This is a genomic window from Erwinia sp. S43 (assembly GCF_016624745.1).
GTDB lineage: Bacteria > Pseudomonadota > Gammaproteobacteria > Enterobacterales > Enterobacteriaceae > Erwinia > Erwinia coffeiphila.
Genome location: NZ_JACVTX010000025.1, coordinates 1 through 56,643, shown reverse-complemented (window position 1 = coordinate 56,643; position 56,643 = coordinate 1). Strand labels below are relative to the sequence as shown.

54 protein-coding genes (1 of these 54 only partly in view) are annotated in these 56,643 nt (G+C 58.1%); 28 read left to right on the top strand and 26 right to left on the bottom strand.

The annotated features are described in order from the left end of the window. From IBT47_RS21730 to IBT47_RS21720, 3 genes are all read left to right on the top strand, one after another. Window positions 1-540: the 3' portion of an AraC family transcriptional regulator gene (locus tag IBT47_RS21730; protein WP_200562986.1), read on the top strand. 282 nt of this gene lie to the left of the window's left edge; 540 of the gene's 822 nt are visible here — the last part of the coding sequence; its start codon lies off the left edge, out of view; it ends in the stop codon at window positions 538-540. Window positions 541-607: 67 nt separating this feature from the next. Next, window positions 608-1,153, top strand: coding sequence for an elongation factor P hydroxylase (locus IBT47_RS21725; RefSeq protein ID WP_200562984.1), 546 nt, complete (start codon window positions 608-610; stop codon window positions 1,151-1,153). Between the two features lie 34 nt (window positions 1,154-1,187). Further along, window positions 1,188-1,466 (top strand): YfcL family protein, encoded by a 279-nt coding sequence (locus tag IBT47_RS21720; protein WP_105591211.1) that lies wholly within the window; start codon window positions 1,188-1,190, stop codon window positions 1,464-1,466. 61 nt (window positions 1,467-1,527) lie between these two features. Here IBT47_RS21720 and IBT47_RS21715 read toward each other — a convergent pair whose 3' ends face one another. The 6 genes from IBT47_RS21715 to mnmC form a co-directional block, all read right to left on the bottom strand. Further along, window positions 1,528-2,502: an XdhC family protein gene (locus tag IBT47_RS21715; RefSeq protein ID WP_370569931.1), complete on the bottom strand. Its 975-nt coding sequence runs from the start codon at window positions 2,500-2,502 to the stop codon at window positions 1,528-1,530. Further along, on the bottom strand, window positions 2,499-3,083 hold the full coding sequence (locus IBT47_RS21710) for a nucleotidyltransferase family protein (protein ID WP_200562982.1): 585 nt from the start codon (window positions 3,081-3,083) through the stop codon (window positions 2,499-2,501). The genes IBT47_RS21715 and IBT47_RS21710 overlap by 4 nt, the downstream gene beginning before the upstream one ends. Continuing rightward, a complete protein-coding gene (locus tag IBT47_RS21705; RefSeq protein ID WP_200562980.1) occupies window positions 3,080-4,375 on the bottom strand; it encodes a cytochrome c in 1,296 nt (431 codons plus the stop codon). Before IBT47_RS21705 ends, IBT47_RS21710 begins: the two co-directional genes overlap by 4 nt. Continuing rightward, window positions 4,372-6,624: a molybdopterin cofactor-binding domain-containing protein gene (locus IBT47_RS21700; RefSeq protein ID WP_200562978.1), complete on the bottom strand. Its 2,253-nt coding sequence runs from the start codon at window positions 6,622-6,624 to the stop codon at window positions 4,372-4,374. Before IBT47_RS21700 ends, IBT47_RS21705 begins: the two co-directional genes overlap by 4 nt. Further along, on the bottom strand, window positions 6,621-7,094 hold the full coding sequence (locus IBT47_RS21695) for a (2Fe-2S)-binding protein (RefSeq protein ID WP_200562976.1): 474 nt from the start codon (window positions 7,092-7,094) through the stop codon (window positions 6,621-6,623). Before IBT47_RS21695 ends, IBT47_RS21700 begins: the two co-directional genes overlap by 4 nt. A 162-nt stretch (window positions 7,095-7,256) precedes the next feature. Then, window positions 7,257-9,257 (bottom strand): bifunctional tRNA (5-methylaminomethyl-2-thiouridine)(34)-methyltransferase MnmD/FAD-dependent 5-carboxymethylaminomethyl-2-thiouridine(34) oxidoreductase MnmC, encoded by a 2,001-nt coding sequence (mnmC, locus tag IBT47_RS21690; protein WP_200562974.1) that lies wholly within the window; start codon window positions 9,255-9,257, stop codon window positions 7,257-7,259. Window positions 9,258-9,416: 159 nt separating this feature from the next. Here mnmC and fabB point away from each other — a divergent pair, with 159 nt between their 5' ends. Next, complete coding sequence (gene fabB / locus IBT47_RS21685) at window positions 9,417-10,640, top strand: beta-ketoacyl-ACP synthase I (protein WP_200562972.1); 1,224 nt, start codon at window positions 9,417-9,419, stop codon at window positions 10,638-10,640. A 34-nt stretch (window positions 10,641-10,674) separates the two neighbouring features. Here the strand turns inward: fabB and IBT47_RS21680 are convergent, their stop codons facing one another. The 15 genes from IBT47_RS21680 to IBT47_RS21610 all read right to left on the bottom strand — a co-directional run bounded on the left by IBT47_RS21680 (window position 10,675) and on the right by IBT47_RS21610 (window position 28,513). Further along, window positions 10,675-10,941, bottom strand: coding sequence for a YceK/YidQ family lipoprotein (locus tag IBT47_RS21680; protein ID WP_200562970.1), 267 nt, complete (start codon window positions 10,939-10,941; stop codon window positions 10,675-10,677). A gap of 136 nt (window positions 10,942-11,077) precedes the next feature. After that, a complete protein-coding gene (locus IBT47_RS21675) occupies window positions 11,078-12,355 on the bottom strand; it encodes a glucuronide uptake porin UidC (protein WP_200562968.1) in 1,278 nt (425 codons plus the stop codon). Between the two features lie 20 nt (window positions 12,356-12,375). Further along, window positions 12,376-13,773: a glucuronide transporter gene (gene uidB, locus IBT47_RS21670; protein WP_105591219.1), complete on the bottom strand. Its 1,398-nt coding sequence runs from the start codon at window positions 13,771-13,773 to the stop codon at window positions 12,376-12,378. Window positions 13,774-13,779: 6 nt separating this feature from the next. Next, entirely contained in the window at window positions 13,780-15,585 is a 1,806-nt protein-coding gene (gene uidA, locus IBT47_RS21665) for a beta-glucuronidase (protein ID WP_200562965.1), read from the bottom strand. Between the two features lie 374 nt (window positions 15,586-15,959). Continuing rightward, a complete protein-coding gene (locus tag IBT47_RS21660; protein WP_200562963.1) occupies window positions 15,960-16,550 on the bottom strand; it encodes a TetR/AcrR family transcriptional regulator in 591 nt (196 codons plus the stop codon). 15 nt (window positions 16,551-16,565) lie between these two features. Then, a complete protein-coding gene (gene uxuR / locus IBT47_RS21655) occupies window positions 16,566-17,348 on the bottom strand; it encodes a Uxu operon transcriptional regulator (RefSeq protein WP_200562961.1) in 783 nt (260 codons plus the stop codon). A gap of 88 nt (window positions 17,349-17,436) precedes the next feature. Then, window positions 17,437-18,849: a glucuronate isomerase gene (gene uxaC / locus IBT47_RS21650; RefSeq protein ID WP_200562959.1), complete on the bottom strand. Its 1,413-nt coding sequence runs from the start codon at window positions 18,847-18,849 to the stop codon at window positions 17,437-17,439. 16 nt (window positions 18,850-18,865) lie between these two features. Next, on the bottom strand, window positions 18,866-20,332 hold the full coding sequence (locus IBT47_RS21645) for a fructuronate reductase (RefSeq protein ID WP_200562957.1): 1,467 nt from the start codon (window positions 20,330-20,332) through the stop codon (window positions 18,866-18,868). Window positions 20,333-20,439: 107 nt separating this feature from the next. Then, window positions 20,440-21,624, bottom strand: coding sequence for a mannonate dehydratase (uxuA, locus tag IBT47_RS21640; RefSeq protein WP_105591224.1), 1,185 nt, complete (start codon window positions 21,622-21,624; stop codon window positions 20,440-20,442). A gap of 158 nt (window positions 21,625-21,782) precedes the next feature. Then, window positions 21,783-22,391 (bottom strand): SIS domain-containing protein, encoded by a 609-nt coding sequence (locus IBT47_RS21635; protein ID WP_200562955.1) that lies wholly within the window; start codon window positions 22,389-22,391, stop codon window positions 21,783-21,785. Further along, entirely contained in the window at window positions 22,388-24,025 is a 1,638-nt protein-coding gene (locus IBT47_RS21630; RefSeq protein WP_105591226.1) for an FGGY-family carbohydrate kinase, read from the bottom strand. Before IBT47_RS21630 ends, IBT47_RS21635 begins: the two co-directional genes overlap by 4 nt. A gap of 15 nt (window positions 24,026-24,040) precedes the next feature. Beyond that, complete coding sequence (locus tag IBT47_RS21625) at window positions 24,041-24,994, bottom strand: ABC transporter permease (RefSeq protein ID WP_200562953.1); 954 nt, start codon at window positions 24,992-24,994, stop codon at window positions 24,041-24,043. 1 nt (window position 24,995) lies between these two features. Next, the gene (locus IBT47_RS21620) at window positions 24,996-25,982 is read right to left on the bottom strand and encodes an ABC transporter permease (RefSeq protein ID WP_200562951.1); all 987 of its coding nucleotides are present in this window, start codon (window positions 25,980-25,982) and stop codon (window positions 24,996-24,998) included. Then, window positions 25,975-27,474 (bottom strand): sugar ABC transporter ATP-binding protein, encoded by a 1,500-nt coding sequence (locus IBT47_RS21615; protein WP_200562949.1) that lies wholly within the window; start codon window positions 27,472-27,474, stop codon window positions 25,975-25,977. Before IBT47_RS21615 ends, IBT47_RS21620 begins: the two co-directional genes overlap by 8 nt. 52 nt (window positions 27,475-27,526) lie before the next feature. Continuing rightward, entirely contained in the window at window positions 27,527-28,513 is a 987-nt protein-coding gene (locus IBT47_RS21610) for an autoinducer 2 ABC transporter substrate-binding protein (protein WP_105591230.1), read from the bottom strand. A 581-nt stretch (window positions 28,514-29,094) separates the two neighbouring features. On the opposite strand from IBT47_RS21610, the gene IBT47_RS21605 reads away from it, so the two are divergent. Further along, entirely contained in the window at window positions 29,095-30,279 is a 1,185-nt protein-coding gene (locus IBT47_RS21605; protein ID WP_200562947.1) for an MFS transporter, read from the top strand. Here the strand turns inward: IBT47_RS21605 and IBT47_RS21600 are convergent. Beyond that, window positions 30,269-31,702 (bottom strand): PLP-dependent aminotransferase family protein, encoded by a 1,434-nt coding sequence (locus IBT47_RS21600; protein WP_200562945.1) that lies wholly within the window; start codon window positions 31,700-31,702, stop codon window positions 30,269-30,271. The two genes, IBT47_RS21605 and IBT47_RS21600, sit on opposite strands and share 11 nt — an antisense overlap. A gap of 90 nt (window positions 31,703-31,792) precedes the next feature. Between IBT47_RS21600 and IBT47_RS21595 the strand changes: the two genes are divergently transcribed. Then, on the top strand, window positions 31,793-32,242 hold the full coding sequence (locus tag IBT47_RS21595) for a rhodanese-like domain-containing protein (RefSeq protein WP_234472043.1): 450 nt from the start codon (window positions 31,793-31,795) through the stop codon (window positions 32,240-32,242). A gap of 192 nt (window positions 32,243-32,434) precedes the next feature. Here the strand turns inward: IBT47_RS21595 and flk are convergent, their stop codons facing one another. Both flk and IBT47_RS21585 read right to left on the bottom strand, forming a co-directional pair. Next, complete coding sequence (gene flk / locus IBT47_RS21590; RefSeq protein WP_200562943.1) at window positions 32,435-33,448, bottom strand: flagella biosynthesis regulator Flk; 1,014 nt, start codon at window positions 33,446-33,448, stop codon at window positions 32,435-32,437. Between the two features lie 111 nt (window positions 33,449-33,559). After that, window positions 33,560-34,456 carry a DMT family transporter gene (locus IBT47_RS21585; RefSeq protein WP_200562941.1) on the bottom strand — a complete coding sequence of 299 codons (897 nt, stop codon included), beginning with the start codon at window positions 34,454-34,456 and terminating at the stop codon, window positions 33,560-33,562. 107 nt (window positions 34,457-34,563) lie between these two features. On the opposite strand from IBT47_RS21585, the gene IBT47_RS21580 reads away from it, so the two are divergent. The 15 genes from IBT47_RS21580 to hisP all read left to right on the top strand — a co-directional run bounded on the left by IBT47_RS21580 (window position 34,564) and on the right by hisP (window position 48,623). After that, window positions 34,564-35,340, top strand: a complete 777-nt coding sequence (locus IBT47_RS21580; RefSeq protein ID WP_200562939.1) for an AraC family transcriptional regulator — start codon at window positions 34,564-34,566, stop codon at window positions 35,338-35,340. An 81-nt stretch (window positions 35,341-35,421) separates the two neighbouring features. Further along, complete coding sequence (gene pdxB / locus IBT47_RS21575; protein ID WP_200562937.1) at window positions 35,422-36,558, top strand: 4-phosphoerythronate dehydrogenase PdxB; 1,137 nt, start codon at window positions 35,422-35,424, stop codon at window positions 36,556-36,558. A gap of 106 nt (window positions 36,559-36,664) precedes the next feature. After that, window positions 36,665-37,675, top strand: a complete 1,011-nt coding sequence (locus IBT47_RS21570; protein WP_200562935.1) for an aspartate-semialdehyde dehydrogenase — start codon at window positions 36,665-36,667, stop codon at window positions 37,673-37,675. Beyond that, on the top strand, window positions 37,675-38,490 hold the full coding sequence (truA, locus tag IBT47_RS21565) for a tRNA pseudouridine(38-40) synthase TruA (protein WP_105591239.1): 816 nt from the start codon (window positions 37,675-37,677) through the stop codon (window positions 38,488-38,490). The genes IBT47_RS21570 and truA overlap by 1 nt, the downstream gene beginning before the upstream one ends. Before the next feature lie 29 nt (window positions 38,491-38,519). Next, window positions 38,520-39,182, top strand: coding sequence for a DedA family protein (locus tag IBT47_RS21560; protein ID WP_123335254.1), 663 nt, complete (start codon window positions 38,520-38,522; stop codon window positions 39,180-39,182). Window positions 39,183-39,351: 169 nt separating this feature from the next. Then, on the top strand, window positions 39,352-40,263 hold the full coding sequence (accD, locus tag IBT47_RS21555; protein ID WP_200562933.1) for an acetyl-CoA carboxylase, carboxyltransferase subunit beta: 912 nt from the start codon (window positions 39,352-39,354) through the stop codon (window positions 40,261-40,263). A 66-nt stretch (window positions 40,264-40,329) separates the two neighbouring features. Then, the gene (folC, locus tag IBT47_RS21550) at window positions 40,330-41,592 is read left to right on the top strand and encodes a bifunctional tetrahydrofolate synthase/dihydrofolate synthase (RefSeq protein WP_200562931.1); all 1,263 of its coding nucleotides are present in this window, start codon (window positions 40,330-40,332) and stop codon (window positions 41,590-41,592) included. Continuing rightward, window positions 41,582-42,352: a cell division protein DedD gene (gene dedD, locus IBT47_RS21545; RefSeq protein ID WP_200562929.1), complete on the top strand. Its 771-nt coding sequence runs from the start codon at window positions 41,582-41,584 to the stop codon at window positions 42,350-42,352. Before folC ends, dedD begins: the two co-directional genes overlap by 11 nt. Before the next feature lie 294 nt (window positions 42,353-42,646). Then, window positions 42,647-43,132, top strand: a complete 486-nt coding sequence (gene cvpA, locus IBT47_RS21540; protein ID WP_105591244.1) for a colicin V production protein — start codon at window positions 42,647-42,649, stop codon at window positions 43,130-43,132. 35 nt (window positions 43,133-43,167) lie between these two features. Then, on the top strand, window positions 43,168-44,685 hold the full coding sequence (gene purF / locus IBT47_RS21535; RefSeq protein ID WP_105591245.1) for an amidophosphoribosyltransferase: 1,518 nt from the start codon (window positions 43,168-43,170) through the stop codon (window positions 44,683-44,685). A 69-nt stretch (window positions 44,686-44,754) separates the two neighbouring features. Continuing rightward, window positions 44,755-45,324 (top strand): UbiX family flavin prenyltransferase, encoded by a 570-nt coding sequence (locus IBT47_RS21530; RefSeq protein WP_200546149.1) that lies wholly within the window; start codon window positions 44,755-44,757, stop codon window positions 45,322-45,324. Window positions 45,325-45,584: 260 nt separating this feature from the next. After that, a complete protein-coding gene (gene argT / locus IBT47_RS21525; protein WP_105591247.1) occupies window positions 45,585-46,367 on the top strand; it encodes a lysine/arginine/ornithine ABC transporter substrate-binding protein ArgT in 783 nt (260 codons plus the stop codon). A 74-nt stretch (window positions 46,368-46,441) separates the two neighbouring features. Further along, window positions 46,442-47,128 (top strand): histidine ABC transporter permease HisQ, encoded by a 687-nt coding sequence (locus IBT47_RS21520; RefSeq protein ID WP_105591248.1) that lies wholly within the window; start codon window positions 46,442-46,444, stop codon window positions 47,126-47,128. Further along, entirely contained in the window at window positions 47,125-47,841 is a 717-nt protein-coding gene (locus IBT47_RS21515; protein ID WP_105591249.1) for an ABC transporter permease, read from the top strand. Before IBT47_RS21520 ends, IBT47_RS21515 begins: the two co-directional genes overlap by 4 nt. Window positions 47,842-47,849: 8 nt before the next feature. Beyond that, entirely contained in the window at window positions 47,850-48,623 is a 774-nt protein-coding gene (hisP, locus tag IBT47_RS21510; protein WP_105591250.1) for a histidine ABC transporter ATP-binding protein HisP, read from the top strand. A gap of 167 nt (window positions 48,624-48,790) precedes the next feature. Here hisP and IBT47_RS21505 read toward each other — a convergent pair whose 3' ends face one another. Then, a complete protein-coding gene (locus IBT47_RS21505) occupies window positions 48,791-49,696 on the bottom strand; it encodes a TIGR01777 family oxidoreductase (protein WP_200562927.1) in 906 nt (301 codons plus the stop codon). 245 nt (window positions 49,697-49,941) lie between these two features. On the opposite strand from IBT47_RS21505, the gene yfcF reads away from it, so the two are divergent. Further along, window positions 49,942-50,583 carry a glutathione transferase gene (yfcF, locus tag IBT47_RS21500; protein ID WP_200562925.1) on the top strand — a complete coding sequence of 214 codons (642 nt, stop codon included), beginning with the start codon at window positions 49,942-49,944 and terminating at the stop codon, window positions 50,581-50,583. A 123-nt stretch (window positions 50,584-50,706) separates the two neighbouring features. Then, window positions 50,707-51,222, top strand: a complete 516-nt coding sequence (yfcD, locus tag IBT47_RS21495) for an NUDIX hydrolase YfcD (RefSeq protein WP_105591252.1) — start codon at window positions 50,707-50,709, stop codon at window positions 51,220-51,222. Window positions 51,223-51,280: 58 nt separating this feature from the next. Here the strand turns inward: yfcD and IBT47_RS21490 are convergent, their stop codons facing one another. Continuing rightward, window positions 51,281-52,297 carry a LacI family DNA-binding transcriptional regulator gene (locus tag IBT47_RS21490; RefSeq protein ID WP_200562922.1) on the bottom strand — a complete coding sequence of 339 codons (1,017 nt, stop codon included), beginning with the start codon at window positions 52,295-52,297 and terminating at the stop codon, window positions 51,281-51,283. 241 nt (window positions 52,298-52,538) lie between these two features. On the opposite strand from IBT47_RS21490, the gene IBT47_RS21485 reads away from it, so the two are divergent. From IBT47_RS21485 to IBT47_RS21465, 5 genes are all read left to right on the top strand, one after another. Then, complete coding sequence (locus IBT47_RS21485) at window positions 52,539-52,982, top strand: PTS sugar transporter subunit IIA (protein ID WP_200562920.1); 444 nt, start codon at window positions 52,539-52,541, stop codon at window positions 52,980-52,982. A 71-nt stretch (window positions 52,983-53,053) separates the two neighbouring features. Further along, entirely contained in the window at window positions 53,054-53,326 is a 273-nt protein-coding gene (locus IBT47_RS21480; protein ID WP_105591255.1) for a PTS sugar transporter subunit IIB, read from the top strand. A 20-nt stretch (window positions 53,327-53,346) separates the two neighbouring features. Further along, window positions 53,347-54,738 carry a PTS ascorbate transporter subunit IIC gene (locus tag IBT47_RS21475; protein WP_200562918.1) on the top strand — a complete coding sequence of 464 codons (1,392 nt, stop codon included), beginning with the start codon at window positions 53,347-53,349 and terminating at the stop codon, window positions 54,736-54,738. Continuing rightward, window positions 54,735-55,565 carry a transketolase gene (locus IBT47_RS21470; protein WP_200562916.1) on the top strand — a complete coding sequence of 277 codons (831 nt, stop codon included), beginning with the start codon at window positions 54,735-54,737 and terminating at the stop codon, window positions 55,563-55,565. The genes IBT47_RS21475 and IBT47_RS21470 overlap by 4 nt, the downstream gene beginning before the upstream one ends. Continuing rightward, window positions 55,558-56,514 carry a transketolase family protein gene (locus tag IBT47_RS21465; protein ID WP_200562914.1) on the top strand — a complete coding sequence of 319 codons (957 nt, stop codon included), beginning with the start codon at window positions 55,558-55,560 and terminating at the stop codon, window positions 56,512-56,514. The genes IBT47_RS21470 and IBT47_RS21465 overlap by 8 nt, the downstream gene beginning before the upstream one ends. Window positions 56,515-56,643: the final 129 nt, after the last annotated feature.

Genomic DNA, 56,643 nt, shown 5'->3' with positions numbered 1-56,643 from the left:
TTCGCCGCGCTGCCGGGGGATTTCAACCGTGATTTGCAGCGCCTGCCGCCGACGATTGCCTTTGATAACCAGGTTGAACAACTGATGGAGCTGGGGATGAGCCTGGCGGCGCAGCCGGCCGGTGCCGCCCGCGCGCTGATTTCGCTGGCGGAAACGCTGCTTTATTATTACGCCTCGCGCGGTGACCATTCTCACGGTGATACGCAGCAAACCATGCCGAAAGGGGTGCGTGAAGCCTGCCGCTATATTGCGATGCGCTATCAACATCCGCTGGCGCTGGAGGATATTGCCGCCCAGGCGCACTGTTCGGTTAATCATCTTATTGCGCTGTTTCGCCGCCATTTACACCAGACTCCCGCACGATACCTGCGCGATGTGCGTCTTCGCCACGCCGGTCGCCAGCTGATCCACAGCGAACTGCCGGTGGCGCTGATTGCCGAACAGTGCGGATTTGTTTCCCCGTTCCATTTTTCCCGCGCCTTTAAAGAGCACTACGGCCTGGCTCCGCTGGCCTTTCGCCGCCAGTCGCAGACGTTGTAATAGTGCTCGTAACCGGGCTGACATAATGCGACAATTGCGCGTTTTTTTACTTTGACGACAAACAGCTATGAGCACGCAACACCACTATCAGCAGCTGATTGAGATCTTCGATCGCTGCTTTGCTGATGATTTTCAAACCCGCCTGATTAAAGGCGACGATGAGCCGATCTATCTTCCGGCAGACGAGACATCCCCGTGGAATCGGGTGGTGTTTGCCCATGGCTACTACGCCAGCGGGCTGCACGAGATTTCGCACTGGTGCATTGCCGGTGCCGAGCGCCGCAAGCTGGTGGATTTCGGCTACTGGTATTGCCCGGACGGGCGTGATGCGAACACCCAGAGTCAGTTTGAAGCGGCGGAGATTAAGCCGCAGGCGCTGGAGTGGCTGTTTTCTGTTGCCGCTGGCTTTCCGTTCAACGTAAGCTGTGACAATCTTGAAGGCGATTGTGAGCCAGATCGCATTGCTTTTCAGCGCAAGGTTCATGCGCAGGTTATGACGTATCTGGAGCAGGGGATACCCGCCCGCCCGGCGCGTCTGATTGCTGAACTTCGCTCGTTTTATACTACTCCACCGCTGACTGCGGAACTGTTTCCCTGGCCGGAAGACTTGTAATGCGCGTGGAACGAATTGCCTACAGAGGAATGATATGATCGATGAATTCGAGGCGCGTATTCTGGGCCTGATTGATGACATGGTAGAACACGCCAGCGACGACGAGCTGTTTGCCAGCGGTTATCTGCGTGGTCATCTGACCGTGGCGGTGGCTGAAATTGAACTCTCCGGCGACCATACGCCTGAAGCGTTACAGGCTCATGTTCAGCGCAGCCTGGAAAGTACCATTCAGTCCGAATTGTCGCCGCGCGATCAGGCGCTGGTGATCGGCATGTGGGAAAATCTGTTCCGTCAGGCACGTCAGCCTTCTTAACGTGCTGTGAAGTAAAACCACTGCGGTGGGTCACATGACTTCCCGCTGTGGTTTTTCTGTATTACGTTCCGCAACTCATTCCCACGCCGTTTTTAACCCGGACAATATCAGCAATAATTGCCAGCGCGATTTCAGCGGGGGTTTTACTGCCGATAGCCAGGCCAACCGGACCGCGAATTCGCGCCATCTGAGCTTCGTCCAGGTCGGCAATTTTCCTCAGCCTTTCCAGACGTTTTTCACTGTTTCGCCGCGAACCCAGCGCCCCGATGTAAAAAGCCGGAGTCCGGCAGGCCTCCATCAGTGTCAGATCGTCAATGCGCGCATCATGGGTCAGGCACAGTACCGCACTGTTCGGGCTGCAACCGTGCCGCTCAAGATAGCGGGCGGGGAAATCCGCCAGGGTTTTTTGCGGGCCGAATGCCGTCCGCAGCGCGTCACGGTGTTCGCAGATCAGCACGGTGAAACCTACCGCGCGGGCAAATTCGATGCAGTACTCCGCCACCGGCGACAGCCCGGCAATAATAATTTGCACCGGCGGAGCCAGCCGCAGGTGAAGTGTCGTGCCCTCAAGGTGGACAACGGGACCTGGGCGCGGGTGTGGGCAGGGTGTTAGAATCGCGGATTCGCCGGGTGCCAGCGTTTTTTCCTGCGGGAACTCACCGCGCAGGGCCAGCAGCATGCGGTGCAGATAATCTAACGTTTCGGCGGTGGCAGGCAGATATTCCACCAGCACCTCCAGGCTACCGCCGCAGGGGAGCGAAATCTCAGGGATATCGCCTCCCGCCCCGTATCGCACGAGCTGGCTGGGTTTGCGATATGCGCCCTGCGCCAGCCGCTGCATAAAATGTTCTTCAATGCAGCCGCCGGAGAGCGATCCGCAAGACGTATTCGTCTGGCTGACCGCCATCAGCGCACCAGGGGAGCGCGGTGACGATCCCCACGTGTTTAGCACGGTACACAGCCAAAGATCCCGGTGCTGTCCGGCCTCGCTCAGCGCAAACTCCAGTACTCTGATATCCGGTGAATACATGCTCATTGTGATGGCTGCCAGTCGGCCGGTACGTCAACGTCCCGGACGCAGCCGGGATCGCAGACGTCAATCAGCAAGGGCGGATGCCGGGCTAAAATGGAGTGAGCGCCTTCCTCGCCCTTCAGCGCCAGCAGAGAGTGGCGCAGCGTTCGATCAAAGCCAACCGGATGCCCCGGCTGGTTTTGCCACATCGGACGCACGGTATCGGCAAACTGAAGCGCCTGAAAGACCCGCATCACCGTATTCTGCTGTAGCCACGGCATATCGGCCAGCATCACCAGCCAGCCGGTCCACCAGGGTCGGTTGGCCACGCCTGCGGCAATCGAACTGCCTAAACCGCGACTGGCCAGCAGCGTGACCGCGCAGTGGTAGCGGCGGGCGAGGGCGATCAATTCGCGGTCTTCCGGCCGCAGAACCACATTGACCTGGCCGCCTGCTACGGTGGTCGCCAGATGCAGATTACGCTCCAGTAAGGAGAGCGGGTTACCGTCGGCGGGGGTGGTCTGAAGTTTGTGCTGACCGCTCAGTTGGCGATAGCGGCTGCTTAAGCCCGCCGCCATCAGCAGTATCCCGGTGCTGGCAATCACGATTTATCCTCCGTTTGCTGGCGAATCTGCTCAATACGCTTCTGCAGGTCCGGCCACGAAGCGCGCTGGGCCAGGTCGGTACGCAGATAATTCAGCAAAACGGCTATCTGCTGATTGTTCAGGTGATAACGAAATCCCGGCATACTGCCCAGCTCTGGGGTCGCCGGATGCTGGATGCCATCCAGCACGATGCGGATCAGATTATCGGGGCTGTCGCTATACAGATTGCTGTTCAGCATCAGCGAAGGGCGCACGCCGTAGAGTTTCGGACCGGTATTCTGCGCGTGGCAGGCCATGCAGGACCCCGCAAACTGGCGGGCTCCCGGTGAGTTTGCCAGCATCATTTGCTGCTCGGCCTGAATGCTGACTTCTTTTCCGTGGTCCGGCCACGGCGGCTGGAAGCTGGCAAGCCAGGTGGCTATCGCCTTCAGATCGTCTTCCGGCAGCTGCGACAGTCCTTCAGCAATCACCGGAGCCATCGGTCCGGCGGCCACCCCGTGAGACGAGGCAAAGCCCGTACGCATAAATTGCATCAGCTGCTGATGGTTCCATGCGATGGGAGCGGGAGAGTGGGAATTCAGGGCCGGGACGCTCCAGCCGTCGACAATGCCGCCGCTGAGATGGTGGCTGCCGTCTTTTTCTGCCCCCGCCAGATTCCGCGGTGAATGGCAGGCACTACAGTGGCCAAGGCTTTCACCCAGATAAGCACCCCGGTTCCACTCCTCACTTTGCTGCGGGTTTACTGGAAACGGTCCGGGGGTAAGAAAAAGCCAGTTCCAGGCGAACATTCCCTGGCGAACATTGAAGGGGAAGTGCAGCTCAGTCTTTGGCGGACGATAACTTACGGCTGGCTGAACCATCAACCAGGCGTAAAGATCCTGCAAATCGTCATCACGGGTGAGGGTAAATGAGGTGTAGGGGAACGCCGGATAGAGGTAATGCCCCTCGCGGTTAATGCCGTAACGCATTGCACGTTTAAACGCGGGGTAGGACCAGCTGCCAATGCCGGTAGCGACATCCGGCGTAATATTACTGCTGTAAATAGTACCGAACTGCGTGTTAAACGCCATTCCTCCTGCATCGACCTGGCCACCCGCACGGGTATGGCAAACCTTACAGTCTCCCAGTGCGGCCAGCGTTTTTCCGCGTGCAATTTGCTCGGCGCTAAACTGGCTGGCCTGCGGTGGCGCAACCGGTGCGATCTCAGGCTGCAGACTAAATACCAGCAGCACCGCACCGGCGGCCAGAACCAGGGCCGACAGCGAAAGTGCTTTTTTTTTCCAGCGGTTCATTTTTTTGCTCCCTGTAAAACCTGTAGTACCCGCTCCGGAGTAAACGGAGGAGCACGGAATCGCCTTCCTGTGGCGTCAAATAGCGCATTGGCAATGGCCGCGGCGCCGGGAACGGAGGCGGATTCTCCTGCTCCCATCGCGGGCTGTTCGGGATAATCCATCAGCTGGATTTCCACCCCCGGAAGTTCATCAAAACGCAGCAGCGGATAGCTTCCCCATTCCACGGAGGTGGTGCCGCGATCGTCAAAGGTGACGGTTTCTTTTAACACCCGACTACAGCACTGGATAATATTGCCGTGCACCTGATGGCGAACACCGGCCGGATTGACCATTTGCCCGCAGTCGTGCGTAACAAACACCTTATCAATTCGCACTTCTCCGGTGCGGCTGTTTATGGTCAGATCGCAGACCCACGCGGCCCAGGCCGCACCGAAGCCGGGAAACTTGCTGTGGAAATAACGCGCCCAGGCGAATCCGCGCCCGTGCAGGAGTTCTCCCTGCTGCTGATGGCGATGAGCCGGTCCTTCCTGCCAGCCTGACAGTTTTTTCACCTCATTAATCAGGGCGATCGCGCGTTCATCCTCTATCAAAGGCAGGCGGAATGCGATGGGGTCCTGTCCGGCGAGGAAAGCCACCTCATCCATCCAGCTCTCGTGAGCAAACACGTTAGGCAGGGCCGACACGCCGCGCATCCATGAGGCACGTACCAGCGGTGCGGCATCTTCACAAACCACCCGCATCTGCGGGAAGCTGTACTGTGGAATAGCGGAGCGGTCGCCCATGGTTTGCACGTCGGGTTTGTTGTCGACCTTGCGTGTGAGCAGCAGCGGCAGGGTTGTGGCGTTATTGGAGGGATAGCAGGTATGCAGCTCGTAGCAGGATACCTTCAGCACCTCGTCCAGCCCGCCGCGCACGCGCATCAGCTGTCCGCTGCCTTTGGGTTCCCAGGCGGCTTCCTGTTCGCGCATCAGCTGTACGCGAACCGGATAGCCGGTCGCCTGCGACAGCAGGGCGGCATCTGCCGAGACATCATCTGCACAGTTGCGGCCATAGCATCCCGAGGCTTCCATCCGTTTTACCTCAATCCAGCGGGTATCCATTTCCAGCAATAGCGACAGATCGCGGCGCAGATCGTGCGGATTCTGCGTGCCGGACCAGATCACCGCCTGGCTGGCAGTGACATTAGCCACCGCGCACGAAGGCCCGATAGATCCATGCATCTGGTATGGCCAGACGTAATCGGCGTCAACGGTGATGTGTCGCTCGTTCAGGGCTTTATCAACACCGATATCCTCACGCAATATACGCGGCGTTTTTTTGCAGTCAGTCAGGGCCATCGCCAGATTTTCAGGATCGAGCGCCGGTACCTTCGCCCAGGGCTGCCACGTGACTTTCAGCGTACGCATGGCGGCGATGGCCTGCTCTTCGCGGCGGGCAACGATACCAACGAAATCATGCTTAACCACGATTTTGACGATGCCCCGCAGATGAGCGATGGAGCTTTCATCCACGGAAATCAGGCTGTGGCCCAGTGGGGCGCTGCTGTCGGTTCCCGGATAAGGGGGACGGATAACGCGGCCATGTAACATGCCGGGCAGGCGTAAATCGTGAACCCAGCTCAGCCCGCCGGTAACTTTGGCCGGAATATCCACGCGGGCGACCGGCTGACCGACATAGCGCGGATTCGCTGTATGTAATGGTGTATTGGGATTGAGAGGCTGATGATCGTCTTTATTAGTAGCAAGTTGAGCGTAGCTCAATCGTCGGGTCGGGTTACGACTATCAATAACCCATCCTGCTTGCGTTTGTAGCTGTGCCGTGGGGGCGTTCATTGCCGTTGCGGCCAGTTGAATCAGCTGAAGACGAAGCTGGCTGGCGGCTTTTCGCAGCGGAATGGCCGTCACCTGGAGCGTGGAACTGGCGATCGTCGGTCCCTGATCGGGGGTAAGCGAAGTATCTCCAAGGATCATCGTCACCGCGCTGAACTCCACGTCCAGCGCATCGGCCACGTACTGGGCCAGTGCAGTGCGCACGCCGGTCCCCAGATCAACATGGCCGTTAAATGCGGTCACGCTGCCGTCGGCAGAAAGCGCAATAAAGCTGTCTAACTGGCCAACAGAACGTTCACTGACAGGAAAAACGGCATCGGTCAGGCCGGATGCCAGCACGGAGTGCGGCAGCATGGCGCTGACGCTGAGAATGCCACCGGCCTGCAGCAGCTGGCGTCGGGTAAGGGCGAACAGGTTCATGGCTGCTGGCCTCCGGCAATAATCTCCCGCGCTTTTTCCGCCGCGCGCAGTATTTCTAAATGGGTACCGCAGCGGCAGAGGTTAAACGCCAGCTCGCTTTTTATCTGCTGTTCAGACGCATCAGGCTGGCGGGTAAACAGCGCGACCAGGGTCATAATCATGCCGTTGGTACAGTAGCCGCATTGTGCGGCCTGTTCATCAATAAATCCCTGCTGGACAGGGTGTAGCTGCGTTCCTTCAGCCAGGCCTTCCAGCGTGACGATTGACTTACCTGCCGCACTGGCGGCGGGAATGCTACAGGAACGCGCGGCAAGCCCGTCGATATGAATAGTACAGGCACCGCATTCACCAATGCCGCAGCCGTACTTTGGGCCATTCAGTTGGAAATCATTTCGCAGAATATAAAGCAGGGGGGTATCAGACAGCGCATCGTCGATCTCGACGTGCCTGCCGTTAAGCGTGAAGTGCATAGCTGAATCGTCCGTTGATGGTCAGGCACGTCCATCATAAAAGCGCCTGCCCTGAAATAATAAAAACCATGAAATAAGCATGGGTTTTAAAATTTTAGGCGATAATTGTGCCTGTTGTTAAGCGTATTTCCCGGCAAGCGCACGATTGCATAAAGCGTAGGGTTATCGCAGCATTTTCCCCTTCAGCAGTTTACGCACCCAGTAGCGATTGGGATTGGTTGCGGCCAGCGTGGCGTGGTCCAGCGGTATCGGCTCGCCGCACATCTGCGCGGCAAGCACCTCTGCCGCCAGCGGGCCGCTGCACAGGCCGCGAGAACCCAGCGCCCCCAGCACAAAGACCCCCTCGTGCACCGGGGACGGTTCGGCCTGCTCCGGATGTTGTGAAAGCTGCGCATACTGAACAACCAGCCGATCGTAGTCTGGCAGCGCACCAATGAGCGGCAGATGATCGCGCGAGGCGCAGCGTACGCCGCAGCGTGCGGACTTCGCGCTGGTATCAATCTCTTTCGCCCACTGCGCCTGCGGCAGGCAGCGCAGCAGGCGTTCACGGTTTTCCCGCTGATCCTCATCGCGATAATCAGTTTTGCTGTCGCCGCGGCGGTAGCTGGCGCCGATGCAGTGCTGCTGGTACTGCGGACTGACCGGAGTCAGGTAACCGTCATAGCACAATACCTGCTTCAGGGCCGCCAGCCCGCTGCCGCCGGTGACGTGGCTGACCTGGCCGCCCACGGCATAAACCGGCAGTTTTTCGCTCTGAGTGAGATCGGCAATACGGTGGCCGTTGCACAGCACGACGTTGCGATGCTGCACGGGTTCCTGCTGGCTGAAGCTTAGCTGCCACCCCTCCTGCTGGCGGATTAACCCGGTCAGTTCGTGCTGCCACTGCACGGTCATTCCCTGTTCGCAGGCCTGACGGATCAGTCCGGCGGTCAGTTCGGCGGGGGAAAGCCAGCCGCCCGCAGGATAGGTAATGCCGCCGCAGTCGGTTGCCACACCGGTAATGCGCTGAACCTCTGCGGCATCCACTGCACTAGCGATATCCGGCGGCAGGTTCATGCCCAGCATATTAGCAATCTTATCCTGGCTTTTTTGATCCCAGCCGAGCTGGGTTACGCCACACCAGTCGTGCTCGAAAGGAACGTCCAGCGCATCGTACATGCGCCGGGCAAAAGTAAAGGCGGCGGGGAAAAACGTCGCCAGCGCCGGGTCGTGATGGGTCAGTAAAGGATAGAGTGCCCCCTGACGATTGCCGGAAGCCCCTTCGGCGGGCGCGGATGCCTCACTGTAGAGCGTGACGCGCTTACCGCGACGCAGCAGCGCAAGGGCCAGCAGCGCGCTGGCAACACCGCCGCCAATCAGGGCGATATCGTCACCGCTGGCCGCAGGGCGGGCATACCACGGCGCCTGCATGGGTGACTCAATGGCAGCAGGCAGATGGCCGACCAGCATCTCACGCTTTTGTCCGTAGCCTTTGCGCTTGCTGACGCTAAACCCTGCTGCCAGCAGCCCACGGCGGACGAATCCGGCGCAGGTAAAGGTGGCCAGCGTTGCGCCCGGGCGGGCCAGCCGCGCCATGCAGGCGAACAGCGCATCGGTCCACATGTCCGGGTTTTTCGACGGCGCGAAGCCGTCCAGGAACCAGGCATCGACCTGCTGGTTCAGCGTGTCATCAAAAGTGTGAATAAGCTGGTTAATATCGCCAAACCACAGGTCCAGGGTAACTCGCCCGCCGTCCAGCAACAGGCGATGGCAGCCCGCCAGCGCGGAAGGCCACTGTTGACGCAGGGCGCGTGCCCAGGGTTCCAGCTCCGGCCAGCTGGCGTGCGCGGCGGCTAAATCGTCAGGATTAAGCGGGAATTTCTCACAGCTGATGAAATGCAGCCGCTGGAGCGGGGCATCGGGCTGCTGTTGACGGAAGCGATCGAACGCCTGCCACAGGGTGAGAAAATTTAAGCCGGTGCCAAACCCGGTTTCGGCGACGATAAACAGATCGCGCGGATGCTGAGCAAAACGATCGGGCAGGCCGTTGCCGTCCAGGAAGACATATTCGGTCTCTTTCAGACCATTCTGGTTGGAGAAATAGACGTCATCAAACGCTCGGGATACAGGTGTACCCTGTTCGTTCCAGCTTAGCGCAGCATACTCAATTGGGGCGGTTTTCACGGCAAAGGCTCATTGCTCAGGCGGTGGCGGGATTCTAACTATGTGAGCCAGGCTACGCAAATTTACACAGGGAAAACGCTGATCGGACTTGTTCGGCGTACATCTGTAAGCTAGAGTGCGTGTCGAATCCTAATAATAGAGAAGTAGAAGAGGTATTGAATGAAACGTGCTGTGATTACTGGCCTTGGAATCGTATCCAGTATCGGTAACAACCAGGAAGAAGTTCTGGCGTCATTACGCGAAGGACGTTCCGGTATTACCTTCTCGCAGGAGCTGAAAGATTCGGGCATGCGTAGTCACGTCTGGGGTAACGTCAAACTGTCTAAGGACGATATCTCCGCGCGTATCGATCGCAAAATGCTGCGCTTTATGAGCGACGCTTCTATCTATGCTTTCCTGGCTATGCAGGATGCCGTAAAGGATTCCGGCCTGACTGTAGAGCAGTATCAGAATAATCCACGCGTGGGTCTGGTTGCCGGTTCCGGCGGCGGTTCCCCGTTCTATCAGGCGGCCAGCGTTGACGGTATGCGCGCGAAAGGCCTGCGCGGTGTCGGTCCTTACATGGTGACCAAAGCCATGGCTTCCGGCGTTTCTGCCTGCCTGGCGACCCCGTTCAAAATTCACGGCGTGAACTACTCGATCAGCTCCGCCTGTGCGACCTCTGCCCACTGCATCGGTAATGCGGTTGAGCAGATCCAGCTGGGCAAGCAGGACATCGTGTTTGCCGGTGGCGGCGAAGAGCTGTGCTGGGAAATGTCCTGTGAGTTTGACGCCATGGGCGCACTCTCTACCAAATACAACGAAACCCCGGAAAAAGCCTCCCGTACCTACGATACCAGCCGTGACGGCTTCGTTATCGCTGGCGGCGGCGGCATGGTCGTGGTTGAAGAGCTGGAGCACGCGCTGGCGCGTGGCGCTCACATCTATGCTGAAATCGTCGGCTACGGTGCGACCTCTGACGGTGCGGACATGGTTGCGCCATCGGGCGAAGGCGCAATGCGCTGCATGCGTATGGCAATGGAAGGCGTGGATACGCCGGTTGATTACCTCAACACTCACGGCACCTCTACTCCGGTAGGCGACGTGAAAGAGCTGGGCGCAATCCGTGCGGTCTTCCCGGACAAAACCCCGGCGATGTCGGCGACCAAAGCGATGACCGGCCACTCTCTGGGTGCCGCAGGCGTGCAGGAAGCTATCTACTCGCTGCTGATGCTGGAACACGGCTTTATCGCGCCAAGTATCAACATCGACGAACTGGACCCGGCGGCTGAAGGCCTGGATATCATCACCAAGCCAACCGAGCGTGAACTGACCACCGTCATGTCCAACAGCTTCGGTTTCGGCGGCACCAACGCCACCCTGGTGATGCGCAAGCTGAAGTAAGTTTTAGCGGGGGTGAGCTCTCACCCCCGTTCACTCAATCCGCGACCTTGCTGTTTCCCTTCCCGCCGTCATCCGGCGTCTGATAGTAGTACCAGCCGTCAAACGGGGTCATAAGCGTGTCACCCACTACCGACAGCGGCAGATCGAGCGCGCACAGCGCCGAATCAAAAAAGCAGTGATAGTCCTGCTGCGTGCCTGAATAGAATGAATTTCTCTGATAGTTTTCCGGGGTTCTGCTGTCCATGGTGGCGCAACCGGCGAGGGCCGTGAGGCAAATCATCAGCGTGAGCATCCGTAACATAGTTGGTTCCCTGTGTGCGATGGGCGTAAACAACTTACGGAGGATCGCAAAAAGGGTTTGGGCGATACGTGCGGATAACGTTTATCTGCGGGGGAGCGTCCGGCGTCAACCACTCACTTCTGACGCCATCGCGGGGTTACTTGAGTATAAAATCGTACTGCAGATTCATCTTGATATCGTAATAGTCCAGCCGATCGCCAAAAGCACTGCCGTTGCGATGTTCCCGGGCTTTGTTCAGCACCAGCAGCGCCTTCGCTCCCTTGAACAGCCCGCCCTGTGGCTGATAGCCAAACAGCAGATTGGTACTCAGCCCGTTAATGGTCACCCGGTGGCGGGTATCCTCATAGCCGTGGGTCAGAATCGGGGCGATGCCGACAAACGTATCACCCGGCAGATTCAGCGTGCCGCCAAGCTGTACCGACCACATATCGCTGTGGTTACGGTCGATGCTTAAATCGAACGGATAGCCCAAATCGGTATCAATACCGCTCAGCCCGTTGGGTTTATTACCGGTTTTACCCACGCCAAACGAGAGCCGACCGCGCGGTACGATATAACTCAGCTGCCCGCTCATCACCCACGCATTATCCGGTCCGTCATAGCCCGCGCTGGTGCCGTTAAGCCGGGCATAAAACGCCATAAATTCGGGCTTGATCGTCGCCTGTCCGTCGCCCGCCAGCGGGATGCACCGCGCGGCTTTGGTCATCACCTGCGCCGCCACGTCCTCCTGCCAGGAAACGGCCAGCCCGGCGTTATCGCACTGGCGCTGCCAGGCCAGCGCGGCGATATACTGTGGCCGGAGCGTGTCGTGACGATAGGTTGCCGGATTAACCGGTCCGGTTTTGTGTACCCCTTCCGCCACGTCGGGATAGGTATAAATCCCGTGGCGATACATGGCATAAATATCCAGCTCATCATCGACCCGATATTGCATTAATACCGCATCGGATAATGTCGGCACCGTTCTCTGCGACGACGAATTAATAATTAACAGATCCTTGCCACCGGTATAGACACTGTCGGTGACCATCCGTCCCGCTTTAATATACAGCTGCTCGGAAACTTTAAATTTTAACGCGGCGGTATAGCGATTAAAACTGTCCGTTCCGTTAAGATACCAGCGTGAACTCCAGTTATTTCGTGCGCCCAGCTTATATACGTAGAAATCGCCGATATCCACGCCCACCCGATCCTGAAAATAACGGCTGTTATATTCCAATGCCGCTCCCTGCACCCAGGCGTAAATATCCCGCCCGCTGCCTGCACTGGGTTTGTCTGCCCGGCGCAGTTCGTTTCTCAAACGTAGTCTTACCTCATCATCATCCTGCTGATTAAATGAGGATGCATACAGCGGCCAGCTGCAGAGCAGCACGCAGCCGCCGATCAGCGTATTTCTCGCTATCAGTGTCATCATTATTCACCCCGAATGGGTTATTATTCTGTTCTGCGGCGGTAGACCTGGTTTTCTTCCAGTGTCTCTAAGAATTCCTGGCTATTTTTCTTGCGCTGTTCAATCTCAATTAATATCTGCTGATAGCGTTTTTCAGTCAGCGGATAAAAAACCATCCCGATAAAAGCCAGCAGCATAAAGAGCGCGGGGATAACCGCCACCGACAGTTTAATTCCCATCACCGCTTCAGCCGTTTGCGGCTGGTTAGAAACATAGCCGAACGACACAAGAATAAACGCGGGCAGGGAGCCGCCCAGCGCCTGGCCACATTTGCGGGTGAAGGAAAACAGCGAGTAGGTTAAGCCTTCAATGCGCACCCCGGTGCGATATTCGCCGTATTCCACGGTATCCGCCTCCAGCGCCCACATCACCGTCATGCACAGGCTGGCACCAAAAGACGCGCAGGCAAACAGGGCAAAAGCGACGTATGGCGATGCAGAGAGGAAAAAGAACAGCGTGAGGTAGCTGCAGGCGGCAATCCCCGAGCCGAGCAGGAAGGTCGATTTTTTGCCGATGCGCCTGACCAGCCGTGGCACCAGCGGGGCGGCCAGTACCGCGCCGAGGAAGGTTTGAATAAAAATCAGCACGCTGAAGTAGCTCATATCGTTGAGGATATAGCGCACGTAGTACAGCCCGGCGGCGCTGAGTGAAAAGGTGCCGGTCAGAGTGGCTATCGCCACCAGGCACAGAATAATCAGCGGGCGATTGCTCTTCAGCGTGCGCAGGCTGATGCGCAGCGACGGCTGCTCGACCGTGCGGGTGATATTTTCCCGCGTGCTGGCAAAGCACATCCAGTAGAGACCCACGCCGACCACCGCCAGAATCGCCGTATACAGCGTGTAGGTGGACTGCGACTCACCGTGTCCGCCGCCGATAGCCGGGGAGATGACGAAGGCCAGCAGCGTATAGGTAAACGAGGCCATAATCGTGCGGGCGGCCCCCAGCCTGGCGCGCTCCTCCGGGTTCTGGGTCATGGCGGTGGAAAGCGATCCGTAGGGAATATTAACCAGCGAATAGCAAACCCCAAGTCCCATATAGGTCAGATAGATATAGAAGATTTTCTGTCCGTCGCTTAAAAATGACGGCACGGAAAACACCAGGATGCTGAAGATCATCAGCGGCACTGCGCCAAAAAGAATAAACGGCCGGAATTTTCCCCAGCGGCTGCGGGTGCTGTCCACCACTCTGCCCACCACCACATCGGCGACGGCATCGAAAATACGCACCACCAGCAGCATGGTTCCGGCGACGGCCGCATGAATACCGGCGGTATCGGTGTAATAGTTCAGTAAAAACATCGCGCCCATAGCAAAGGCGAAGTTGTTAGCAACGTCGCCCAGGCCATAGCCCACAATATTTTTCCATGTGAGGCTATTTTTCATCGGGGATTACTCCGCATCGCCGGGTTTGGTGAACGGGGTACGCGAGGTCCAGCGATCGCGCAGAATAAATGCGGAAGATTTCGGCTTTCTGTCACGCGTGAAGATGCCTTTTTTGTTACCGCCGACGCGAATGATGTTCTGCGAGGTGGCAAAGTCGGCAAAGTTCCACACGTGTTCACCCACTACCGCACTGACGCGATCGAAGACCCGATGATACATATCGAGGAAGGCGTTCTGGAACTCTTCGCTCCACATCTCCTGATAGGACGAGTGCAGCCCCGCCAGCGTATCGGCACCGTATTCGGTGATGATAATCGGTCGGTGCAGCTTCTCCTGCCAGGCGCGCAGCTCGGCTTCCAGCGCGCGTTCCGCCTTCGCCAGATTCGCCGACTGGGTGTACCAGCCGAAGTAACGGTTCAGGCATACCACATCAAACAGATCGGTGATGGTGTCGCTCTCGGCGGTGCAGAACATCACGTTAACGCAGGTGATAGGGCGGGTAGGGTCCAGTTCGCGCGTGGCGGCAGCCAGTGGAGCAAAGTAGTCCCGGGCACCCTGCTGGTTGGCATCCGGCTCGTTGGCGATGCTCCACATTACCACCGACGGGTGATTTTTATCGCGGGCAATCAGCTCTTCAATCGCCCGCAGGTGCGCCCGCTGGGTTTCATCGTTGACCGCTTCGTCGGAGAACAGCTGCGCCGGTTTGGCCGCGCCGTCAAAGGTGATGCCCAGCGCCAGATTCAGCCCCACCGCAGGGGTTTCGTTAATCACCACAATGCCGTGTTCGTCCGCCCAGTCGAGCATCTCTTCGGCGTACGGATAGTGCGATGTCCGGTAGGAGTTGGCCCCGATCCAGTTCATCAGCGCGTGGTCGTGAACCATCAGCGCGTGATCGAATCCTTTACCGCGAATATCGGCGTCTTCATGTCGGCCAAAGCCAGTGAAGTAGAAAGGCCGATCGTTGATCAGGAACTGTTCGCCCACCACTTTTACCGTACGAATACCGACGCGCAGCGGATACTCGTCGTGGCTGCTGCCGTCACTGACCGTGGCCCACAGGGTATAGAGATAGGCATTGCCCGGCTGCCACAGATGCGGCGCATTCACCTGCAGTTCACCGCTGGCTCCCTCGCTTTCGGCGACGATCTGCTGCTGGCTGTCCTTCAGTACCACGCGCACCTTGCCTTCTGCCGCCACGCTGTAGCGGACGGTGGCCTGCTGGTGGTTGTCGGCGAGATCGGTGACCACGTGGATATCGCGGACGTGGGTTTCCGGGGTGGTGTAAAGCATCACGCTGCGATGGATACCGGCGTAGTTAAAGAAATCGTGGAAGTAGAGCTGCTCGCGTTTACCGGCATCGTCCTGCACGGTGGTGCCCGGCGGGATGGTGTGCCAGCTCAGTTCGTTGTTGACGCAGACGGTGATGCGGATGCTCTCGCCGGGTTTGGCCTGCGGGGAAATCACGCATTCAAACGGGGTATAGCCGCCCTGATGTTCCATCACTTCGCGATCGTTCACCCACACCTTGCCGTAATGGGTGACCGCGTCAAAGCGCAGTACGATGCGGCGATCCTGCCAGCCGGCCGGGACGATCACCGTGCGCTGATACCAGACGTTGCCGACGTGATTGCGGATTTCCGCATCGGCGAACTGCTCGTTAAAGCTGCCGGGAACCGCAATGCTACGGCTGTCATTCAGCGGTTGAAGCCACCACTGCTGGGTCATTCCCTGGTTGTCGCGGTCAACGGCAAAGTCCCACAGGCCATCCAGCGTTTTGATTTCGCGACTACGGGTTTCAATGGGTTTTAACATCGATCTCTCTCCATTACAGGTTTAAAAAACGTAAAGGTTAACCAGTTTTAAAATGGTCAACCAAATTGCTAACGGCTTAAACAAATACCATGCACGTCTCAGGAGCGTTATCGGCAGAAGCGATCGATGGTGGATGGATCATAAAAGCCGCGCGCCAACAGATGGAAAGGAGAGGGAGTTCACGTTCGTCGATTGAGGGTCATTGACTTTCAGCGCCAAGTGATCAATCGAACGTTCGTTCGAATGAGGGGTGTGAGAAATAGCACGATGACATTAGTCTCATGTTGCTGTTTTCACGGTTATTATTTAAAAAAATGGAGTGCTGAGTGCTGAGTGCTGAGTGCTGAGTGCTGAGTGCTGGCTGGCCGCGCCGTTTAGCCAACCGGGCGCAGCACGCCGTTTATCATTGCCGACAGCGCCCGGCGGCGCTGCGTTTCGCTCAGCGCGGAACCGGTGGCGGTATCGGCCAGAATACCGTAGGTCAGTGAAAGCAGCAGGCTGGACGTGGCGGGCAGATCGAGATCGGCAGCCACCGCGCCCTGCTGCTGCGCCTGCCGAAGGCGAGACTCAATCATCGCCATAATCGCCTGGTGTTTGCGGTCCAGCATCTCCGCCACCAGCGGGTTACGCATGCCTTCGGCCATAATCTCTACCACCAGCGCGCGCTGCGCGCGATCTTCTTCGCGCACCGCCAGCAGGTTGTTGACGATCGTCTCCACCAGGTCGCTATCGGGTTTATCCTGCGCAAAGCGTGAGAAAGCGCGCAGCTGGTCTTCCTCGATGATTGCCTCCACCAGCGCCTCTTTACTCGGGAAGTGGTGATAGAGCGTGCCGGGGCTGATTTCGCTGGCTTTGCAGATGTTTTTCATCGACGCGCCGTGGAAGCCATCGCGGGAAAAACAGGCGCGGGCCGCAGCCAGCACGCGCAGCCGGGTTGGGGAAGGCGGAGTGTTTTCAGAATCCATGCTGCTCGCTCAACGTCAGGAATTAAGGTGATTTAACGGCCATGAGGTAAACAGGTAGCCGTCAAAATTGATGTCATCAACGTCGGAGAACTCCAGCAGTCGGTTTTTGACGTTTTCCAGGTGCTGCCACATGGCCTGCTTGGCGGCTTTGGCATCCTTCTTAATCAGCGCCGCGAGGATTTGCTGATGGTCGGTCAGCCACTGTTGACGGTAGTGGGTATCTTTCAGATGGCTGTGCAACTGGGTCCACATCGGATTATTTTCACGCCACTGCCAGGACTGGCGAAACAGGTCAACCAGCATGCTGTTGTGGGTGGCTTCGGCAATCGCCAGATGAAACTGCATATCGCCGCTTTCGTGGTCGTCGCTGACCAGCTCCTGCTCTTCGATCTGCAATGCCCGCCGCATTTTAATGATGTCATCGCGGGTAACCTGCTGGGCGGCAAACTCGGCAATATTGCTCTCCAGCAGCTGGCGCGCCTGCAGCAGCTCGAACGGACCGGCGGCGCTGTCGGAGGTGACCGCCGCCGGAGCCGCGTCGGATGGCTCAGCAGGCATATCGGTAACGAAGATCCCCGCGCCGCGCCGCACGTCGACAAGGCCTTCGATCTCCAGCATGATCAGCGCTTCACGCACCACCGTCCGGCTGACGTTCAGCCGTTCGGCGATTTCACGCTCGGGGGGCAGCCTGTCGCCCACCGCATACTGCTGCTGGGCAATCATGTTACGCAGCAGGGTCCCCACTTCCTGATAGGGGCGCTGCTGGCCGGTCTGTTTTATCGTGCTATCCGCTTTCATCTTCTGTACAGGCATCCGCAGTCACCGATTGATGTCGGCCACTATAGCATAATGGGTCAGCCAGTTTCTGCGTCTGCCGTGGGGAAGATCACGCTATGGCGAAATAGCGCCGCGCGTTTTTAAAGCAGATGTCCTCAACCAGTCCGCTGAGCATTGTCTCATCGTCCGGCAGCTCGCCGTCCTCTACCCACTGGCCGATCATATTGCACAGCAGACGGCGGAAGTACTCGTGGCGGGTGTAGGAGAGGAAGCTGCGCGAATCGGTGAGCATGCCGACAAAGTGGCTGAGGAAGCCCATCTGTGCCAGCTGGGTCAGCTGCGCGGTCATGCCGTCTTTCTGGTCGTTATACCACCAGCCTGAACCAAACTGCACCTTCCCGGCGATCCCCGCTCCCTGGAAATTGCCGATCATCGTCGCCAGCACCGCGTTATCGCGCGGGTTAAGGCAGTAGAGAATGGTTTTCGGCAGCTCGTTGCTAACGTCCATGCTGTCCAGCAGGCGGCAGAGCGGCCAGGCGATAGCTCCGTCGCCGATGGAATCAAAGCCGCTGTCGGCACCGAGCTGCCGGAACATCCGCGTATTGGTGTTGCGGATAGCACCAATATGCAGCTGCATTACCCAGCCGCGCGCCGCATACTGCCGCCCCAGCCACACCAGCACGGCGGTGCTGAACTGCGCCGTTTCCAGTTCGCTCAGTTCGCCACCGGAAAGGCGCTTGCTGAGGATGTGGTCCAGCTGCGCGTCGTCCGGCACCGGCGCATAGCGCAGCGTTTCAATGCCGTGATCGGCCGCACGACAGCCGTGGCGGGCAAAGTGATCCAGCCGTCGGCTCAGCGCGGTGCGCAGATGCTCAAAGCGGGTGATGCTGACGTCCGCTGCTGCGGCCAGATGGTGCAGATAGTCGACGAAGCCCGCAAGCTCGATTTTAAAGACTTTGTCCGGTCGCCAGCTCGGGGTAACCTCAACGGAAAACCCCGGGTCTTCCGCTATCTGGCGATGGTAAACCAGCGAGTCGATGGGATCGTCGGTGGTGCCGACCATCTGCACGTTCATCTGGCGCATAATCCCGCGCGCGGAAAATTCCGGCGTGGCCAGCTGCTGGTTACACTGCTGCCAGATGGCCTGCGCGGTATCTGGCCCGAACAGCATATCCCGGATGCCAAACGGGCGGCGCAGCTCCAGATGCGTCCAGTGATAGAGCGGGTTGCCCAGCGTGCGCGGCACGGTATTCGCCCAGGCGAGATATTTTTCGTAATCACTGCTTTCGCTGCCGGTAATCAGCGATTCATCGACTCCGGCGGCACGCAGCGCCCGCCATTTGTAGTGATCGCCCGCCAGCCAGATCTGGCTGAGATTCTCAAAACGCCGATCCTCGGCAATTTCCTGCGGGTTGAGGTGGCAGTGGTAATCAAAAATCGGCATGGCTGCCGCATAGCGATGGTACAGCTCGCGTCCGGTGCCGTTATGCAGTAGAAAATCCTCACTCATAAATCTGCTCATCAGTTCCTCCCGGAGGTTAGCGTGCGGCAACCGCAGCGGCGGCTCCGTCATTGAGTAGCTGGCAGTAGGCCACGGTAATCGCATCAACAAAGTGCGGATGCGCCGGTAAGTCGCTGCCGAAGATATCGCCGATGTCCAGCAGGGCACGAACCCGCTCTGCCGGGGTTTGCGGCTGCTGGTGGATGGCTGCGAAGGTGGCGGCCAGCGGGTCAACCACCGTATAGCGCTCGCCGCGATCGTCAACGCCACCGACGTAGCGCATCCACCCGGCCACGCCCAGGGCCAGGTAGCGCCAGTCGCTGCCCTCGCGCAGATGCTGACGAATGGGATCGAGCAGCCGCTGCGGCAGCTTCTGGCTGCTGTCGCTGGCGATCTGTGCGGTCTGATGCTTCAGCGCCGGGTTGCTGAAGCGCTCAATCAGCCGTGCGGCGTAGCCGGACAGGTCGGTGTCCGGCGGCATGGTCAACGTCGGTGCCTGCTCATCCTGCATCAGCGAACGGGCCGCACGGCGAAACGCCGGGTCGCTGACCGTTTCCGCAATGGTGCGGTAGCCCGCCAGATATCCCAGACAGGCCAGGAAGGTGTGGCTGCCGTTGAGCATCCGCAGCTTCATCAGCTCAAAAGGCACGACATCGCTGACGAACTGCGCACCGACGCGATCCCACTCCGGGCGGCCGTTGACGAAGTTGTCTTCAATAACCCACTGGTGGAAAGGCTCGCAGGCGATGGCGCAGGGGTCGTAAACGCCGAGCTGCTGCGCAATCTCATCCAGGGTTTCAGCGGTCGCGGCGGGGACAATGCGGTCGACCATGGTGCAGGGGAAGGTGACGTGTTGCGCGATCCAGGCGGCCAGTTCGGCATCTCGCGCCTGCGCCAGGCCAGTGACCGCCGCTTTGGCTACATGGCCGTTCTCACGCACGTTATCGCACGAGAGCACGGTAAAGCCCGGCAGCCCCCGACGGCGGCGAATAGCCAGCGCTTCGACCAGATAGCCAATTGCCGACTGCGGCTGCTGCGGATCGGCAAGATCGTGCTGAATCAGCGGATTATTCAGATCCAGCTGACCGCTGGCGGCACCGGTACAGTAGCCTTTTTCAGTAATGGTCAGCGAGACGACCGCCGTTTCCGGCCGGGCCAGCGCCTCCAGGATTGCCTGGCAGCCGTCGGACTGCGGATGCAGGGCTTCTGCCACTGCGCCGACAATATGCAGTTCGGTGCCACCGGCACCGCGTTCGGCAACGGTGTACAGCCGGTTTTGCGCGTTCAGATCGCCAATCAGCTGCGCGCCGCGGCCCGACATCAGGCTGACTTCGCAGATGCCCCAGTCGCTGTCGCTGCTGCTCAGCAGCCGATGGGTATAAAGCGCCTGATGCGCCCGGTGAAACGCGCCGCAGCCAAGGTGGACGATGCGCGGCACAAGGCGTGAAGCATCCCAGCTCGGGCGTGCAGCGTTAACCGCCCCGCTAACGAGGTTCTGTTCCATAGCAAACTCCTGTTATCCGCTACGCCTGCGCGGCGGCAGGGTCTGCGGGTAAGACGATAAGGCCGGAAAGTGTGATATCGGCAGGGAAGACCCCCTGCCGCAACGGTTTACTGAGTGAAGAAGGCGCGGTGAATCGCTAATTCAACGCCGCGCATTTCGGCCAGTCCTTTCAGACGGCCAATGGCTGAATAGCCGGGGTTGGTTTTTTTATGCAGGTCGTCCAGCATCTGGTGGCCGTGATCGGGGCGCATCGGGATAAGATCGTCGCTGCCTTCATCCCGGCGGCGCTGCTCCTCTTCGGCAATCGCCTTGATCACCGCATACATGTCCACGTCGCCGTACAGATGCGCGGCCTCATGGAAGGTGCGCGGATTTTCTTCGCGGCGGGTGGAGCGCAGGTGGGCGAACCAGACGCGCGGCGCAAACTCTTTGAACATCGCCACCAGATCGTTCTCGGCAAGCACGCCGTAGGAACCGGTGCAGAAGGTAAAGCCGTTAGCCGGGCTGCTGACCGTTTCCACCATCCACTGCATGTCATCACGGGTGGAGACAATGCGCGGCAGGCCGAGAATGGGGCGCGGCGGATCGTCCGGGTGAACCGCCATGCGGATACCCACTTCTTCCGCCACCGGAATGATTGCCCGCAGGAAGTAAGCGAAGTTTTCGCGCAGTTTGGCTTTATCAATCCCGTCATAGGTTGCCAGTACCTGGCCGAAGGCTTCCAGCGTATAGCCCTCTTCGGCACCCGGCAGACCGGCAATAATGTTACGTACCAGCCGCTCTTTATGCGCGTCGCTCATGCTGGCAAAGCGTTCTGCGGCTTCACGAATCTCTTCCGGCGTGTAGTCCGCTTCCGCGCCTGCGCGTTTCAGCAGATGCAGCTCGAACACCGCAAATTCAATCTGGTCGAAGCGCAGCGCCTTCGCGCCGTCCGGCAGCAGGTATTCCAGATCGGTTCGCGTCCAGTCCAGCACCGGCATAAAGTTGTAGCACACCACGCGGATACCGCACTGCGCCAGGTTGCGCAGGGTTTGCTGGTAGTTGCGGCACCAGAGATCGACCTGACCGCTGTGGGTTTTGATCTCTTCATGGATCGGCACGCTTTCCACCACCGACCAGACGAGCCCTGCGGCTTCGATAATGGCTTTACGCTTGAGGATTTCCTCCACCGACCAGATCTGGCCGTTGGGGATATGGTGCAAGGCAGTGACTACGCCGGTAGCGCCCGCCTGGCGCACATCGGCCAGGGTTACCGGATCGTCAGGGCCATACCAGCGCCAGGTCTGTTTCATGTTGAATTCCTCTTTTATCTGCTGTGAACGGTGTGATGACGCATCCGCCGCGAAGCTGGCGGACGCAAGATCATCTGCTGGCAGATAAAATCGGTCAGGCGGGAAGCGAAGTCAACCAATTATCTTTCATTGGTTGACCTGTGTAGCATTTTTAACGATTACTCCTGTGCTTCGCGTAGCACCTTACCGACGTTACCGCCGGGATGCACGGCCAGCAGCGTCTCTTTACTGTAGCCGCTGCGGCTCATCAGTGCGGCCACCATCGCGTCGAAAACCGCCAGTACGCTGATAATTGAGGTGGTTGCCAGCATCTGTAACGGGTCGACCTCCTGACTTTTCGGTATCAGCAGCAGCAGGTCGGCCTGCTGAGCAATGGCCGACGCGGCATTTTCAGTGACGGCAATAAGCGTGGTGCCTTTCGCTTTCACCGTCGGCAGCAGCCGCGTCAGTTCGTCCGAGTTGCCGCCGCGCGACAGCATAATCAACACGTCGCCTTCGCGCAGAAAGCCGATATCGCCGTGGGCGGCATCGGCCGCGCTCAGCCAGATCGCCGGATGCTCAATGCAGGCCAGCATATGGGCGATTTTGCGCGCGGCAATGCCGGAGGTGCCGATGCCGGTGACCGCAATTTTTCCACGGCAGCTCGCCAGCGCGTCGAGCACCGCCTGCCACTGCTGGCGATCGAGCTCGCTTTCCAGCGCGGTCAGCGCCTGGCGGTAGGTTTGCCAGGCCGCCGTCGCCTGCTGCCAGTCGGGCAGGGAACTCATGAGCCCTCCTGCATCATCTGGCGATACTTCATCTGGTCGTGATACATCTCGCGGAACACCTGATACTTGCGATCGTAGTAGCGTTTGATTTCGTTGGTCTGCGGCGTCACGGTCTTGCCGATGCGGCTCATGGCGTTCATCGCTTCCGGCAGCGTGTCGTACACGCCCGCGGCTACGGTGCCCATGATCGCGCCGCCCAGCAGCATCGCCTCGCTCTCTTCGGCCAGCAGCATGGTGCAGCCGGTGGCGTTAGCGTGCTCCTGCACGAAGATCGGGTTCTTGGTGCCGCCGCCGCTCGCCATAATCGTATCGATGCTGTAGCCGCTCTGGTTCATCGTTTCGACGATATGGCGGGTGCCCAGCGCGATTGCCTGAATCGTGGCCAGATATTGCAGCGCCATATCTTCCGGCGTGCGGGAGAGCTTCAGCCCGGTCAGCATGCCGGTCAGATGCGGGTTAGCGCGCGGGGAACGATTGCCGTGGAAGTAGGGCAGCATATGGATATCGCGGGTGAGGAAAGCGATCTGGTCAACCTCTCCAGCCATCTTACGCAGCAGCTCGTTCAGCACCTCGTAGATGGTTTTCCCCTGGCTTTTGCCCTGTTCACGCAGCGTGGTGTAGCACGGGTGCGACTGGATAATATGGTCAATCAGCGCGCCGGTAGCCGACTGGCCGCCTTCATTCAGCCAGAAGTCCGGCAGCACCGCCGAGAAGTACGGCCCCCAGACGCCCTTGATAAAACGCGGCTCGCGGGAGATGGCCATATGCCCGGTTGAGGTGCCGCCAATCAGCGCGATGCGGCGGTCAAAGTCAGCCAGCTCGCCGGAAGGGCCGGAGGCACCCAGCGTGCCCAGGCTCCCGGCGTGGGCATCGATGATCGAGGCGCTGACCGCCGTGCCCGGCAGCAGCCCCAGCTCCAGCGCGGCGCGCTGGGTCAGACCGCGGCCCAGCGGTTCGCCCATGCTTTTCACTTCGCTGCCGATCTTCGCCATATCATGTTCAAGCAGGTCTTCCAGGCCAATTTCGCGGAAGTAGCTGGCATCCCAGCCCTCTTTGTGCGCCAGATAGGTCCACTTACAGACCAGCGAACAGAGCGAGCGGGTAGTATCGCCGGTGGCGCGCCAGGTCAGAAAGTCGGGCAGGTCGAACAGGTGGCCGATATTATTCCAGCTGCCCGGCATATGCTGTTTCAGCCACATCAGCTTCGGCGTTTGCATCTCCGGGGAGATCACCCCGCCCACGTAGTCCAGCACTTCATGCTGCATGGCGTTGATGCGCTCGGCCTGCACGATGGCGCGGTGATCCATCCACACCACCACGTTCTGCTCATTGCGGCCGGACGGGCTGACCGTCAGCGGCTGCCCCTCTTTATCCAGCACCACCAGCGAACAGGTGGCATCAAATCCCAGCCCCTTGATCTGTACCGGGTTGATATTGCACTGGTTAAGCGCATCGCGCACCGACTGACACACGGCCTGCCAGATATTATCCGAGGACTGTTCAACGAAGTCCGCCTGCGGGCGATACAGCGCGATTTCGCGGCTGGCCTGGCCCATCATTCGGCCGGTAATATCGAAAATGCCCGCGCGTGCGCTACCGGTCCCTACATCCACACCAATGTAATAGCTGCTCATTTTTTCCCTCGATAATCAGTTTTTGCGATTCTGTAGCGCAATAAACAGGATAAGTACGCCGCCCCAGAGCGCCATGGTCAGGTAGCTACTGACCCCCAGCAGGTTCAGTCCGCTTTCCAGCATTTGTAAGACAATCAGCGCCAGCACCAGCCCGATCACCCGGCCAAATCCGCCGTCCGGGTTAATACCTCCCAGCACCGAGGCCAGAATGGTTACCAGCAGCCAGGACTCGCCGTAGCCCGCCTTTGCCGAGTTAAACATCGACATCATCAGCAGCGCCGCGCCCCAGCTCATCAGGGCTGACAGAACGTAAACGGTAATCAGCACGCGGGTGGTATTCACGCCGCTAAAGCGTGTGGCCTGTAAATTCGACCCGAGCAGCAGGATGCTGCGGCCCAGCGTGGTGCGCTCCAGCAGCAGCCACAGCAGGGCGGCCACGGCCAGGAACAGCAGCAGCGACAGCGGAATGCCCGCCAGCGAACTGTTGCCAATCGCCTGGATCACCGGCGGGAAGCCGGAAATCACCGCACCGTTGGTCAGCAGAATATTCAGTCCGGCAATCAGCGTCATGGTGCCGAGCGTGGCCAGAATTGGTGAGACGCCAATAACCGCAATCAGCACGCCGTTCAGTACGCCGATAGCCACCGCCAGCAGCAGCCCGGCCAGCAGGGCAATCGCCAGCCAGGCCGGCTGATCGGGATGGGCAACGATAATCGCCGCCATCACCAGCGAACAGGCGTTGGCACTGGCGATAATCGACAGGTTGATACCGCCCGTCAGCATCGTGACGCCCATTCCCAGCGCCAGCAGTCCCAGCACCGGCAACTGCCCGGCGATAGACTGGAAGTTACCTAAACTAAAAAAGCGTGAACCCAGCGTCAGGGAAAACAGCACCAGCACGATGGCGATCATCAACAGCTGCAGGCGAATAATCCGGTCGCCTGGCAAAACCTTCAGCAGACTTTGCATCTTAATTCCCCTTAACCTGTTTGCGTTTCTCATTCCACGCCGTCGCACTGACGCTGAACAGAATAATCGCGCCGCTGAAGACCATGTGCCAGTAGGAGGAGACGGCCAGCAGCGTCAGTCCGTTTTGCAGGAAGGCCAGCAGCAGCACGCCAAGCAGCGTCCCGGTCAGCGAGCCGCGCCCGCCGCTCATGCTGGTGCCACCGAGCACCACCGCCGCCAGTACCGTCAGCTCATAGCCGACCAGTGAGTTAGGTGCCACCGACTGGGTAGTCTGGGCCTGAACGACCGCCGCCACGCCCGCCAGCAGGCCCATATAGCCATACACCCGTAAGTGCAGGCCGCGCAGATTAATCCCGAGGCGTGCCGCCGATTCGCGGTTACCGCCCATGGCGAAGATCTGCCGACCCAGGCGGGTGTAGTTCATCAGGAATCCGGTCACAATAAAGGTGCCCAGCAGGCAGAGCAGCGGCAGCGTCAGGCCGTATTCATAGCCGTCGGCGGCGGTGAAGGAGAACCAGTTGATGCCGTTCATAAACCAGTCCGGGAAGCCGTACAGCCAGGTCCCACCGGTGAACCACACCAGCAGGCCATAGAACAGATTCAGCGTGGCGATGGTGATAATAATCGCCGGAACCCGCAGCAGATAAACCAGCAGCCCGTTCACCATGCCCAGCAGCAGGCCGACGGCCATTGCCACGGCAAACACGCTGATCAGATTGCCGCCGTGCGCCAGCATGGTGCTGGCCGTCACGTACTGCGCGATGGCGGTCATCGCCGGGAAGGAGATATCGATCCCACCGGCAATCAGCACCACAAACAGACCGCAGGCCAGAATGCCGAGAATGGCATAGCTGGTGGCCACGTCGGTCAGGTTACCGAGGGTTAAGAATTCGCTGGTGCGCAGGCTGAGGCCCACCGCCAGCAGCAGGATCAGCATGCCCAGCCAGAACTCGTGATAGCCGATAAGCTGGCGTAATTTATTATTCATTGACCACCCCGGCGATCTCTTCTTCGCGGCACTGGTGTGGTGCGAAGCTGGCAACCAGCTCGCCTTTGCGCATCACCAGTATCCGATGGCTGTTGTAGTAAGCTTCCGGGATCTCATCGCAGATCATCAGCACCGCCATGCCCGATTCGGCCAGCTGGCGTGCAATGCGATAGATCCCTTCTTTATTAGCGATATCGACACCAACGGTCGGCGAGTCGAGGATCAGCACTTTCGGCTGCGTCGCCACCCATTTACCGATCGCCACGCGCTGGGCGTTACCCCCGGAGAGCGTCTGCACAGGCAGCTGGCTGTCGGAGACTTTGATATTCAGTTCGCGGATCAGATCGGCCGCCTGCTGCCGCGCTTTCTGGCGATCCATCAGGCCCAGCCCGCCGCGCAGACGATCGAAGATCGACACCAGCAGGTTGTCGAAAATCGACTGCGGCATAATCAGCCCTTCGCTCTGGCGATCTTCCGAAACGTAGGCGATACCGTGGCGGATGGCGTCGCGGTTGTGGCGCAGCGTCACCGGCTGGCCGTCAACGATCAGCTCACCGCTGTCCGGTTTGCTGATGCCAAACAGCGACAGGCACAGTTCGGTGCGTCCGGCCCCCAGCAGGCCGACGATAGAGACGATCTCCCCGCGCCGCAGCTGTAAATTGATATTCTGATACTCGTTGCGGCGGCTGAGGTTGCGCACCTCCAGCAGCGGCGTTTCGTCGCCGTCGGCGCGCTGCGGCAGGTGGCTAAAGCTGAAGCGCTGGCCGGTCATCAGAAACGCCAGTTCATCGCTGTCCAGCTCGCTGGCCTGCCAGGTGCCGACCAGCTTACCGTCGCGGATCACGCTGATGCGGTCGGAGACTTCCATCACCTCATCCAGCTTGTGGCTGACGAATACCACGCAGATCCCGGCGGCCTTCAGCTCGTTGACTACCCGCAGCAGGCCGTTAACTTCATGACGAGTCAGGGAGGCGGTGGGCTCATCCATAATCACCAGGCTGGCTTTGGCGGCCAGCGCCCGGCAGATGGCGACCAGCTGGCGATCGGCGATCGACAGCTTTTCCACTTTGCGAGACGGATCGAGGTTAACCCCGATGCGGTTCATGGTGTCCACCGCCAGCTGGCGCATCGCGCGGCGATTGACCAGCAGATCGCCGCCCGGCAGCATGCGGTGGATGGCGATGTTTTCCATCACTGTCAGGTTCGGGAACAGCGACAGATCCTGATAAATCACCTGCACGCCGTAGAATGAGGAGAGCGCCGGAGTCAGGCGCGGGAAACGCTTGCCGTCAACACTGATATGCGAGCCTTTATCGGGCTGATAAACGCCGGATATCACTTTGATCAGCGTGCTTTTACCGCAGCCGTTTTGCCCGGCCAGGCAGTGGACTTCACCACGATTCAGCGTCAGCGAGACGTTATCCAGCGCGCGTACGCCCGGGAACGATTTGCTGATATTTTCCAGCGAAATAAAGGTATTTTGCGTGGCCATAAGTTAGTGCCCTGGTGTTGGGGAGGGGCCAGCAAGCGCTGGCCCGAATCAATCAAAAGCCGAGGGATGCTGCGTTGTCTTTGGTGACTTCCAGAATGCGGTTGAAGCGGATGACGTGATGTTCCATGTCCACATCCGCCTTGCCGATGCCGTCGATGGTCAGGTCAGGCGTGACCTGTTTGCCGTCCAGCAGCTGATCTGCCAGGCTGACCAGCGCGAATCCGGCATCTTTCGGGTCCCACAGCAGCGCTTTTTTGATATCGCCGGAGGCCAGGTATGGCGCTGCCTGAGCCGGCATCGCAATGCCGACCACGGCAATTTTGTTTTTCGCACGTTTGCTCTTCACGGCCTGACCGGCACCGATTGGGCCGAGTGAACCAAAGCCGATAATGCCTTTCAGGTCCGGGTACGTGCGCATCAGGTCAAGCGTGGTGGCGTAGGATTTATCAATGCTTTCCGCCACCGGCAGGCGGGAGGTGACTTCGTGCATGTTAGGATATTTTTCTTTCTGGTATTTAATCGCCGCATCCGCCCAGGCATTGTGCAGAGGCACGGTCAGCGAACCAACGTAAATGGCATAGCCGCCCTGGCCGCCCATCGCGCTGGCCAGTTCATCCATGTTCTTCTCGGCGTACTTCACGCTGTCGATGGTTTCCACATCCCACTGGCCGATCTGCTGGTCCGGGGACTCGTGAGTCAGTACGACAATGCCCTGATCGCGGGCTTTTTTCAGCACCGGCTCCAGTACCTTGGCGTCGTTGGGTACCACGATAATCGCGTCGACTTTTTTAGCGATCAGGTCTTCAATCACTTTAACCTGCTGCGCCGGATCGGCGGTGGAGCCTCCCACCTGATAGGCGTTGACGTCGAGTTTTTTCGCTGCTTCATCCACGCCTACGGCCATGCGGGTGAACCAGGGAATACCGGTCACTTTGGCGACCAGCGCAATATCGTGTTTTTCCGCGGCCATCAGCGGGGTGGTTAACAGCATGCAGGCGGAAACAACACATGCATTCAGTAATGCGAGATTGAATTTCATAGCAGTACCTTTGTTTTGTAGGGCGTGTTTTTGTCAGGTAACGGGGTTTTAACAACGGCACCAGGATAGCAAGAACGATTTGCAGAGGATCTGAGCGGAAGGAGATTATGTGATCGGTAACTTTTTATGTTTATTTATGTGACTTATTTGGTTAAATAATTGTTAATTTAATTCGTGTGATAGTAATTTTACGCCAAATTTAAGTTAAAAAATTGTTATTTAATTTAAATTAAATAACATATTGGCATCATTTGGCCGGGTGAGTCCGCTGTTTCGGGCATAAATGGGCATTCAGAGCATAATTCAGGCGATTTTGTTATCGGAATTGCGAGGATTATCCCATTTTGTCTTCCGGCTACGCTCTGTCTGACGAGAATAAAGTTGGAAATAGTTACGTTATTTTCATACAAAGCGCGGCGAACCCCTCAAAATTTGTGAATGCGAGGCATCTCACGATCTCCGTTTTCATTTATTGACGAAATGAAATCTAACAGCCAATATTTTCATCTTTGAAAAAAAAATTCCATATCCTTGCCGCATCCTTCAGCGGGCAGCGTGGGTTTTCCTCAGGAGAAGTAAGCATGTCGGTCAGTGTTGAAGCGCGCCCTGCGCAGGCTACCCGCGAGCTGGCGCGGATTTCGTTTGCCGTTTTCCTTACCTATCTGACCGCCGGGCTGGCGTTGCCGGTGATCCCGCTTTACGTCCATCAGGAGCTGGGCCTCAGCAACGTGATGGTGGGCATCGCGGTCGGCATTCAGTTTTTTGCCACGCTGCTGACGCGCGGCTATGCCGGCAGGCTGGCCGACCAGCGCGGCGCTAAACGCACCACCGTGCAGGGGATTCTGGCGCTGGCGCTGGTTGGCGTGGCCTATCTGCTGGCGGCTTTTCTGCCGCTGCCGGTGGCGGGAAAGTTTGCGCTGCTGGTGGCGGGCAGGCTGCTGCTCGGCTTCGGTGAAAGTCTGCTGCTGACCGGTAATCTGACCTGGGGAATGGGACTGGTGGGGGCGAAACGCTCCGGTCAGGTGATGTCGTGGAACGGCATGGCAATTTACGGCTCGCTGGCCGCTGGGGCACCGCTGGGCCTGATGCTGCACAGCCAGTGGGGCTTTATGGCGCTGGGTGCGGCGACGATCCTGTTGCCGCTGGTGGCGCTGCTGATTAATTTCAGCATCAGAGCGCTGCCGGTGCTGGGTGGCGAACGCCCCTCTTTGTGGAAAGTGGTGGGGCAGATTATGCAACCCGGCTGCGCGCTGGCGCTACAGGGCACCGGCTTTGCGGTCATTGGTACGTTTACCTCGCTCTATTTTGCCGACCGTCTGTGGGGCAATGCCGGATTTGCGCTCACCGCGTTTGGCGTGGCGTTTGTGATGGTGCGAATTTTCTTCGGTGGTCTGCCGGACCGGCTGGGCGGCGCGCGGGTTGCGCTGGTCTCGCTGGGCGTTGAGGCGCTGGGCCTGCTGCTGCTGGGCATTGCGCCGAACGGCTGGGTGGCGCTGGCCGGGGCGGCTTTGACCGGCTGCGGCTGTTCGCTGGTATTCCCGTCGCTGGGCGTTGAGGTGCTGAAGCGAGTCGCACCCCAGGTGCGCGGTACGGCACTGGGCGGATTTTCCGCCTTCCAGGATATCGCCTACGGTGCCAGCGGCCCGCTGACCGGTATTCTGGCTACCACCTTCGGCTACGGTTCGGTATTTCTTGCCGGAGCCGCCTGTGCGGCACTGGGCATCATCGTCACCTTTAGCTTCGCCCGCAGCGCGGTCAGTAGCTGAGACGAGCCAGCTTATCGACCGCCTGGGTGATTTCATTCGGCTGCAGCGCCGAGTATCCCAGTATCCATCCCTCGCGCGCCTCGCTGCCCGACTGGTGATACAGCGGCGACAGGCGCGGCAGCAGCAGCCCCTGCGCGGCGGCCTGCTCCGTCAGCCGCCGTTCGCCGCCGTAGTTTAATTGCACGGTGAGCTGTAATCCTCCCTGATGGGCCAGCGGCGTCAGCCTGTCCCCCAACTTTTCCGCCAGCTCCCGGCGGAGCAGGTCGCGGCGGCTGCCGTACAGCTGGCGCATCAGCCGCAGGTGGGCGGCAAAGTGGCCGTGCTGAATAAAATCGGCGGTCACCGCCTGCATCAGCTGTGCGCTGTGGCCGTCCATCATGCTGCGCAGGCGGCAAAGCGGGGCGATCAGCGCATCGGGCACCACCAGATACGCCAGCCGCAGTGAGGGAAACAGCACCTTGGAGAAGGTGCCGAGGTACAGCACCCGCGCGTTATCCTCCAGCCCCTGTAGCGCAGGCTGCGGATTACCGTCGTAATGAAATTCGCTGTCGTAGTCGTCTTCAACCAGCCAGCAGCCGCTGCGGCGGGCAAACTCCAGCCACGCCAGCCGACGAGGCAGGCTGAGGGTGACGCCGGTGGGATACTGATGGGAAGGCGTCAGATATACCAGCTTGGGTGCAGCTTGCGTAGCGGGTACCGCGCCGCGTTCATCCACGCTGATACCACTCACTTGCGCCCCGGCGCTGCGAAAGGCATGCCAGGCCCCGGCATAGCCCGGCTGCTCCAGCCACACCGGATCGCCGCTGTCGCACAGCAGCAGCGCAATCATCTGCAATGCCTGCTGTGAGCTGGTAAGGATCATCACTCGCCCGGCGCTGCATCGGACGCCGCGCGACTGCCCAAGGTAGTCCGCCACCGCCTCTCGCAGCTGCGGTAATCCCTGAGGATCGCCGTAGCCCATCAGCTTTTCCCCCTCCAGCCTTTGCCGCTGCTGCATTATCCGCCGCCAGGTACGGTGCGGAAAAGCGCGCAGATCGGGCGACCCGGCTGCAAAGGCCTGCGGAAACTGCGGGTCGTTACAGCCGCCGCCGCGATCGATCAGGCCGCCGCGTGTGGAAAGCTGAACCGGTGGAGACGTCACCGGCCTGACGGGGGCAGCAGGTAAATCGCTGGCTACAAAAGTACCGCGCCCGGTTTGTCGGCTCAGATAGCCCTCGCTTTCCAGCTGGGCATAGGCGGCTTCAACCGTTACGCGGGATATCGCCAGATCCTGCGCCAGCAGGCGGGAAGAGGGCAGACGCGCAGCATGGCCGAGTACACCGCTGCGGATGGCTTTACGCAGCATCGCGCAGACGCGCTCGCGCACGGTAGTGGCCTGCTGCTGGCCCAGCAGTGCCAGAAACGGCACGGCGTTATGCGGCATATGGGTCTTATCCTCTGTTGATTAATGGTCTTACTGTTAAGGCCAATCTGGCCCTATCATGGCAGCACTTACTGCAAGAGGATATTCATTATGACGTCATCCGCCGTTTTACAGTTCCCGCCGCTGCCAGCCGACCAGAGCGAAGCCCATCTGCGGCAAAAGCTGGCCTGGTATGCGGATGCCTGGGATCTGGCGCAGGATTTAGCGCAGGGGATCGAAGAGATTGTGGCAATCGATACGCGTTCACCGGAACAGTATCAGGCCGGGCATATCTGTGGGGCTGTCAGTTTCCCTCATCGCACCATGACCGCCGAAACCCTGGCGGCGCTGGATCGCAGCAGGGTGTACGTAACCTATTGCGATGGCATCGGCTGCAACGGTTCAACTAAAGGCGCATGGAAGCTGGCGGCGGCGGGGTTTCAGGTCAAAGAGTTGATTGGCGGACTGGATTTCTGGCTGCGCGACGGCCATCCGGTGGCCACCGGTGACGCGCCGGGCAGCTGGCCGGCAGCGGCAGCGCTACCCGACTGCGGCTGCTGAACACCAGCAAACGATAGCATTACAGAACGCTGATGGGTAAATCGCTGCCGGTGACGACCATTGTTTCACTGCGCTGACAGAACCGAAGATGACGAGCCGCAATTGCTTAGCGGCGAAGATTGACGCGAAGCTGCCCATTAGCGGCAGCTAAATGCGTGTTTCAGACCAGCTGTTGAAGATCGTTGGGTGCCTTTAAAGCAGTACCCAGAGCAGCAGCACGATCAGCAGCAGCAGCGAAAAGGCGGTAAACACCGGGCGGCGGCTGAACGGTTGCAGCATGGGCGGCAGCGTACTCCACAGCGGCTGCGGCGTGACATCTTCCCCGGCACGCAGCTGCGCGGCGCGATGCTTAAACAGCGCATTCAGCAGATCCTGCACCTGGGCGGTACTCAACAGCGTCAACGGCTGCGCGTTAAAGCGCTGCTGGCAGCGATCGTCCAACAGGCGCAGTTCGGCGGCATCCGGCGGCTGCTTCAGTGCGGCGATCAGCTGGCTTAGCGTCGGGTTGCCGTGCTGGCTCAGCGTGTGGCTGGCCTGAAGGTACTGGGTCAGCAGTGGGAAAAATCGTGAAGGGATCGGATCGCCGCTGTGCAGGTTCACCACCTTCATCAGCGCTGCCCACAGCTTCACCGGCGACTCACCGGTCGCGGCGGCCAGACGGGCAATCTGCAAATTCAGCGCCTGATGTTCGGCCGGAAGCAGCGAGCGATCGGTCACCCGATTCTGCTGCGGCTGCGGAATCGTCATCTGCCCGTTTTGCAGCATGGTCAGCACCTGGCGCAGCTGATCGGGGTTCAGCGAACTGAGCACGGTCTGGCCAAACTGCTGGCGGATAAAATCGCTGACCGCCTGTCGATTATTCCCGGCGGGCAGCAGCTCGGTCAGCTGCTGCTGAAGCTGCCGGGTAGCATGGGTGTTCTGCACCTGTGCCAGACGGGTATTCAGGAACTGTTCGGCCAGCGGAAAATGGCGAGCCAGCAGTCCGGCATCGTTTTTCACGCCCACCTCATGACGCAGCCCGGCCCACAGCTCAACGGATTTCAGCGAACTCAGAGACATGATCTTGACGATCAGGCGTTCCAGCGTGGTGCGCTGGGCAGGGGAGAGCGGCTGGTCGCCGGAGGTACTGCGCGGCGTATCGGACAGAGGGGCGATCGTCGGACGATCGCCGGGAGATGGCGCTCCGGGGCCACTTAACGGTTGCATGGCGAAAATCCTTCAGTCGGGTTCCGGGGCGTGCCGTAACAGAGAAAATAATGCCATATGATAACAATCCCCCCCGGCGATCGAAAGGCCGCCGGGCGGGAATAAGGTGCATTATCCCTGTTTTTTATCCTGATAGCTGCGTGCGAGCGGCATTCTCAGCTGCTGGGCGAGGATTACGCCAAGCAGGGTCACGCCGCCGCCAATAAAGTGGTAGGCATGCAGGCTTTCATGCAGGAAACCCACGGCGATAACGGCGGTAAAAATCGGTGCCAGATTCATAAAGATGCTGGCAGTACTGGCCCCGAGGCGCATCACGCCCTGAATCCAGACGAATGGCGCAATGATCGAGGCCGGGATAGCTGCAAACAGCACCAGAGGAATATTGTGCATATTCAGCGATACATCCGGTGCCATCAGGAAACCTGGCGTCAGCAGCAGGACGCCAAACAGGATCTGCATCCACAGGCTCTGCCAGTTCGGTAGCGGGATTGCCCAGCATTTGGTCAACACACCGTACAGCGCATAGGAAGTGGACGCCGCGAACATCATCAGCTCACCTTTGCCCATGCCGTGGGTCAGCAGCTGTGCCGGATTGCCCTGGCTGACCAGCCATACCAGCCCGCCGAATGACAGCACGCTGCCCAGCAGAATGCCCACGGTGGGTGCCAGCCGCAGGATAAAGATGCTCAATAACACCGTCAGCAGCGGGATCAGCGCGTTAAGAATACCCATAAACAGCGCGCTGACGCTGTGCGCGGCGAAGTACGCCAGGCTTTGATAGAGCACCATGCCCAGCAGGCCGAGGATCAGCAGTTTCCACCAAACCTGGGCGATCTGCTGCCGGTGCCGCCAGACGCCGGGTAGCGCGAAGGGGGCCAGAACGACGAGGGCAATCAGCCAGCGATAAAAGGAGATCGCCGCAGGATCGATAGCACTGGCCGACATTTTGCTGACGATGGCATTAATTGACCAGATCAGTACGGCCAGCAGGGGAAACATAAAATTCATCAGGTTCTCGCGTTGTTGTCTTCACAGTCCAGAGGGGGGAAGTGTAATCTTGTCTCATTGAAAACAAATAACGACAATCAGACATTATTGCTCTGGGACCGGACAAGATGATTCAGCAACTGACGTACACCCCGCCGGAGAATGCCGCCGAGATGACGCTGTTTTTCCGCTATGAGCAGACCAACGCCCAGACGGAGTATTTGCCCCACAGCCACAGCTGGGGCCAGGCGATCTTTGTCAAATGCAACGTGCTGGAAATGCAGGTGGAGGGCGAGCGTCTGTTAACCCCGGCCAATATTCCCATCTGGATACCTCCGGGGAAAATACATGCCAGCTATAACCACCGCCAGGCCTTTTTCCGCACGCTGAACATCGCCGGTTCGCTTTGCCATCAGCTGCCCGATCGTGCCTGCCTGCTCAGAGTCAGTCCGATTGTGCACGCCATTATGGACGATATCGCCGCGCGCGAACTGCTGGTGCCGGAAACGGCAGAAGATCGCCGTCTGGGGGAGGTGCTGCTCGATCAGCTGCGGCAGGCGCAGATCGGCCCCAGCTACCTGCCGTCGACCAGCGATAAATATCTGGCCCCGGTGTTACAGGCGCTGGAGCTGAATCCGGCCGATGACACCACGCTGGCGCAGTGGGCCAGCCGTGTGTACACCACCGAACGCACGCTGTCGCGCCGCTGCCAGGCGCTGCTGGGGATGTCGTTTAGCGAATGGCGGCAGCGCCTGCGCTTTTTGCACGCCGTGGCGCTGCTTGAACAGGGCAAGAGTGTACAGGAGGTGGCGCTGGAGCTGGGCTACAGTTCGGCATCGGCGCTGATTGTGATGTTTCATCAGCAGTCAGGCACCACGCCGGAGCGCTATCGCCAGCGCATCTGAGGGGGCAGCTTTCGGGCAAACGGGGGGTTATTCGGCAGGGGGCTTTATGGCAGAATAGCGCTCCTTATTGAGCCAGACTGGATGCCGCTAGTGAAAATCCTCGTTGATGAAAATATGCCGTATGCGCGTGAACTGTTCAGCCGTACCGGCACTGTGGTTGCTGTTCCCGGACGCCCAATCCCGGCGGCGGAGCTGGATGATGCCGACGGCCTGATGGTGCGCTCGGTAACCAAAGTGAACGCCGCACTGCTGGACGGTAAGCCGGTTAAATTTGTCGGCACCGCAACGGCAGGCACCGATCATATCGACGAGAACTATCTCAGCCAGCAGGATATCGCCTTCTCTGCGGCTCCCGGCTGTAACGCGATTGCCGTAGTGGAATATGTTTTCTCCGCGCTGCTGCTGCTGGCCGAGCGCGACGGCTTCCTGCTGAAAGATCGCACCGTCGGCATCGTTGGCGTTGGCAACGTTGGCGGACGCCTGCAGGCGCGGCTGGAAGCATTAGGCATCCGTACGCTGCTCTGCGATCCGCCGCGCGCCGATCGTGGGGATGCGGGCGAGTTCCTGCCGTTGGAAACGCTGGTGGCCGAAGCCGATGTGCTCACCTTCCATACCCCGCTCTTCAAGCAGGGACCGTACCAGACGCTGCACATCGCCGACGAAGCGCTGCTGCTGGCGTTAAAACCCGGCACTATCCTGATTAACGCCTGCCGTGGCCCGGTGGTGGATAACGCTGCCCTGCTGAACGTGCTGGAGCAGCGCGACGATCTGAGCGTGGTACTGGATGTCTGGGAGCCGGAGCCGGAACTGTCGCTGCCGCTGCTGGATAAAGTGGATATCGCTACCGCACATATCGCTGGTTATACCCTGGAAGGGAAGGCACGCGGGACCACTCAGGTGTTTGAAGCCTGGACGCAGTTTATCGGCCAGCCGCAGCAGGTGCCGCTGGATACCCTGCTGCCCGCCCCGGAATTTGGCACCATCACTCTGCGCGGCGAGCTGGATCAGCCAACGCTGAAACGCCTGGTGCATCTGGTGTATGATGTGCGCCGCGATGACGCACCGCTGCGCCATGTGGCCGCCATTCCGGGTGAGTTTGACCGTTTGAGGAAGAACTATCTGGAACGGCGTGAATGGTCATCGCTGCGGGTCGTGTGCGATAACGCCGAAACGGCCTCGCTGCTGGCGAAGCTGGGTTTTAATGCGACCGGTGAGTAAGTATTTGTAAAACCGTGCGTTCCCCTCCCTTTATGGGAAGTATTCTGAAACATTGCGGTGTTCCGGCACCGCACTTTTTTTATGTCATTATCTGGAGTAAACCAACATGTCTGACGGCTGGAATATCGCGCTATTGGGCGCAACAGGCGCAGTAGGGGGAGCTTTACTGGAATTACTGGCTGAACGCCAGTTCCCGGTTGGTGAGCTGTATTTACTGGCAAGCGAGCGCAGCGCGGGTGAAGTGCTGCGCTTCGAGGGTAAATCGGTGCGGGTGACCGATGCCGCTGAGTTTGACTGGTCGCAGGCGCAGCTGGCGTTTTTCGCCGCCGGCCGTGAAGCTTCCGCCCGCTATGCGGACGATGCCGCCAACGCCGGATGCCTGGTCATCGACAGCAGCGACCTGTTCGCGCTGGAGCCGGATGTGCCGCTGGTGGTGCCGGACGTTAACCCGCAGGTGCTGGCCGACTACCGTAACCGCAACATTGTTACCGTAGCGGACGGCTTAACCAGCCAGCTGCTGAGCGCGATCAAGCCGCTGGTTGATAATGCCGGTCTGGGCCGCTTACAGGTGACCAACCTGCTGGCCGTTTCCTCCCACGGTAAGGTGGCGGTAGATTCGCTGGCCGGTGAGAGCGCGCGTTTGCTGAACGGTATGCCGGTGGAAGAGAGCCACTTTGGCCGTCAGCTGGCGTTTAACCTGTTGCCGCTGCTGGCCGATGCGGAAGGCAGCGTGGCGCAGGAGCGTCAGCTGGTGGAGCAGGTGCGTAAAGTGCTGCAGGACGAAGGCCTGCCGATTGCGGTCAGTACCGTGCAGGCGCCGGTGTTCTACGGTAACGCCCAGATTGTACATATCGAAAATCTGCGCCCGGTTTCCGCCGAAGAAGCGCGTGAAATCCTGCTGGAAGCGGAAGATATCAACGTCACCGATGAAACGGATTACCCGACGCCGGTGGGGGATGCCTCCGGCAGCGCACACCTGAGCATCGGCTGCCTGCGCAACGATTACGGCATCCCGGAGCTGCTGCAGTTCTGGTCAGTGGCCGACAACGTGCGCTTTGGCGGCGCGCTGATGGCGGTGAAAACGGCCGAGAGGCTGGTGCAGGAGTATATGTACTGATGTCGGACATCAACGTGCCACAGACGGTGTATAAGCTGGCGCTGGGCATTGAATATGATGGCAGCCAATATTATGGCTGGCAGCGACAGAACGAAGTGCGCAGCGTGCAGGAAAAGCTGGAGAAGGCGCTGTCAAAGGTCGCCAACCATCCGGTGGTGGTGTTCTGTGCCGGCCGCACCGATGCGGGCGTCCACGGCACCGGTCAGGTGGTGCATTTTGAAACGACCGTACAGCGCAAGGATGCGGCGTGGACGCTCGGTGCCAACACGAATCTGCCGGGCGATATCGCCGTGCGCTGGGTTCATGCGGTGCCGGATGACTTCCACGCGCGCTTCAGCGCCACCGCGCGGCGCTATCGCTATGTGATTTACAACCAGCGGCTGCGCCCGGCGATCCTCGGCGGCGGCATGACCCATTTTTATCATCCGCTGGACGTAGAAAAAATGCAGCGCGCCGGTCAGTGCCTGCTGGGCGAGAACGACTTCACCTCGTTCCGCGCCGTGCAGTGCCAGTCGCGCACGCCAATGCGTAACGTGATGCATCTGAACGTCAGCCGCCACGGCGCTTACGTGGTGGTTGATATCAAAGCCAACGCCTTTGTTCACCATATGGTGCGCAATATCGTCGGCAGCCTGATGGAAATCGGCTGCGGGAATCAGCATGAAGGCTGGATGGCCGAGCTGTTAGCGGCGAAAGACCGGACGCTGGCGGCCGCGACGGCGCGTGCGGAAGGGTTGTATCTGGTCGCGGTAGATTACCCCGATCGTTTTGCTTTACCACGTCCACCGATGGGACCTTTGTTCCTCGGGGATTAATCTGGCCTGGATTTCTAAAGGAAGCCTTTATGGAACTGATTCGTTTTGTTGTCGATTTCATTTTGCATATCGACGTCCACCTCGCGGAGCTGGTGGCGCAGTACGGCGTGTGGGTTTACGCCATCCTGTTCCTGATCCTGTTCTGCGAAACCGGGCTGGTGGTGACGCCGTTCCTGCCGGGCGATTCGCTGCTGTTCGTGGCCGGGGCGCTGGCTGCACTGCCGGGTAACGATCTTAACGTTCACACCATGGTGGCACTGATGGTGGTCGCGGCGATTATTGGCGATGCGGTGAACTACACTATCGGGCGGCTGTTCGGCGATAAGCTGTTCAGTAACCCGAACTCGAAAATTTTCCGCCGCAGCTATCTTGATAAGACCCACGCATTTTACGAGCGTCACGGTGGGAAAACGATTATTCTTGCTCGCTTCGTGCCAATCGTTCGTACTTTCGCGCCGTTTGTGGCCGGAATGGGTAAAATGTCCTATCGTCATTTTGCTATTTACAACGTATCGGGCGCGCTGCTGTGGGTGCTGCTGTTTACCTATGCCGGTTATCTGTTTGGTAACATGCCGATGGTGCAGGAAAACCTTAAGCTGCTGATTGTGGCGATTATCCTGCTGTCTATTCTGCCGGGTGTAATCGAAGTGTGGCGTCATCGCCGCGCGGCGCGTCAGCAGAAACAGCAGTAACAGAAATCATCAGGCGATACCCGTCCGACCAGATTTTTATCCACAGTCACGGGCGGTTATGGTTTAATGAGCGACAATTTATGGTTTGTGCCGCCGGCTTTTTTGCGGCACAAAAAAGAAAAACTGGCTTACCCTGCGGGGAAACCAGGTTCAAACAGAAAGGTCATCAATGAGCTGGATTGAACGAATTCTCAATAAGAGCACAATCACCCCATCGCGTAAGGCAAGCATTCCTGAAGGCGTCTGGACCAAATGTGACAGCTGCGGGCAGGTTCTTTATCGTGCCGAGCTGGAGCGTAATCTGGAAGTCTGCCCGAAATGCGATCACCATATGCGTATGCATGGTCGTGACCGTCTGAACAGCCTGCTGGACGAAGGTTCAACCACTGAACTGGGCAGCGAGCTGGAACCGAAAGATGTGCTCAAGTTCCGGGATTCCAAAAAATACAAAGATCGTCTTGCGGCTGCTCAGAAAGAGACCGACGAAACCGACGCGCTGATCGTGATGAAAGGTACCCTGCATGGGATGCCGGTTGTTGCTGCGGCGTTTGAGTTCTCCTTTATGGGTGGCTCAATGGGTTCCGTGGTTGGCGCGCGCTTCGTGCGTGCGGTTGAGCGGGCGCTGGAAGATAACTGCCCGATGATCTGCTTCTCCGCTTCCGGCGGTGCGCGTATGCAGGAAGCGCTGATGTCGCTGATGCAGATGGCGAAAACCAGTGCTGCACTGGCTAAGATGCAGGAGCGCGGTCTGCCCTATATCTCCGTGCTGACCGACCCAACCATGGGTGGCGTCTCCGCCAGCTTCGCGATGCTGGGCGATCTGAATATTGCTGAACCAAAAGCGCTGATCGGTTTTGCTGGTCCACGCGTTATTGAGCAAACGGTACGTGAGAAACTGCCACCGGGCTTCCAGCGCAGTGAGTTCCTGATTGAAAAAGGCGCGATTGATATGATCGTTCGCCGCCCGGTTATGCGCTTCAAACTGGCCAGCCTGCTGGCTAAAATGATGAATCTGCCTGCCCCGCAGGAAGAAGAAGTCAAAGAGGCCGAAGCGACCGGCCCACAGAGCCAAGAGGCCTGACCGATGATGAGAAAGAGGTCTTCGGGCCTCTTTCACCAATGAACCGTAACTTTGTGAACGGGACACATGGATAATCTTCCTCAAGCCACGTCGCCTCTTGCCACGTGGCTTTATTATCTTGAGCATTTACACTCTCAGGCTATTGAACTCGGGCTGGATCGTATCCGCCGGGTAGCCACCTCACTCGATCTGTTAACACCCGCCCCGAAGGTCTTTACCGTTGCCGGTACGAACGGCAAGGGCACCACCTGCCGCACGCTGGAAACCGTACTGATGGCTGCCGGTTATCGCGTGGGCGTGTACAGCTCTCCACATTTAATCCGCTACACTGAACGTGTACGCATTCAGGGCGAAGAGCTGGCCGAGTCGGCGTATACCGCGTCGTTTGCGGCCATTGAAGCCGGGCGCGGAGAGACCTCGCTGACCTATTTCGAATACGGCACGCTGTCGGCGCTGTGGCTGTTTAAGCAGGCGCAGCTGGACGTGGTCATTCTCGAAGTCGGTTTGGGTGGGCGGCTGGATGCGACCAATATCGTTGATGCGGACGTTGCGGCGATCACCAGCATTGCGCTGGACCACGTTGACTGGCTTGGCCCGGACCGCGAAAGCATCGGCCGTGAAAAGGCCGGAGTGTTTCGCCAGGGGAAACCGGCCATCGTCGGGGAACCTGATATGCCGTCAACCATTGCCGACGTGGCGCGAGAGGTTGGCGCGCAGCTGCAGCAGCGCGATCGCGACTGGTCTTACAGCCTGACCGACGGCGGCTGGTCGTTCCGCGATGCCAGCGGCAGTATTGAAAACCTGCCGCTGCCGCAGGTGCCGCTGCCGAATGCCGCCACCGCGCTGGCTGCACTGCGGGCGTCGGGTCTGTCGATTGATGAGGCCACTATTCGTGCCAGCCTGCATCAGGCAATCCTGCCCGGCCGCTTCCAGACCGTGGCGCATTCACCGCAGGTGATTCTGGACGTGGCGCATAACCCGCACGCGGCCGCGTATCTTGCCGGTCGGCTGGCAGAACTGCCGCAGCGCGGTAAAGTTCACGCGGTAGTGGGGATGCTGCACGACAAAGATATCGCCGGGACGCTGGCCTGCCTCAGTCCGCAGGTGGATTACTGGTATTGCGCACCGCTGGAAGGCCCGCGCGGTGCTTCTGCCGAGCAGCTGATTGCCCATCTTAGCGGGGCGCAGGCGTTTGGCTCCGTGGCCGATGCCTGGCATCAGGCGATGCAGCAGGCGGCGGAACAGGACATTGTGCTGGTGTGTGGGTCATTCCACACCGTCGCACACGTAATGGAAACGATGACAGCGGAGAACGGCAGTGGCAAGTAAGTTTCAAAACCGTTTAGTCGGCACCGTTATTATTGTTGCGCTGGGCGTGATCGTGCTGCCTGGCCTGCTGGATGGTAAAAAGAAACACTATAAGGAAGAGTTCGCGGCCATTCCGCTGGTGCCAAAACCAGGCGACCAGCAGGAGACCGAACTGGCACCGCCGGTAACGCAGTCGCTGCCGGCGCAGCCGCCGGAAGGGGCAAGCGAAGCCATCAGCCGTGCCGACGGGGAAAATTCCTCGCAGGCCGACAGCGGATCGACCGCGCCGAAGTCGAACAATCAGCCTACGCTGGTTTCGCCGCCGCCGGTGCAGCAACAGCCGGTCCAGCAACCGGTACAGCAGCCGCCGAAAGTGGTTGAAAAGCCGAAGCCGGTAGAGAAACCGAAACCGGTGGAAAAACCGGTCGAGAAGCCGAAGCCGATTGAGAAGCCTCCTGTTCAGCAGCAGCAGCAGCAGACTCAGCCTAAGGTGGAAACGCCTGCTGATAAACCGGCTGTCGCTGAAGCCGCACCGACCGGCCAGGCGTATGTGGTCCAGTTGGGTGCGCTGAAAAATGCGGCCAAGGTTAACGAAATCGTCGCGCAGCTGCGGCTTTCGGGCTATCGTGCTTTCACCGTGCCAGCAACGCCGGTTGCCGGACAGATCACTCGTATCTACGTCGGTCCGGATGCATCAAAAGCCAAAATGCAGGCGGCAGTCGGTGAACTACAGGGCATTTCCGGCCTTGGTGGCGTCGTCAAGCCTTGGGGTGCACGCTAGTCGCCTCTGCGGATTGAGCGGAAATAACAATAGCTGTAACAGGTGCCACTCGTTGAAGCGCGGCGTGGCACCGGGCTGTGTCTGGCCGAAGGCAACATGATATAAAGCAAATCAACGAATTGCATTCTGGCGTGGTGAGCGGCAGGAATGTCGCCCACCCGACGGTTTTTTCAGCGTTTTCGTTTATTTAAAACGACGCAGGAAAACCCTACGCAAACGTTTTCTTTTTCTGTTAGAATTCGCCCCGAACTGGATGCAGGGGCGTTTTCACGATTACTGTCACTGGAAGAGTTCATGGTCTGGATAGATAACGTCATTATTGCGGTTATAGCTTTTTCGGCTCTGGTTAGCCTGATCCGTGGGTTTATTCGGGAAGCACTTTCTCTCGTCACCTGGGGATGCGCATTCTTTGTCGCCAGTCATTACTTCTCCTACCTTGCCGTCTGGTTCACAGGATTTGAAGACGAGCTGATTCGGAATGGAATCGCCATTGCAGTGTTATTTGTTGCCACGCTAATCGTTGGCGCAATCGTTAACTATGTAATTGGTTCGCTGGTTGAGAAAACCGGCCTGTCGGGTACCGACAGAGTACTGGGCGTCTGTTTTGGGGCACTGCGTGGCGTACTGATTGTGGCCGCTATGCTGTTTTTCCTCGATACATTCACCGGCTTTTCCAAAAGCCTCGACTGGCAGCAGTCGAAGTTAATCCCTCAGTTCAGTTACATTATCGGGTGGTTCTTTGACTACCTGAAGAGTACGTCGAGTTTTTTGCCCCGGTAATCGCACCGGGGTTGCGGCTATGAGGAAATGTCAATATGTGCGGTATTGTCGGGATCGCCGGTTTTATGCCGGTCAACCAGTCGATTTATGACGCGTTAACGGTGCTTCAGCACCGTGGGCAGGATGCCGCAGGCATCGTTACCATCGATGCATTAAATTGCTTCCGCCTGCGTAAAGCAAACGGTCTGGTCAGCGATGTATTTGAAGCCCGCCACATGCAACGTATGCAGGGTAATATGGGTATCGGCCACGTGCGTTACCCAACCGCAGGAAGCTCCAGCGCTTCTGAAGCCCAGCCCTTCTATGTGAACTCTCCTTACGGGATTACACTGGCCCATAACGGCAACCTGACCAATGCGCACGAGCTGCGTAAAGAACTGTTTGAAACCGGTCGCCGTCATGTTAATACCACGTCGGATTCTGAAATCCTGCTGAACATCTTTGCGCAGGAAGTGGATCGTTTCCAACAGGACCCGCTGGAAGCCGAAAATATCTTTTCCGCCGTTGCCGCTGTGCATCAGCGCGTGCGCGGTGCCTATGCCTGCGTAGCGATGATTATCGGTCACGGTCTGGTTGCTTTCCGCGATCCGAACGGCATTCGTCCGTTAGTGATCGGCAAGCGCGCGCTGGTTGATGGCCGTACCGAGTATATGGTGGCCTCTGAAAGCGTGGCGCTGGATACGCTGGGCTTTGAGTTCCTGCGCGATGTTGCCCCAGGCGAAGCGGTTTACGTGACTGAAAAAGGTCAGCTGTTTACCCGCCAGTGCGCTGAGAATCCAAAGGTTAACCCGTGCCTGTTCGAGTACGTTTACTTCGCGCGCCCGGACTCCTTCCTCGACAAGATTTCGGTGTACAGCGCACGTGTGCGTATGGGCACCAAGCTGGGTGAGAAAATCGCCCGCGAATGGGAAGATCTGGACATCGACGTGGTGATCCCAATCCCTGAAACCTCCTGCGATATCGCTCTGGAGATGGCACGCATTCTTGATAAGCCATACCGTCAGGGTTTTGTGAAAAACCGTTACGTTGGCCGTACCTTTATCATGCCGGGACAGCAGCTGCGCCGCAGTGCGGTTCGCCGTAAGCTGAATGCTAACCGTGCGGAATTCCGCGGTAAGAACGTGCTGCTGGTGGATGATTCTATCGTGCGCGGTACGACCTCCGAGCAGATTATCGAAATGGCCCGTGAAGCCGGTGCGAAAAAAGTGTACCTGGCGTCGGCGGCTCCGGAAATTCGTTTCCCGAACGTCTACGGCATTGATATGCCAAGCGCTACCGAGCTGATTGCTCACGGCCGCGAAGTGGAAGAGATTCGCCAGCTGATCGGTGCCGATGCGCTGATTTTCCAGGACCTTGACGATCTGATCGAAGCGGTGAAGGAAGAGAACCCGGATATCGCCCAGTTCGAATGTTCGGTGTTCAACGGTATTTACGTCACCAAAGACGTCGACCAGCAGTACCTTGAGTATCTGCAGTCGCTGCGTAATGACGATGCCAAAGCGATGGCGCGTCAGAACGAAGTCGAAAACCTGGAAATTCATAACGAAGGCTAAGCGCTTCGCGGTGTAAGCAGGTAAGATGGGCCGGAAGCAATTCCGGCCCGTTTTTTTTAAGGATTTGGTATGAAAAGACTGATTATCGGCATCTCCGGTGCCAGTGGTGTGATCTATGGTATTCGCACGCTGCAGGTGTTACAGCAGGTCAGCGACGTGGAGACACACCTGATAATGAGTCAGGCCGCGCGGCAAACTCTGGCGCTGGAGAGTGACTACACGCTGCGTGAGGTGCAGGCGCTGGCCGACGTGGTTCACGATGTGCGTGATATTGCCGCCAGCATCTCTTCCGGATCGTTCAAAACCGACGGCATGGCGATCCTGCCGTGCTCAATGAAAACTCTGTCCGGTATTGTGCACAGCTACAGCGACGGCCTGCTGACCCGCGCGGCGGATGTGGTGCTGAAAGAGCGCCGCCGACTGGTGCTCTGCGTGCGCGAAACGCCGCTGCACCTGGGCCATCTGCGGATGATGACCACCGCAGCGGAGCTGGGGGCGATTATTATGCCGCCGGTGCCGGCGTTTTATCACCGCCCGGAAAATGTGATGCAGATTGTCGACCAGACGGTGAACCGCGTGCTGGACCAGTTCGATATCACCCTCGACAACGATTTGTTCACGCGCTGGCAGGGTGCATAGCGGATGGTGCATTGCACCAGCATGGTTCAAATGTTGGTGCTGAATCGCATTTCGTGCAGATGTTGCACCATTGTGAAACATTGTTGCCGCTAAGTCCCTTCAAACCTGCTATATATTCCCCAGCAAACCGGGCATTTACGCTGCCTTGCTTTACGCGCTGAAAAAAGCGGAGATTGCCACAAAATGTGGCATGAAATCTGCAAAACAATTGCGTGGACAAACATCACGAATCCTATAATAAGACGACTCGAGGGTAATCTATGAAAAAGCAGGTCCTGGCTCTTTCCCTGTTGCTGGCAATCACCTCAGCAGGCAGCGCATTTGCTGCCGGTCCAAAAACGCTGCGTATCGGCACCGATCCAACCTATGCACCGTTTGAAATGAAAAATGCCCAGGGGCAGCTGGTAGGCTTTGATATCGATCTGGCCACCGAAATTTGTAAGCGTATGGAAACCAAATGTACCTTCGTGGAAAGCGACTTTGATGCGCTTATCCCTTCATTAAAAGCGAAGAAAATTGACGCTATCATCTCCTCTCTGTCGATTACTGAAAAACGCCAGCAGGAGATCGCCTTCTCAGAAAAACTGTACGCGGCCGACTCCCGCCTGATCGCGCCAAAAGGCTCTAAAATCGAGCCAACCCTGGAATCGCTGAAAGGCAAAAACATCGGCCTGCTGCAGGGCACCACCCAGGAAACCTACGCCAATGATAACTGGCGTCCAAAAGGTGTGACAGTCACGCCATACGCGAACCAGGATCTGGTATATCAGGATCTGACCGCCGGTCGTATCGACGCCGCATTCCAGGATGAAGTGGCCGCCAGCGAAGGCTTCCTCAAGCAGCCTGCCGGTAAGGACTACGCCTTTGCCGGTCCGTCGGTGAAAGATGAAAAAATCTTCGGTATCGGTACTGGTATGGGCATGCGTAAAGACGATCCGGCGTTAAAAGCAGCGATCGATAAAGCATTCGACGAAATTCGCAAAGATGGTACCTACGATAAGTTGGCAAAAAAATATTTCGACTTTAATGTATACGGCGATTAAGTAGTCCCTGTCTGCCAGCCTCACTGTGCTTGCGGTGAGGCTGCATTTTTGACCACAACGACAGGATAATATTTATGCTGTATGGCTATTCTGAAGTCATTTTTAAAGGCGCCATAGTGACGCTTGAGCTGGCACTCAGCTCGGTAGTACTCGCCGTGGTGCTGGGATTAATCGGTGCCGGGGCAAAACTCTCCAATAACCGCCCGCTGGCGATGATCTTTGAAGGTTACACCACGCTGATCCGTGGCGTGCCTGACCTCGTTCTGATGCTGTTAATCTTCTACGGTCTGCAAATCATTCTGAACCACCTGACCGATTTGATCGGCGTGGGGCAGTTTGATATCGATCCCATGGTGGCCGGTATTATCACCCTCGGCTTTATCTACGGGGCCTACTTTACTGAAACCTTCCGTGGGGCCTATATGGCGGTGCCGAAGGGGCAGATTGAAGCAGCAACCGCCTACGGTTTTACGCCTTCACAAACCTTCCGCCGCGTGCTGTTTCCCGGCATGATGCGCTTTGCGTTGCCTGGCATCGGCAATAACTGGCAGGTTATTCTCAAAGCTACCGCGCTGGTTTCACTCCTCGGGCTGGAAGACGTGGTGAAGGCGACACAGCTGGCGGGTAAAACCACCTGGCAGCCGTTCTACTTTGCCATCGTTGCCGGGGTGATTTATCTGATCTTTACCACGCTGTCTAATGGCGTGCTGTGGTGGCTGGAACGTCGTTACACTGTGGGTGTGAAAAGGGCTGATTTATGATTGAGATTGTTCAGGAATACTGGAAAGCCCTGCTGTGGACCGACGGCTATCGTTTTACCGGTGTGGCAATGACCCTGTGGCTACTGATTATTTCAGTAGCGATCGGCGGCTGTATGGCGGTGTTTTTATCCATTGCCCGCGTGTCGCAGCACAAAGCCGTGTGGTTCCCGGTGTGGCTGTTTACCTATGTGTTTCGCGGCACGCCGCTCTATGTGCAGCTGCTGGTGTTCTACTCTGGCATGTACACGCTGGAGATCGTCAAAGGCACCGAGATGCTGAATGCGTTCTTCCGCAGCGGACTGAACTGTACGCTGCTGGCCTTTACGCTCAATACCTGCGCCTATACCACGGAGATTTTCGCCGGGGCGATCCGCTCGGTGCCGCACGGTGAGATTGAAGCCGCTCGCGCCTACGGTTTCTCCACTTTCAAACTTTACCGCTGCATTATCATGCCTTCGGCGCTGCGCACCGCGCTGCCCGCCTACAGTAATGAAGTGATTCTGATGCTGCACTCTACGGCGCTGGCATTTACCGCCACCGTGCCGGATCTGCTGAAAGTGGCCCGAGATATTAACTCCGCCACCTATCAGCCGTTTATCGCCTTCGGACTGGCGGCGGTGCTGTATCTGATTATTTCCTATGTGCTGATCAGCCTGTTCCGTAAAGCGGAAAAACGCTGGCTGGCACACGTTAAACCTTCATCGTCACACTGAGTAAAACTATGGCTGACAATAAATTAAGCGTTACCGAACTGCACAAACGCTATGGTGAACATGAGGTGCTGAAGGGCGTATCGCTACAGGCCAATGCCGGCGATGTCATCAGTATTATCGGATCTTCCGGTTCGGGGAAAAGCACCTTCCTGCGCTGCATTAACTTCCTGGAGAAGCCAAGCGAAGGCACTATCTCGGTTAACAATGAAAATATTAATCTGGTGCGTGATAAAGACGGCCAGCTGAAAGTGTCCAATAAAGAGCAGCTGCGCACCCTGCGTACCCGCCTGACCATGGTGTTCCAGCACTTCAACCTCTGGAGCCACATGACGGTGCTGGAGAACGTGATGGAAGCGCCGATTCAGGTGCTGGGGCTGGGCAAAAGCGAAGCGCGCGAGCGGGCGATCCGCTATCTGGATAAGGTCGGCATTGACGAGCGTGCGCGTGCCAAATACCCGGTGCATCTCTCCGGCGGCCAGCAGCAGCGCGTATCCATTGCCCGTGCGCTGGCAATGGAGCCGGAGGTGCTGCTGTTTGATGAGCCGACCTCGGCGCTGGACCCGGAACTGGTGGGCGAAGTGCTGCGCATTATGCAGAAACTGGCCGAAGAGGGGAAAACCATGGTGGTGGTAACGCATGAGATGGAGTTTGCCCGTCATGTCTCCAGCCACGTGATTTTCCTGCATCAGGGTAAAATTGAAGAGGAAGGCGCGCCGGACGAGCTGTTTAATAACCCGAAAAGCGCCCGCCTGCAGCAGTTTTTATCCGGTGCACTGAAGTAACTGCCCGTAAGGGGAAGGCCGCGTAAGGCGTTCCCCTGCTAACCGCCTGTCATCTGCTTAACGACGTGTTGTTCACCGTGCAATCCTGCTCCGGCATGAAAAGCGGCGGGCAGGTTGACTGTACGATGCGTTTACTGACCTAAACCCGATGGCGATACGTCAGAGGGTTATTTTTTACTGTCGATCACATCAGCCAGTGCCTCATCTAACTCATACCAGCGGAAACGAAAGCCGGATGCCTCAAGGCGCTGCGGCAATACGTGCTGCCCGCCGAGCACCAGCACCGCGGATTCACCCATCAGCAGGCGGATTGCGCTGGCTGGCGTACGCACGATAGCAGGGCGGTGCATGGCTTCGCCCAGCGCGGCGGCAAACTGCTGATTGCGCACCGCATAGGGGGCGACCAGGTTAAACGGCCCGCTCAGCGTCGGATGCTCCAGCAGCCAGAGAATGCCGTTCAGCATGTCGTCGATATGGATCCACGGCAAAAACTGCTTGCCGCTGCCGAGCGGCCCGCCAACGCCCATCTTAAACGGTAGCTTCATCTTCTCCAGCGCACCACCGGAACGGCTCAGCACCACGCCGGTACGCAACAGGCAGACGCGAGTCCGCTCGCTCGCCGCCAGCATCGCCAGTTTTTCCCAAGTATCGCACAGGCGATGGGTGAACTCATCGTGGCCGGGATCGTCTTCGGTCACCACCAGCTCGCCGGTGTTCCCGTAAAAACCGGTGGCAGAGCCCGATATCAGCACGGCAGGCGGCGAACTGCTGGCAGAGATTAACGCGGCAAGCCGTTCGGTGATCTGCCAGCGGCTGCGGCACAGCAGCTGTTTTTGCGTCTCGCTCCAGCGTTTGGCGGCAATCGGCTCCCCGGCCAGATTAATCACCGCGTCAATGCCGTTGAGATCGCGCTGTTTCTCCAGCCCGGACCATAGCCGGACCTTCTCGCCGAGTTTTTTCCTTGCGCCAGCCACATCGCGGGTCACCACGCTGACCTCGTGACCAGCCTGAAGCAGACGGGCAACGAGCGGCTGGCCGATCAGCCCGGTGCCGCCGGTGAGCAGAATATGCATACTGTTTATCCTTTTCAGTGGATCGCGGTTACGGTCACTTTCAGCATAGGTGAAGATAGCGTTGTCACCTGTGACAATGCGCACGGTGGCTGATAACAATGGATTTTTGGTTCATTTCGGGCAGGTAAACCGTACCGATGATTGCTGCCATTCTGATTTGCTATCTGACTCACACGAGATGTTTGCCTTCGGCCGAAAAACCAGCTAAACAGGTGTTTCAATCCGTAACCGTCGAAGGACGCCTGATGAGTCACCCGAATATTATTCTGTGGTCAGATGCTAACTATTTTAGTCCGTATGTGATGTCAGTTTACGTTGCGCTCAGTGAGAAAGGGCTGCCCTTTGCGCTGAAACGCATCGATCTCACGCGCGAAGAACACCATCAGCAGGCCTACGGTGAGATATCGCTTACGCGCCGCGTTCCGACACTTCAGGTTGATGATTTCCTGCTCTCGGAATCCTCAGCGATCGCCGAATACCTTGAAGATCGCTTTCCTGCACCCGAATATGAACGCCTCTATCCGCGCGATCGGGAAAAACGAGCCAGAGCACGTGAGCTACAGGCCTGGCTGCGCAGCGATTTTATGCCCATTCGCCAGCAGCGCCCAACCGAAGTCCTGTTCGCCGGTGCGCGTCTGGCACCGCTGGATGAGGCCGGGCAGGCCAGTGCCGAAAGATTGATTGCCGCCGCCGAGCGTTTGCTTCCTGCTGGTCAGCAAAATCTGTTTGGCGAATGGACCATTGCCGACACCGATTTTGCCGTGATGCTGAATCGCCTGGCGCTGCATGGTGACACGTTGCCGCAGCGGATTGCCGACTATGCAAACTTCCAGTGGCAGCGCGCCTCCGTGCAGCTGTGGCTGGCGGAATCTGCCAAACTGGCCTGAACTGAATGCGCACAAATGGATGATTGCGTCGCGGGGCGTTAATCATTAATTTAGGCGGATCGCGCTGCGCCGCGAATAATAATGACTAAACGGCGCAAAGCGCCAGAACAAAAAGGGATACGGATGGTGGAGCAAGAGCCAGGCACTGAGTGGGTCGATATCGTTAATGAAGATAACGAGGTCATCGCCCAATCCAGCCGAGCACAAATGCGTGCCCAGTGTTTACGACACCGGGCTACCTACATCGTGGTTCACGATGGCATGGGTAAAATTCTGGTACAGCGCCGTACCGAGATTAAAGACTTTATGCCGGGCATGCTGGACGCCACCGCAGGCGGCGTGGTGCAAAGTGGCGAAGTGATGCTGGAGTCTGCACGGCGCGAAGCGGAAGAGGAACTGGGAATCGCTGCCGTACCGTTTGCGGAGCATGGCCTGTTTTACTACGAAGATGAGCACTGCCGCGTCTGGGGTGGCCTGTTCAGCTGCGTGTCTCACGGCCCGTTCGCCATGCAGGAAGAGGAAGTGGATGAGATTTTCTGGATGACGCCGGAAGAGATTACCTCTCGCTGCGATGAATTCACCGCCGACTCGCTGAAAGCCCTGTCGCTGTGGCTGAGCCGTAACGGCGAAGGCGAGTAATCGCTGATTTTGTGGATAGCGGGGCGCAGCGCAGGCTGCGCCCCATTTCTTTTCCGCGCTAGCAGCTGTCGCGCAGGCACAGCCTGGGTGCCAGCGGCTTGCCTTCCCATGGTTCCTCTTCCAACCTTGCCAGAAGCGCTTTACCTGCGTTGATGCCGATCTGGAGATGGGGGATGGTGACGGTGGTCAGGGGCGGCTGGCAAACCTGGCTGACGTCGCTGTTGCCGTAGCCGACAACGGCTAAATCATCCGGCACCTTGATACGCCGCCGCTGGCACTCGTACATCACGCCGCAGGCCAGTTCGTCGGAAACACAGACCAGCGCATCCAGCTCCGGCCAGTTGAGGATAAACTCCGGCAGCTGCCGTGCCCCGGCGGAAAAACTGGCAGGCGTGGCAGCGTTGATGACCCGATGGGGCGACATATGATGGCGCAGCATTGCTTTATGCCAGCCGCGCAGGTGCTGCTGAAACAGGCGCTGCTCCTGGCTGGCGCACAGCAGCCCGATATTCTGATAGCCGCGCTCGGCCAGCAGGCAGGTCAGTTGAAACATCCCTTCAACGTTATCAATACCGATATTCATATCCAGCGGATCGGTGCGAATTGAGCCGATTTCCATCACCGGTATGCGGGCGGAACTGAGCCACTTGCGCAGATTCGGGCCATGTTCAACGCTCAGCAGGATCACTGCGGCCAGGTTCCACGACAGCAGCGTCTCCAGCAGCGCTTCCTCATTTTCCAGGCGATGGTGCGACTCGGTAAGCATAATCTGGTAGCCCGCCGGTTGCAGAATCTGCTGCAACCCGGCAAACATCGTTGAGCATCCCGCTTCGGCCAGGCCGGGAACCACCATGGCGATGGTTCGCGAAGAGGCGGAAGCCAGAGCGCTGGCGGCAAGATTAGGCAGATAGCCCAGCTCATTGACCGCGGCTTCAATTTTTTCCCTGAGTTTGTCGGAAACCTGGTCGGGCGTGCGCAACGCGCGCGAAACGGTCATCGTTCCCACCCCGGCAAGATTGGCGACATCGGACAGCGTTACCCGCCCCGTACCGCGTCGTTTTCGATTGACTGACATGGCTGTTTCCGTTTTTGCGTCCATTTAGCTGTCAATTTACCAGTATCTGCAAAGAACATGTTAGTCGTCAGGTTATTGCTTTGGTGAAAAAACGGCTGACGTGATGCTCTTTATGATAGCGCTATCACAAATCCACTGAATAACTTTTGGTAGCGCTATCTTTGTGAGAATAGTCACGGATGATTATTTATCCGTTGATTACAGTTTGTTCACCCAGCGCAAAATGAAAACAGGAGGTGGCGTGTTAAATCACTGGTTGCACGATGGCACTATCCAGCTGGCTGATGAAATATCCGACTGGCAGCAGGCACTGCAATTATGTGCCACACCCTTGCTGAAAGCAGGTGTGATTAATAGCGACTACGTTCCGGCTATTATTCGCGGTCATCAGCAAATTGGCCCTTATTATGTACTGGCACCAGGTCTGGCAATGCCACATGCTCGCCCGGAGGAAGGGGCCTGCGAAATGGGGCTGTCGCTGCTTAAACTTCGGCGCGGCGTAAATTTTGGTGCAGGAGAATTTGACCCGGTGAATGTCATTGTGATGCTGGCGGCGAAAGACAGTCATTCGCATATTGCGATGTTATCCAGCCTCAGCGAGTTATTTTCTAATGACAAGGCGCTGGAAAACCTGCACCGCGCCATAACGCTGGAGGAAATTAAAAAAGTTATCGCTCCGTTCTGAATGATTTCGAAAAATAATGACGCTGTGCTTTTATCGGCATGGTTCCGTTCGACTGTAAATAAGGTGGCGTTATGAGAATCATGGCCGTATGCGGTTCAGGTCTTGGCAGCAGCTTTATGGTTGAAATGAATATCAAAAAAGTGCTGAAGAAACTCAATATTGAAGCGGAGGTAGAGCACTCTGACCTCTCATCGGCAACGCCGGGTGCGGCGGATCTGTTTGTCATGGCACGAGATATTGCGGAAAGCGCCAATGTGCCCCCGGACAGGCTGGTGGTGTTGAAAAGTATTATCGACATGACGGAGTTGGAAACAAAACTCAAGGAATATTTCTCTTCCCATTAATCCTTCGAAGCGAGGCGGATATGATTATCCAGGAAACGCTGAAGTTTGTGGTAGATATATTAAAAGTTCCCTCTGTACTGGTGGGGCTAATCGCCATGATTGGCCTGATTGCTCAAAAAAAACCTTTTACTGACGTGGTAAAAGGCACAGTAAAAACCATACTCGGCTTTATCGTTCTGGGCGGTGGTGCTACCGTGCTGGTCAGCTCACTCAATCCCTTAGGGGGAATGTTTGAGCACGCATTTAATATTCAGGGGATTATTCCTAATAACGAAGCGATAGTCTCAATTGCCTTAGAAAAATACGGAGCCTCTACCGCGCTGATTATGGCATTTGGCATGGTGGCGAATATCATTGTTGCCCGATTCACCCGCCTTAAATATATCTTCCTGACCGGGCATCATACGTTTTATATGGCCTGCATGATTGCGGTTATTCTCAGCGTGCCGGGCTTTGATGGCGTGCTGCTGGTATTTACTGGCGCGCTGACGCTGGGACTGATAATGGCGATTTTCCCGGCCATCGCTCAGCGTTATATGCGGCAGATCACCGGTAATGATGATATCGGTTTCGGCCATTTCGGCACGATTGGTTATGTGCTGGCGGGCTGGATCGGCAGTAAAACCGGTAAAAGCTCGCGCTCTACCGAAGAGATGAACCTGCCGAAAAATCTGAGCTTCCTGCGCGACAGTTCCATCTCTATCTCCCTGACCATGATCGTTATTTATATGATTATGGCCTTCTGCGCCGGGAGTGAATACGTTGAATCGCAGCTCAGCGGCGGCCAGAACTTCCTGGTGTACGCCATCATCCAGGCCATCACCTTCGCCGCCGGGGTGTTTATCATCCTGCAGGGCGTGAGGTTGATTCTGGCCGAGATCGTCCCCGCGTTTACCGGCTTCTCGGAAAAACTGGTGCCGAACGCGCGTCCCGCCCTCGACTGCCCGGTGGTTTACCCTTATGCGCCGAACGCGGTGCTGATTGGCTTCCTGTTCAGCTTCCTCGGTGGGCTGGTGGGGCTGTTCCTGCTGGGCCAGCTGAAGCTGGTGCTGATCCTGCCCGGCGTGGTGCCGCACTTCTTTACCGGTGCTACCGCAGGCGTCTTTGGCAATGCCACCGGCGGCCGACGCGGTGCGATGTGTGGGGCATTTGCCAACGGCCTGCTGATCACCTTCCTGCCGGTACTGCTGCTGCCGGTGCTGGGGGCGCTCGGCTTTGCCAATACCACCTTCTCGGATGCCGACTTCGGCGTGGTGGGCATCATCCTGGGGAACCTGGCGCAGTATCTGTCGAAAGAGATGATTACCGTGGTGATTGTCGGCATCTTCGCGCTGCTGGTGCTGCATAACCTGTTCCGCAAACCCAAACCGGCTGACGATAGCAGCAAAAATGATTCGGAGGTTAATCCATGAATACCCGAGAACTGACGCAGTTAGCGAACGATATCCGCGTGGAAACCCTGAAGGCGCTGACCCATCTTGGCTTCGGCCACTACGGCGGCAGCATGTCGGTGGTGGAAACCCTGGCGGTACTCTACGGCGATGTGATGCGCATCGATCCGGGCGATCCGGACTGGTCTGAACGCGACTACTTTGTACTGTCGAAGGGGCATGCCGGGCCTGCGCTTTACAGTACGCTAGCGATCAAAGGTTATTTCCCCCGGGAGCAGCTGATCACGCTAAATGAGAACGGTACGCTGTTGCCCAGCCATCCGGACCGGCTGAAAACGCGCGGCGTGGATGCGACGACCGGTTCGCTGGGGCAGGGGATCTCGATTGCCGCCGGGATGGCGCTTTCCCACAGGCTGGCGGGGCGCAGCAATCGCGTGTTTTGCATCGTCGGCGACGGAGAGCTGAATGAGGGGCAGTGCTGGGAAGCGTTTCAGTTTATCGCTCACCACAAGCTGAACAATCTGACCGTGCTGGTGGACTGGAATAAGCAGCAGCTGGACGGCACGCTCGATGAAGTGATTCAGCCGTTCGACCTGGCGGAAAAATTCACCGCCTTTGGTTTTGAGGCGCAGACCGTACCCGGTGCCGATATCCCCGCGCTGTATGGCGCGCTGAAACCGGTCAGGGAGGCGCAGCAGCGGCCGCTGGCTATCGTTCTCGACAGTATTAAAGGGCAGGGGGTGCCGTGGCTTGAACAGTTAAGTAACAGCCACCATCTGCGCCTGACGCCGGAGCAGCGGCAGGCTATTGACGCTGAAATTGCTGCCCTGGAGGCCGCCCATGACTGAAACAACTGCTGTAACGCTTGAGCGTGATACCACTGAAATGCGTAAAGTTTACGCCAACTTCATTCGTGAGCAGGTTTCCGCCGGAACGCCGGTGATTGCGCTGGAAGCCGATCTGATGAGTTCGATGGCGATGGACGGCGTGCAGCGGGACTGGCCGCAGCACGTTATCAACTGCGGCATTATGGAGGCTAACGTGATTGGCGTTTCTGCCGGTCTGTCGCTGACCGGGCGCACGCCGTTTGTGCATACTTTTACCGCTTTTGCCAGCCGCCGCTGCTTCGATCAGCTGTTTATGGCACTCGATTATCAAAAGAACAACGTTAAGGTTATCGCCTCCGATGCAGGGGTGACGGCCTGCCACAACGGCGGCACGCATATGTCGTTTGAAGATATGGGCATTGTGCGCGGCCTGGCAAACTCGGTAGTGATGGAGGTCACCGATGCGACGATGTTCCGCGATATTTTGCAGCAGCTGGCGACGCTGCGCGGTTTTTACTGGGTTCGCACTATCCGCAAGCAGGCGGCAAAAATCTATCCGGAGGGCACGCGTTTTACCATTGGCAAAGGCAATGTACTGCGCGACGGCAGTGATATTACGCTTATCGCCAACGGCATCATGGTGGCTGAAGCGCTGGTAGCCGCCGATCGGCTGGCGGAGCAGGGCGTAAGCGCGGCGGTGATCGATATGTTTACCCTTAAGCCGATCGACCGCATGCTGGTTAAAAACTATGCGGAGAAAACCGGACGGATCGTGACCTGTGAGAATCACAGTATTCATAACGGGCTGGGGTCGGCGGTGGCGGAGGTGCTGGTGGAAAGTTGTCCGGTGCCGATGCGTCGTGTTGGGGTGAAGGAGCGCTATGGTCAGGTGGGAACGCAGGAGTGGCTTCAGCAGGAGTATGGGCTGACGGCGGATGAGATTGCGGCTGCGGCGCGCGAATTGCTGTAGGGGGGATCGCACGGCTACCTTTGTTGTAGCGCCTGTGATGTTGGCGTTCGTGCTGGTTGGTTGCTGCCTCGTCTGGCCGGTCCTCGCGCCACGCGTTGCGTGGTGCCCTCACTGCGTTCGTCAGCCTGT

What these genes read in the sequence shown, in the direction of transcription:
- IBT47_RS21725 (WP_200562984.1), top strand. Translation starts at nt 608, where the DNA reads ATGAGCACGCAACACCACTATCAGCAGCTGATTGAGATCTTCGATCGC.
- IBT47_RS21720 (WP_105591211.1), top strand. Translation starts at nt 1,188, where the DNA reads ATGATCGATGAATTCGAGGCGCGTATTCTGGGCCTGATTGATGACATG.
- IBT47_RS21715 (WP_370569931.1), bottom strand. Translation starts at nt 2,502, where the DNA reads ATGAGCATGTATTCACCGGATATCAGAGTACTGGAGTTTGCGCTGAGC.
- IBT47_RS21705 (WP_200562980.1), bottom strand. Translation starts at nt 4,375, where the DNA reads ATGAACCGCTGGAAAAAAAAAGCACTTTCGCTGTCGGCCCTGGTTCTG.
- IBT47_RS21700 (WP_200562978.1), bottom strand. Translation starts at nt 6,624, where the DNA reads ATGAACCTGTTCGCCCTTACCCGACGCCAGCTGCTGCAGGCCGGTGGC.
- IBT47_RS21695 (WP_200562976.1), bottom strand. Translation starts at nt 7,094, where the DNA reads ATGCACTTCACGCTTAACGGCAGGCACGTCGAGATCGACGATGCGCTG.
- fabB (WP_200562972.1), top strand. Translation starts at nt 9,417, where the DNA reads ATGAAACGTGCTGTGATTACTGGCCTTGGAATCGTATCCAGTATCGGT.
- IBT47_RS21680 (WP_200562970.1), bottom strand. Translation starts at nt 10,941, where the DNA reads ATGTTACGGATGCTCACGCTGATGATTTGCCTCACGGCCCTCGCCGGT.
- IBT47_RS21675 (WP_200562968.1), bottom strand. Translation starts at nt 12,355, where the DNA reads ATGATGACACTGATAGCGAGAAATACGCTGATCGGCGGCTGCGTGCTG.
- uidB (WP_105591219.1), bottom strand. Translation starts at nt 13,773, where the DNA reads ATGAAAAATAGCCTCACATGGAAAAATATTGTGGGCTATGGCCTGGGC.
- uidA (WP_200562965.1), bottom strand. Translation starts at nt 15,585, where the DNA reads ATGTTAAAACCCATTGAAACCCGTAGTCGCGAAATCAAAACGCTGGAT.
- IBT47_RS21660 (WP_200562963.1), bottom strand. Translation starts at nt 16,550, where the DNA reads ATGGATTCTGAAAACACTCCGCCTTCCCCAACCCGGCTGCGCGTGCTG.
- uxuR (WP_200562961.1), bottom strand. Translation starts at nt 17,348, where the DNA reads ATGAAAGCGGATAGCACGATAAAACAGACCGGCCAGCAGCGCCCCTAT.
- uxaC (WP_200562959.1), bottom strand. Translation starts at nt 18,849, where the DNA reads ATGAGCAGATTTATGAGTGAGGATTTTCTACTGCATAACGGCACCGGA.
- IBT47_RS21645 (WP_200562957.1), bottom strand. Translation starts at nt 20,332, where the DNA reads ATGGAACAGAACCTCGTTAGCGGGGCGGTTAACGCTGCACGCCCGAGC.
- uxuA (WP_105591224.1), bottom strand. Translation starts at nt 21,624, where the DNA reads ATGAAACAGACCTGGCGCTGGTATGGCCCTGACGATCCGGTAACCCTG.
- IBT47_RS21635 (WP_200562955.1), bottom strand. Translation starts at nt 22,391, where the DNA reads ATGAGTTCCCTGCCCGACTGGCAGCAGGCGACGGCGGCCTGGCAAACC.
- IBT47_RS21630 (WP_105591226.1), bottom strand. Translation starts at nt 24,025, where the DNA reads ATGAGCAGCTATTACATTGGTGTGGATGTAGGGACCGGTAGCGCACGC.
- IBT47_RS21625 (WP_200562953.1), bottom strand. Translation starts at nt 24,994, where the DNA reads ATGCAAAGTCTGCTGAAGGTTTTGCCAGGCGACCGGATTATTCGCCTG.
- IBT47_RS21620 (WP_200562951.1), bottom strand. Translation starts at nt 25,982, where the DNA reads ATGAATAATAAATTACGCCAGCTTATCGGCTATCACGAGTTCTGGCTG.
- IBT47_RS21615 (WP_200562949.1), bottom strand. Translation starts at nt 27,474, where the DNA reads ATGGCCACGCAAAATACCTTTATTTCGCTGGAAAATATCAGCAAATCG.
- IBT47_RS21610 (WP_105591230.1), bottom strand. Translation starts at nt 28,513, where the DNA reads ATGAAATTCAATCTCGCATTACTGAATGCATGTGTTGTTTCCGCCTGC.
- IBT47_RS21605 (WP_200562947.1), top strand. Translation starts at nt 29,095, where the DNA reads ATGTCGGTCAGTGTTGAAGCGCGCCCTGCGCAGGCTACCCGCGAGCTG.
- IBT47_RS21600 (WP_200562945.1), bottom strand. Translation starts at nt 31,702, where the DNA reads ATGCCGCATAACGCCGTGCCGTTTCTGGCACTGCTGGGCCAGCAGCAG.
- IBT47_RS21595 (WP_234472043.1), top strand. Translation starts at nt 31,793, where the DNA reads ATGACGTCATCCGCCGTTTTACAGTTCCCGCCGCTGCCAGCCGACCAG.
- flk (WP_200562943.1), bottom strand. Translation starts at nt 33,448, where the DNA reads ATGCAACCGTTAAGTGGCCCCGGAGCGCCATCTCCCGGCGATCGTCCG.
- IBT47_RS21585 (WP_200562941.1), bottom strand. Translation starts at nt 34,456, where the DNA reads ATGAATTTTATGTTTCCCCTGCTGGCCGTACTGATCTGGTCAATTAAT.
- IBT47_RS21580 (WP_200562939.1), top strand. Translation starts at nt 34,564, where the DNA reads ATGATTCAGCAACTGACGTACACCCCGCCGGAGAATGCCGCCGAGATG.
- pdxB (WP_200562937.1), top strand. Translation starts at nt 35,422, where the DNA reads ATGCCGCTAGTGAAAATCCTCGTTGATGAAAATATGCCGTATGCGCGT.
- IBT47_RS21570 (WP_200562935.1), top strand. Translation starts at nt 36,665, where the DNA reads ATGTCTGACGGCTGGAATATCGCGCTATTGGGCGCAACAGGCGCAGTA.
- truA (WP_105591239.1), top strand. Translation starts at nt 37,675, where the DNA reads ATGTCGGACATCAACGTGCCACAGACGGTGTATAAGCTGGCGCTGGGC.
- IBT47_RS21560 (WP_123335254.1), top strand. Translation starts at nt 38,520, where the DNA reads ATGGAACTGATTCGTTTTGTTGTCGATTTCATTTTGCATATCGACGTC.
- accD (WP_200562933.1), top strand. Translation starts at nt 39,352, where the DNA reads ATGAGCTGGATTGAACGAATTCTCAATAAGAGCACAATCACCCCATCG.
- folC (WP_200562931.1), top strand. Translation starts at nt 40,330, where the DNA reads ATGGATAATCTTCCTCAAGCCACGTCGCCTCTTGCCACGTGGCTTTAT.
- cvpA (WP_105591244.1), top strand. Translation starts at nt 42,647, where the DNA reads ATGGTCTGGATAGATAACGTCATTATTGCGGTTATAGCTTTTTCGGCT.
- purF (WP_105591245.1), top strand. Translation starts at nt 43,168, where the DNA reads ATGTGCGGTATTGTCGGGATCGCCGGTTTTATGCCGGTCAACCAGTCG.
- IBT47_RS21530 (WP_200546149.1), top strand. Translation starts at nt 44,755, where the DNA reads ATGAAAAGACTGATTATCGGCATCTCCGGTGCCAGTGGTGTGATCTAT.
- argT (WP_105591247.1), top strand. Translation starts at nt 45,585, where the DNA reads ATGAAAAAGCAGGTCCTGGCTCTTTCCCTGTTGCTGGCAATCACCTCA.
- IBT47_RS21520 (WP_105591248.1), top strand. Translation starts at nt 46,442, where the DNA reads ATGCTGTATGGCTATTCTGAAGTCATTTTTAAAGGCGCCATAGTGACG.
- IBT47_RS21515 (WP_105591249.1), top strand. Translation starts at nt 47,125, where the DNA reads ATGATTGAGATTGTTCAGGAATACTGGAAAGCCCTGCTGTGGACCGAC.
- hisP (WP_105591250.1), top strand. Translation starts at nt 47,850, where the DNA reads ATGGCTGACAATAAATTAAGCGTTACCGAACTGCACAAACGCTATGGT.
- IBT47_RS21505 (WP_200562927.1), bottom strand. Translation starts at nt 49,696, where the DNA reads ATGCATATTCTGCTCACCGGCGGCACCGGGCTGATCGGCCAGCCGCTC.
- yfcF (WP_200562925.1), top strand. Translation starts at nt 49,942, where the DNA reads ATGAGTCACCCGAATATTATTCTGTGGTCAGATGCTAACTATTTTAGT.
- yfcD (WP_105591252.1), top strand. Translation starts at nt 50,707, where the DNA reads ATGGTGGAGCAAGAGCCAGGCACTGAGTGGGTCGATATCGTTAATGAA.
- IBT47_RS21490 (WP_200562922.1), bottom strand. Translation starts at nt 52,297, where the DNA reads ATGTCAGTCAATCGAAAACGACGCGGTACGGGGCGGGTAACGCTGTCC.
- IBT47_RS21480 (WP_105591255.1), top strand. Translation starts at nt 53,054, where the DNA reads ATGAGAATCATGGCCGTATGCGGTTCAGGTCTTGGCAGCAGCTTTATG.
- IBT47_RS21475 (WP_200562918.1), top strand. Translation starts at nt 53,347, where the DNA reads ATGATTATCCAGGAAACGCTGAAGTTTGTGGTAGATATATTAAAAGTT.
- IBT47_RS21470 (WP_200562916.1), top strand. Translation starts at nt 54,735, where the DNA reads ATGAATACCCGAGAACTGACGCAGTTAGCGAACGATATCCGCGTGGAA.
- IBT47_RS21465 (WP_200562914.1), top strand. Translation starts at nt 55,558, where the DNA reads ATGACTGAAACAACTGCTGTAACGCTTGAGCGTGATACCACTGAAATG.